This window comes from Streptomyces sp. NPDC018833 (genome assembly GCF_044390825.1).
In the GTDB taxonomy this organism is placed as follows: Bacteria; Actinomycetota; Actinomycetes; order Streptomycetales; family Streptomycetaceae; genus Streptomyces.
The window spans coordinates 369,217-426,887 of sequence record NZ_JBIRZM010000003.1; the positions used below are offsets into that span (position 1 = coordinate 369,217).

The window sequence follows — 57,671 nt, forward strand, 5'->3', positions numbered from 1 at the left end:
ACAACCCCCGCCGGCGCGGGCCGCCCAGCACCCCCCCGCCAGCCGGCGCGCCGGCCGGGGGGGGGCCCCCCCCCGCGCCCCCCCCGGCGGCCGGTACGGGGGGCGGGCCGGCCGGGGCCGCGGGTAACGCCGCAGCCCCGCCCGGCCCGGCACAGGCCCCCGGAGCGGGACAGGCCACGCCCTCCGACGGCGCAGCGGGCGACGGCGGCCCGGGAGGCACTCCCGGCACCCCGGGAGGAGGGGAGGGCGGCGGCACGCAGGGGGAGCCGCCGCGCTCCGGGCCCGGAGCCGAGTCCTTCGAGGCCACCGGCCAGGTGGGACAGGGCTCCCTGCGCCACGACCGGGTCCGCAACGCCTTCGCCAACGTCGAGGGCGACGTCGTCGGCGGCGACAAGTACGTCCTGCTCCTGGGCGGGGCCCAGCGGCGCCTGCGGATCATCTCCCCGCTCATGGACGAGCGCGTGCGCTTCGCCTACCAGGAGCCGCCCGGCCTGTCCGGCGCCAGGGAGGCCCTCGCCGGCCGGCATCTGCTGATCCTGCGCGGCGCCCCCGGGTACGGGAAGACCGCCATGGCCGTCCGCCTGCTCCAGGGCATGGGAGCCACCACCAAGTACCACCTGGACAGCGATGTCGACTTCGCCTCCCTCGCCGACCTACTGGAGCGCGACGGCGGCTCCGTCGAGCGCGGCGCGGCCTTCCTGCTGGACCAGCCGTCCTCGATCGCCGGGCTGCGCGGCGAGGTGTACGGGAAGGTGCAGGGCGCACTCGCCCTCGCGGGCGCATGGCTGGTGATCACCGTCTCCAGCACCGAGGTCGCGGACAGCGAACTGCTCACCGCGGTCGTCGACGTCACCGAGGCACCCGATCAGCGCGGCATCGTCTCCTCACATCTGCGCTGGCGTCACGGCGACGCGGTCGGCGACCGGCTCCTCGGCCACGAGGACATCGACAAGCTGCTGGACGAGCTGCTCGACGGCGACCCCGCCTGCAAGCAGGCGGCCGACCTGGCGGAGGCGATCAGCCAGGAGTGGGAGTCCGGCCGGCTGGATCCCGAGCGCATCAAGGAGCGCCGTGCCCGCCAGGCGGACGAGGACTTCGACATCTGGGTCGAGAGCCTGCAGGAACCCGCCGTACGCAGTCTCGCGATCGCTCTCGCCGTGCTCAACGGCCTCCCGCAGGAGTACACGGCCACTGCCGCCCGAGCGCTGCGCGAGCGTCTGGAGGACGACCGCCCGCATGTGCTGATGGCCGGGCCGGACGGCCGGCTGCCCCGGATCAGGGACCCCTTCGCGGCCCCTCGCCGTACACAGCTGACACGGCTGCGCGCCCGGGACACCCACAAGGAGGACGGCGAGCCGGGCCGGGCGCTCGAGTACAAGGACCCTTCCTATCCGCGGCGGGTCATCCGGCACGCGTGGACCCAGTACGAGATCCAGAGCGAGTTGCTCGACTGGCTGTCCGCTCTGGTCGTGCACCCGGCCGAAGAGGTCCGGGTGTACGCGGCGGCCGCGCTCGGGGTGATCGCGGCGGAATCCTTCACCTACCTGTGCGACCGGGTCTTCCACCCGTGGGCGCAGAGCGAGGACCCGCGGCGGCGCGACGCCGTCGCCTACGCCCTGCACGTCGCCTCGCGCGACCCCTGGATCCGGGAGCGGGCGGACGCGCTGGTCGAAGGATGGTTCGCCGACCGCAGTCGGCCCTTCGCACAGGCCACGGCAGCGCGCACGCACGGCATGGGCGAGGATCCCGAGCGGGCCGTGGCGGCGCTGGCCCGTCTCGCCGTCGTCGACCGGGCGACGGTGGCTGTGGCGGTCGGCCGCAGTCTGGCCGATCTCCTCGCCCAGAACGCCGGCTCGGCGGGACTGGTGCTCCGCACCCTCCACGAGAGGTCCGCGGACCACCGCATGCGGCCGACGGCGTTGCTCTCCTTCCTGATCGTCGCGGCCCAGGTGGTGGTGGGTCAGGACGAGCACGGGGCCGGCGGCGGGGACGAGCAGTGGCCCGCCCTGCTTCATTTCGCGCACCACCGTGAGGAGTTGCGCGCACCGTTCATCGCGCTGTGGCGCGAGTCGCTCAACCAGGCCCACTTCGGCGACGAGGCCCAGCAGGTGCTGCGGAACTGGGCGGCACTCGCCGAGCGCGATCCCGCACTGCGGGAGATGTTCCGGCTGATGGTGGGGGCGGTCGCGTACGGGGACCCGAGGACCGGCCGGATCCTGCGGCGGTGCGCGGCCGACTGGGTCGACCCGGAGGAACTGGCGCCGATTCCCCTGACCGCGGCGGTCGTCCACGCACAGCTCGATCTGGAAGGGGTGTGACATGACAGTCTCGCTGATCCTCAACAACCGTCCGGTGCAGCGTGCCCAGCTCGGCACGCTGCCGAACCTGCCGCCGAACTTCGCGGTCGTCTACCCCCTGGACGGCGGCGGCTGGGAGGTCGAGACGCCGAAGCACCGCACGATGACCCAGCGGTGGCTGGGCAAGCACAAGCTCTGCTACGTCGTCGACCTGGGCGATCACCGGCGTACCGCCAAACTCACCAAGACCCCGCTGACCTGCAAGGACCAGGCGCACCGGTTCGAGGCGACGATCGACGTCGGATTCCGGGTGCACGATCCGGTCGCGGTGGTGCGCGGCAACCTTCCCGATGTGCTCCGCGTGGTCTACCCGTATCTGATCAGCAAGATCCGTCCGCATGCCGCGCAGTTCGCGATCGAGGAGGCGTTCGAGGCGCAGGCCCGGGTCAACGGGGTACTGGCGCTGCCGATCCCGCTGCCAGAAGGCATCACGCTCTACTACTGCGATGTGCAGCTCGAACCGGACGAGGCGGCCAGGGAATTCATCCGCAGCCGGACCAAGGCCGGTCGTGACTCGGAGATCGGGCGTCTGCAGCACAAGGCCGCTGTCGGTGACACCCGCCACCAGGAAGTGATCGAGGACATCAGGCAGGAGGCCCGCATCGAGCGGGACAAGCGGGAGCGCGCCGCTCTCGCTGCGGTACGGCTCGACTTCCGCAGTCTCGTCCTCGAGCACCTGGCGAAGCACCCGGACGACACGGAGCGGGCGATGGATCTCCTGATGCGCTGGGAGGAGGGGCGGCGGGCGCAGGCCCTGGACCAGGAGCAGCGGCAGGTCGAGATGGTCCGCTACATGATCGACAAAGGCATCGTGCGGGAGGTGGATCTGCCGGGACTGCGCGAGGGGGTGCTGGGGCCTTCGGCCGGTCTCATGGGCGGGATGCTGCCGTCGGGCGCCGGGGCGCCCGCCGCCGCGCAGGCGCTGCCTCCGGTCGCGCGGTCGGCACCGCCCGCGTCCACGCCGACGTCCTCGGCCCCGACGCCCCCGCCGACGCCGCCGTGGGGCGGTACCCGGCCCGACGCGACGGCACCTGCACAGCGGCCCGACGCCGCGCAGCCCGCCTCGCCGCAGGACGCCTCCCCGCAGGACGCCCGCCCGGTGGCGGTCGGCCTCGCGCCGGTCTACGTCGTCCTGGACACGTCGGCTGCCGCGGCACGCTGCGTCAGCCAACTCCACGACGCGCTCAGGTCGTTGCAGACCCTGCTGGCCAACAGTCCCGACGTCACCTCGGCTGTACGGCTGTCCGTGCTGACCTTCTCGGACACGGCCGACGTGCGGATGCCGCTCACCCAGGTGACCTGGCAGACCGGCATCCCCGATCTGCCGACCGGAAACGGCTGCCGGTACGAACCGGTCTTCCAGCGCCTGCTGGAGCTCGTACCGCTGGAGACGGAACGGCTCAAGCAGCAGGCGGCGCGCGTGAACCGCCCCACCGTCTTCTTCCTGGCGGCGGGTGACCCGACGGACGGGGGCCAGTGGCAGGCCGCGCACCTGCGGCTGATGCAACACCAGTACCGGCCGAACATCGTGGCGTGCGGCATCGGCGCCGTCGACCGGCGGACGGTGGCGCGGATCGCGAGCCCGGCGGAGTTCGCCGTCGCGGCGCAGCCGCACGCGGATCTGGCACAGGCCACCGCTCAGTTCTCGATGCTGCTCCAGAACACCGTGCTCCACCTGGGGCGGAGCGCAGTCGCCGGCTCGTCGGAGCTGCGGCTGGAACGCCCGCAGGGACTGATCACACTCGAAGACGTCGATTAGAGAGAGTTGAAGGACATGGCCGAAACCCAAGGGCAGCTGCTGCCGGTGTACGTCCTGGCAGACGAGTCCGGTTCCATGCACCCGTTCGTCGGTGATCTCAACGCGGGACTGGCTTCGCTGCACCGGGCCCTGCTCGGCGAACCGATGGCCGCCGCGAAGGTCCGTTTCTCGGTGCTCGGGTTCTCCAACAGTGTGACCGAGCGGCTGATACTCGCCGATCTTCGGGCCGAGAGCGAGCTGCCGCGCCTCACGGCGAGCGGCGGAACGAGTTACGAAGCGGCGTTCACCGCGCTGCTGCGGCGCATTCCGCAGGACGTGGACACGCTCAAGAGCCAGGGCTACCGCGTGCACCGGCCCGCGGTGTTCTTCCTCAGCGACGGACAGCCCAACTCCGGTGAGGCGTGGCAGGCCAGGCACCGGGAGCTCACCGACCGCTCGGCGACCAAGGCGGCACCCAACATCATCGCCTGCGGCATCGGCGCGGCGGAGGCCGAGACGATGCTGAGCGTCGCCACGCAGGCGGAGTTCGCCTTCGTGTCGGTGCCCGGTGCCCAACTGGGCGAGTCCATCGCCCGGTTCTTCACCGCGCTGACCAAGAGCGTCGTGGAGTCGGGCAACGCGATGGCCTCGGGCCAGGCGGAGCTGGTGGTCGAGCGGCCGGAAGGCTTCCGTCTCGCGATCGACGAGGTGTGACCGTGTCACGTTTCTTCGGGCGCCGCCGGGAGGACGAGGGGCAGTCCTCCGACTCCGCCGGCGGTGCCGACTCGGCTCCACCACCGCCGCAGCCACCTCCACCACTGGCGGGCGGCCCGCCCGCGCCGGAGCGTCATCGGCCCGGCCCGCCCGCGGAGTACGGGCCGGGGCAGGAGTTGTCCCCGAGTGCGGATGTGCCGCATCCGTCTCCTCAGGGGCAGGCGTCCTATCAGTACCACCAGCAGCCTGCGGGGCCCCAGCAGCACCAGCAGCCTGCGGGGCCCCAGCAGCACCAGCAGCCTGCGGGGCCCCAGCAGCACCATCAGTCCTCGGGGCCGCAGCAGCACCAGCAGCACGAGCAATCCGTGGGGCCTCAGCAGCACAACCAGTCCTCGGGGCCCCAGCAGTACCAACAGTCCGCGGGGCCCCGACAGCGGCCGGACCGGGGTGACCTTGTGCCTGTGCAGGCACCGCGGGAAGCCCGGTCCGCACAGGGGTACCTGCCGCCGTGGGCGCGTTGGGTGGTGGGCCGGCCGAGCACCCGGTTCGAGCCCAAACCGCCGCCCGCCGATCCGTACCGCCCCGACTCGCTGTTCGACGGCTGGTCCACGCCCTGGATGACGGTCCGGCTCGCCTCCGTACGGGGCGACTCCCATCGCTCCGGCGGGCAGCCGCGCCAGGACGACATCGTCGTGACGGTGCACGAGCCGACCGGTTGCGTCGTGTTCGCCGTCGCGGACGGCGTCTCGGCGGCCCCGCAGTCGCATGTGGGCGCCGCGCTGGCGTGCCGTACCGCCGTCTCCGACATCATGCGGCAACTGGACGGGGACCAGGCGATCGACTGGAGACGGACCGTGTCGGCCGCCGCCTACCAGCTGGTCATGCGGGTGACGCGCGGTGCCGAGCCGACCAGGGAACAGCGGCAGGAGGCCCAGGCCCTGCTGGCCACGACCCTGGTGGCGGGCATCGTGTACGCCGCGGACGACGGCCGGTTGAAGGCCCGTCTCGTACACGCCGGCGACAGCGGCGCCTGGATCCTGCACGGGGGGTTCTTCCATCCGCTGCTGGGAGGCAAGGAGGAGGGTGCGGACGGGATCTTCTCCTCCAAGGTCCAGGCGCTGCCGTCGCTGCCGCCGGTGATCGAGCCGGTCGGATGCACGGTCCCCGCGGACGGTGTGCTCCTGATCGGTACGGACGGCTTCGGCGATCCGCTGGGCGACGGGACGGGCAAGGTCGGCGAGCACATCGCCTGGGGACTGGGCCGCCCGCCGCACGAGCCACTGGCGATCGCGCATCTGCTCGACTTCTCCCGGGAGACGTTCGACGACGACCGGACGCTGCTGGCGGTGTGGCCGCGCCATCGACTGGGCGGGGCGAGCGGTCCGGGCGGCGGTACGGGCGGTGGCCCGGGCAGTGGTCCGCACAGCGGTTCCGCCGGCCCGGGGACGGGAGAGGCCGTGCGATGAGCGGCGTGTATCCGACAGCCATGGACATCGGCCACGTGGTGAAGGAACGCAAGTTCGACTCCGGCGGGCAGGGGACCGTCTGGGCGGTCAAGGACCGGAAGATCAACAAGTCGTGGCCGGTGGCGTACAAGGAGTACAAGCCGGAGATCCGCCCTCAGGTGCAGGTCGATGTCCTCGCTGAGATGGTCGACTTCATTCCGGCGCTCGAGCACGGCACCGGTGAGTGGCTGGCGAACTGCACGGCCTGGCCGGCCATGCTGGTGAAGGACTCGGCGGGTGTGTGCGGGTTTCTGATGCGCCAGATCCCCGGACCGTTCCTGCGGGAGTTCGCCTTCGCCCCGGGCGAGAAGAAGGCGGCGGGGTTCGAGTATCTGCTGAACCCCGCCGACTACCTGAAGACGGCGGGCATCAGTATCACCCCCCGGCAGAGGTTCGAGCTGCTCCTGGACTTCGCGCGGACGCTCGGGCGGCTGCACTCCCTCGGGATCGCGGTCGGGGACCTGTCGCCGAAGAACATGTTCTTCTCCCTGGAGGGCGCGCCCAGATGCTTCCTCATCGACTGCGACGCGATGGTCCTGCGAGGCAAGTCGATGCTTCCGCAGGCCGAGACCCCCAACTGGGGCGTGCCCGACGGAGAGCCCAAGGGCACCGAGTCGGGTGACGCCTACAAGTTCGGCCTGCTCGCCACGCGGCTCTTCGCCGGTCAGCAGGACGGGAAGGACCTCAGGGTGCTGAGCGCGGCCGACGCGGCTGCGGGGCGGCTCGCAGAGCGGAGCCTGTCGGCCGATCCCGCCCGGCGCCCCAAGCCGGAGGACTGGCTGACCGTGCTGACCAGCGCGGTCAGCACGGCACCCGCGACCCTTCCGAAGGCCCCGCCGCCTGCCTCCGCGCCGCGGACCACATCGGCCCGTGCGCAGTCCGCGGCCGCGTCGCCGGCCGGCAACCGGCAGCAGACCAGGCCGAAGGCCGCGCCCCGGCCCGCTGCACGGCCCACACCACCGCGGACGCCCCAGAGGCCGCGCCGACCGGCTCCGGCACCGAAGGGCAAGTCCCACGCGGGCCGCTGGGTCATCGCGGTGATCCTGTTGCTCCTGGCCCTGCGCTACGGCCCCGCTGTGTACGAGGAGTTCAAGGAGAACTCCGCCTCCAGCGGCTCCGGGCAGTCGGGCCTGGGCTCGGGCGGGTCCGGTACGTCGGCCGAGAACTCCGCGGAAGGCCAGGCGCGAGCCCTGAGCGGCCTCCTGGAGCGGAACGAGGGCAACCGCGGCAGCGTCGGTGAGGCGGTTCGCCGGATGATGGCCTGTCCGGGAAGCTCCGGGCTCCTGGAGGTTCAAGGGGTGTTCGAGGACGCGGCGAGTGCACGCGACAGTCTCGTACAGGACCTGGCAGCGCTCGACGTGGATCTGCTGCCCTCCGCCATGACGGAGAACCTGGAATCCGGCTGGGAGGCGTCCGCCGATGCCGACCGTGCCTACGCACAGCTGGCGGAGGAGGTGATGAGCGGGTGCACGTCCGGCGCGGTGGTGGCCTCGGCGTACTGGGACGAGGCGTCCCGCGCCAACACACGGGCGACGGCCGCGAAGAAGGACTTCGTGTCCGACTGGAACCCGCTGGCCGACGAGCACGGACTGCCCACGATGGCCTGGGACGAGGTCTGACCCGGGGGCCAAGAGGCTGTGCTTCGCCGCCCGGCGCTTCCTGGCCGGCCTGGCCCGGCCGGGCGCTTACCGGCCCGGTCCGGCGCTTCCAGGTCCGGCGCTTCCCGACGCTTCACGGGCGCGGCCGGCCGCTCGGTTCACGCCGGCCCCATCCGGACGCCGGCGGAACTCAGCGCCCGCTGCTGCTCAGCCGCTTCAGCTCGTCCGGGCGGTCGATGGTCAGCCTGTTGCGTCCCGTCGTCACCCAACCGCGCCCGCGCCACTGCTCGAAGACACGGCTGACCGTCCGCCGCGAGCTGAGGACGAGCCCGGCGAAGTCGTCCTGGGACAGCGGCAGGGCGATGAGGACGGAGCCGTTGCCCTCGGGGCGCCCGTACTCCGCCCCGAGCTCCAGCAGCAGTGCGGCGAGCCGTGCCTGGACGGCCTCCGAACCGGCGGCGGCGCGGTGGCCGTCGGCCTCGCGCAGGCGCGCGGAGAGCACCTGCTGGAGGGCGAGCCCGATCGCGGGCGCGGTCCGGGCGGCGGCACGGAACGGGTCGGCGGGGATCACGAGGGCTTCGATCCGGGTCAGCGAGACGAGCGTGGCCGAGCGGGGCCCGCCGTCCAGTGCCGCCTGCTCGCCCAGCAGGTCTCCGGCGTTGCGGATGGCGAGCACGGCCTGGTAGCCCGCGGCGGATGCCGCGGACACCTTGACGCAGCCGCGCCGGATGACCAGGAGATGGTCGGTGAGGTCGTACTGCCGCATCAGGACGTGCCTCGTCGGGAAGTGCGTCAGGCTGCCCATGCCGAGCAGTTCTGTCCGGGCAGTGTCGTCGAGCAGGGACCAGAAGGTCGTCCTGCCGGGTCGGTGGCGGTGCGGGGAGCTGTCCACGGGCGGTTTCAGGCGAGCACCACGACGGCGGCGACCATCGCGCTGCCGACGACGGCCAGAAGCAGCGACTGCTGGACGCGCCGGTGCTTCGTCCAGGTGATGGCGCTCATGACGATGAGCTGGCGGCTGAGCGTGGGCAGCGGATCGATGCGTACCAGTTGCTGGGCCAGGTCGTCGGGGGACCAGTGGCGCAGATGGCCGTAGAAGAGGAATTCGTCCTCGCCGGGAGCGGGGGAGCGGCCTTCGCCCCCGTGGCGGGGTATGACGGCGAGAACGGCGAGAACCGCGGAGAGCCCGATGAGCGCCACTCCCGCCCACAGAGCGGCCGCGGCGGGGCCGGTGACGCGGTCGAGGGCGCGGCCGCTGCCGGAGAGAGCGGCGATTCCGGCGAGGGCGGCGGACTCCATGGCAAGGGCGAAGGACGCTTTGGCGTCCACCGTGCGGGTCGACTCGTGGAGCGAACTGTGGATCTGCCAGGCGGTCTTCACCGCCTCTGCCCGGGACTCGTCCTGCGACACCGCGCATCCCCCCGATCCTCGGATCCCCTGCCACTATAGCCACGGCACTGCGCCCACCACCCTTGCTGTGTAGGGGAGTCGGGCCGGCGGACGGGTCAGTCCGAGGGGTCGGCTCCCTCCGGTGCGGCGGAGTACGGGGCGTCGGTGCCCCGCTGCCCCCGCAGGCGCCGGTCCATCGCCATCGACAGCTCCGCGTCGACCACGCTCTTGGCCAGCGGGCGCAGGCGCTCCAGCTCGGACTCCGCGCTGTGGGCCGTGAGCATGTCGATGAACAGATCCGCCAGCGCGTCCGCGTGCGTACGGACCCGGCGTCCCGCCTCCAGGACCGCTGAGAGCGGCACGCCCTCGCGCACGAGTTCGGCCGAGACGTCCAGGAGCCTGCGGCTGATGTGGACGATCTCGTCGCCATCGGTCGCCAGGTAGCCCAGCTCCAGCGCCTTCGCGAAGTTCTCGGGCGTGACCTCGCCCTCGAAGTAGTCGGCGAGCGCCTCGGGGGTGAGCCGGACCGGGGTCTCCTCGGTGGGTTCGCCGAGGCCCAGGACCTCGCCGACGTCCCGTCCGCTCTCGAACGCGGTCGCGAGGTCCGCGATGCCGTTGAGGGTGTGGCCGCGCTCCAGGAGGGCGGCGATCGTCCGCAGTCTGGCGAGGTGGTGTTCGTCGTACCAGGCGATGCGGCCCTCGCGGCGGGGCGGCGGGATCAGTCCGCGCTCGCGGTAGAAGCGCAGGGTGCGCACCGTGATGCCGGCCTCCTTGGCCAATTCCTCCATGCGGTACTCGCGCGCCTCAGTCACAACAGAAGCCTATGTTGTACCGGCGGTAACTTGTCGCGCACGCCCTCTACCGCTCGGTAGGGCACTGCTCTACCCTCCCAACCATGCCAGCGATTGCTGGCACGGTCTTTGACGGCACGGCGATCCGGGACGTTCAGCGGTTTCAGTGGGAGGCAGCGGCATGACCGAGCAGCACGAGCACGTACGAGTGGCGGTGATCGGATCGGGATTCGGCGGCCTCGGTGCCGCGGTCCGGCTGCGCCGCGAGGGCATCACCGACTTCGTCGTCCTGGAGCGCGCGGACTCGGTCGGCGGGACCTGGCGGGACAACGACTACCCGGGCTGTGCCTGCGACGTCCCCTCCCACCTCTACTCGTTCTCCTTCGCGCCCAACCCCGACTGGCCGCGCACCTTCTCCGGGCAGGAGCACATCCGCGCCTACCTGGAGCACGTCACGGACACCTTCCGGCTCCGCCCCCATCTGCGCCTGAAGCACGAGGTGCTGACTCTGCGCTGGGACAACGACGCCCTGCGCTGGGACATCGAGACGTCCCGTGGCCGGTTCACCGCCGACGTCGTCGTCTCCGCGACCGGGCCGCTGTCCGAACCGAAGACGCCCGACATCCCGGGCCTCGCCGACTTCCCCGGGAAGGTCTTCCACTCCGCCCGCTGGGACCACGACTACGACCTCACGGGCAAGCGCGTGGCCGTGATCGGGACCGGCGCGTCCGCGATCCAGATCGTGCCCTCCATCCAGCCGAAGGTCGGCCGGCTGACCCTGTTCCAGCGCACGCCCCCGTGGGTCATGCCGCGCATCGACCGCAGGATCTCCGGCGCCGAACGCTGGCTGCACCGGCAGCTGCCGCTCACCGGGACCGCCCGGCGCGGTCTGCTCTGGGGGATCAGGGAGCTTCAGGTCCAGGCGTTCACCAAGCGACCGGGTGAGCTCGGGCTCGTCGAGTCGCTGGCCAAGGCCAACATGGCCAAAGCGATCAAGGACCCGGCCCTGCGGGCCAAGCTGACGCCCTCGTACCGCATCGGCTGCAAGCGCATCCTGCTGTCGAGCACGTACTACCCGGCGCTCACCCGGCCCAATGTGGACGTCGTCGCCTCCGCGCTGACCGAGGTGCGCGGCTCGACCGTGGTCGCCGCTGGGGGTCCTCCCCCTGGCTTCGCCGGGGGGACCCCCACCCAGGCCGGAGGCTCTGGGGGAGGGACGGAGACCGAGGTCGACGCGATCGTCTTCGGTACCGGATTCCATGTCACCGACATGCCGATAGCCGAACGCGTCGTCGGGGCCGAAGGCATCACGCTGGCGGAGGCGTGGAAGGACGGCATGGAGTCGCTGCGCGGCGCGTCCGCGGCCGGCTTCCCCAACTTCATGACGATCATCGGGCCGAACACCGGGCTCGGGAACTCCTCCATGATCCTCATGATCGAGTCGCAGCTGAACTACATGGCCGACTACATGCGGCAGCTCGACCTGCTCGGCGAGGGCAGCGTCCTCGCAGCCCGCCCCTCCGCCGTGCACGCCTGGAGCCGGCGCGTGCAGGAGCGTATGCGGCGCACGGTGTGGAACACCGGCGGCTGCACCAGCTGGTACCTCGACGCCAGTGGCCGCAACACCACGATCTGGCCGGGCACGACGACCGAGTTCCGCAACGCGACGCGGCGCGTGGACCTGGCCGAGTACGAGGTGATCCGCGCCCGGAAGGTCCCCGCTCCCGCCGTCGCCGCGGACGCCGGGGCCGCGAAGGGTGCGAAGGACGCGGAGGTCGTCGCATGAGCCGCCTCCTCCGCCGCACCGACGCGCCGCCCGTCGCCGACCGCGAACTGACCGCTCTGTCCGCCGACGGCTCCCGTCTCCACGTCGAGGTCCACGGCCCCAATGGGGGTACCACCCAGGCCGGAGGCTCTGGGGGAGGACCCGTCGTGGTCCTGGCCCATGGCTGGACCTGCTCCACCCACTTCTGGGCGGCCCAGATACGTGACCTCGCCGCCGACCACCGCGTCGTCGTCTACGACCAGCGGGGCCACGGCCGCACCCCCGCCGGGGCGGTCGGCACCGAGAAGCTCGCCGACGACCTGGAGGCGGTGCTCGCGGCCACGCTCGCCCCGGGGGAGAAGGCCGTTCTCGTCGGACATTCCATGGGCGGCATGACGATGATGGCCGCGTCCCGGCGGCCCCGCTTCCGCGAGCACGCCGCCGCGGCGCTGTTGTGCAGCACCGGCAGTGCCGGGCTCGTCGCCGAGTCGCTGGTCCTGCCGATGCGGCCGGGACCGCTGCGCACCCGGCTCACCCGCATGGTTCTCGGCGCGCGGGCCCCGCTCGGGCCGGTCAACGGGCTGTCCCGGAGCATCCTCAAGTACGCGACCATGGGCCCCGGTTCGTCGCCGGAGCGGGTCGACGCGTGCGCCCGCATCGTGCACGCCTGCCCGCGGACGGCCCGGGTGGCGTGGTCGCACGTGCTGGGCGAGCTCGACCTCGACGAGGGCGTACGGGCGCTCACCGTGCCGACCGTGGTGGTGGCGGGCACGGTGGACCGGCTCACCCCGCTGGTGCACGCCAAGCGGCTCGCCCTCGACCTGCCGCACTGCGTCGAGCTGGTCGAACTCGCGGGCATGGGCCATATGACACCGGTCGAGGCGCCCGAGGCGGTGACCGGAAAGATCCGTGAGCTGGCCGGTACGCATCTGACCCCGAAGGAGGAGGTCGCATGAGCAGGAAGAGCCTGGAAGGTCAGGTCGCGGTCGTCACCGGCGCGGCGCGCGGCGTCGGAGAGCTGCTGGCCCGCAAGCTGTCGGCCCGCGGGGCCAAGGTCGCGCTCGTCGGCCTCGAACCGGACGAGTTGAAGAACGTCGCGGCGCGGCTGCACACCGAGTGCGACCACTGGTACGCGGACGTCACCGACCACGAGGCGATGGCGCGGGTCGCGCAGGAGGTCAAGGAGCGCTTCGGCAAGGTCGACATCGTCGTGGCCAACGCGGGCGTGGCCGCGGGCGGCCCGTTCGTCGACTCCGACCCGGTCTCCTGGCGGCGCGTGATCGAGGTCAACCTGATCGGCAGCGCGGTGACGGGGCGGGTGTTCCTGCCCGGGCTGGTGGAGAGCCACGGCTACTTCCTGCAGATCGCGTCGCTGGCGGCGATGAACCCGGCGCCGATGATGTCCGCGTACTGCGCGTCCAAGTCCGGTGTGGAGGCGTTCGCGCACTGTCTGCGCGCCGAGGTCGGCCACCGCGGGGTGAAGGTGGGCGTCGGCTACCTGTCCTGGACGGACACGGACATGGTGCGCGGCGCGGACCAGGACGACGTGATGCGCGACCTGCGCAAGCGGCTGCCGTGGCCGGCGAACCGCACGTACCCGCTGGGCCCGGCGGTGGACCGCATCGTGGCCGGGATCGAGCGCCGGTCTGCCCATGTCTACGCACAGTGGTGGCTGCGGGGCATGCAGTCGGTGCGCCCCTACCTCCCCGCGGTCATCGGGACGGTCGGCCGGCGCGAGATGCGGCGGTTCGCGCCGCGGCTCGCGGACGTCTCCAAGGGCCTGGTGGGAGCGGGCGGAGCGGCGGACGAGTCGGTCCGCGCGACGGACGCCCCGCGGCGGTAGCGGCGCCGCCGCTGCTCGACATGCGTGCGCAGTGGCTGCGTGCAAGGCTGGTCGAGGCTCAGGGGGCGGCGGCCCTCTCGGGGGCGTGCCCGCCACCGACCTCCTCATCCTTCCGGGAGTGACGTCTCATGGGTATGTCGGACCAGTCCAAGGACAAGGCGCGTAGGAGCGCCGATCGGGAGCAGCAGAAGGCGCGGGGCCGCGCCCCGGGGGAGCAGCCGTCGAAGCGTACGGGCCAGGACCGTGACAAGGCGCCCCAGCGGGGGACGGGTCCCGATGACGCGCGGGATGCGCAGGAGGCGATGCAGGAGGCGCTGGACCGGTTCAACCAGGACTACGACGCCTGATCGAACCACCGCCGGGACCGAGGGCGCACCCACGCAGTGCGTGGGTGCGCCCTCGGTCTGCGCGGTGCTCGCCTCACTTCCGCGGGGGCAGCTTCGGGCGGCGCAGGTCGGGGGCCGTGGAGTGGTCCGGCGGGATCGCCGCGGGAGAGGACTTCAGCATGTCCAGGGCCAGCCGGACCGCCTCGTCCATGTCGGTGTGCCGGCCCTCCGCCCAGTCCAGCGGGGTGCGCAGCGAGTTCAGGTCCGGTTCGACACCGTGGTTCTCGACCGACCAGCCGTACGCGTCGAACCACGCGGCGTTCATCGGGACCGTGATCACGGTGCCGTCTCCCAGCCGGTGCCGGCCGGTCATGCCCACCACACCGCCCCAGGTGCGACTGCCCACGACCGGCCCCAGGTTCAGGAGCTTGAAGGCGGCGGTGATCATGTCGCCGTCCGAGGACGTCGCCTCGTCGGTGAGCGCGACGACCGGGCCGCGCGGCGCGTTCGAGGCGTACGAGACGGGCTGCGCGTTCCGGGTCAGGTCCCAGCCCAGGATCTTGCGGGTGAGCTTCTCGATCACCAGCTCGCTGATGTGGCCGCCGGCGTTGCCGCGTACGTCCACGATCAGCGCCGGGCGGGACACCTCCATGCGCAGGTCCCGGTTGAACTGCGCCCAGCCGGAGCCGCCCATGTCGGGGATGTGCAGATAGCCGCATTTGCCGCCGCTCAGCTCTCGTACGACCTCACGCCGCTTGGCCACCCAGTCCTGGTAGCGCAGCGGGCGCTCGTCGATCAGCGGAACGATCGCCACCCGGCGTGCGTGGCCCTCGCCCTCGGGGGGCAGGAAGGCGAGTTCGACCGTCGTGCCGCCCGCCGCGGACAGCATCGGGTAAGGCCCGGCGACCGGGTCCACGGGCCGCCCGTCGACGTGGGTGAGGATCGCGCCCTCGCGGATGCCCGTACCGGCGAGCGGTGAACGGGCCTTGGAGTCGGACGAGTCACCGGGCAGGATGCGTCTGACCACCCACCTGCCGTCCCGGCACACCAGGTTGGCGCCCAGCAGTCCCATCGCACGCTGGTAGTGCGGCGGGCCCTCGTTGCGCCGCGCGGGCGTGACGTAGGCGTGGGAGGTGCCCAGCTCGCCCAGCACCTCGCGCAGCAGGTCGGCGAACTCGTCGGGGGAGGCGACCCGTTCGACCAGCGGCCGGTACTGCTCCAGCACCGCGTCCCAGTCGATGCCGCACATGTCCGGCTCCCAGAAGTACGCCCGGATCAGCCGGCCGGCCTCCCCGTACGCCTGGCGCCACTCGGACGCCGGGTCCACCTCGTGCAGGATGCGGCGCATGTCCAGATAGACCGTCGAGTCGCTGTCGCCGGTCTCCGTCGCGGGCACCGCCCGGAGCTCACCCTCGTCGACGACCACCAGCCGGGAGCCGTCGCCGCTGACCGCGAACCAGTCGAGGTGGTCCACCAGTTCGGTCCTGCGCGCCTTGGACAGGTCGAAGTGCTCAAGTGTCGGACGGCCCGAGATGTCGGCCGGATTGGCGAACGTCTCGCCCAGCGCGCCCGAGATGGGCCAGCGCAGCCACACCAGCCCGCCGCCGCTCACGGGATGCAGCGCCGAGTACTTGGAGGCCGTGACGGGGAACGGCACCACCCGGTTCTCCAGGCCCTCGATCTCGACCATCGGCGAGTGGTCGCCGGAGTCCTCCAGCGGGTCCAGACCGCCCGCGGCAGGGCGGCCCTCCGGAGTGAGCGCGAAGGGCGAGGGCGTCGCCGAGGACAGCGGGACCAGGTAGGGGCGGCAGCCCAGCGGGAACGAAAGGTCGCCGGTGTGGACGTCGTAGACCGGGTCGAAGCCGCGCCAGGACAGGAAGGCGAGATAGCGGCCGTCGCGGGTGAAGACCGGATTCTCGTCCTCGAAACGGCCGTTGGTGACGTCCACGATCGTCCGATCCGCGATCCGGGCCATCCTGATCTGCCGCAGCGAGCGGCCGATGCCCGGCTGCGACCAGGTGAGCCAGCCGCCGTCCGGAGAGAACGCCAGGTCACGTACCGGCCCGTTGAGGGAGCGGACCAGTTCGGTGACCTCGCCGGTGCCCTCTTCCGCGGCGTCGACCAGCAGCAGCCGGCCGTCGTGCGAGGCGACCGCGATCCGCTCCCCGTCCGGGTCCGGTGCCAGCTCCAGCACGCGCCCCAGTGCGCCCTGGGCCAGCCGCCGCGGCTCCCGGTCGCCGCTGGCCCGTGGCAGGTAGGCGATCTCGATCGCGTCGTCGCCGCCCGCGTCGGTGACGTAGGCGACCTGCCCACTGTCGAGCATCTCCGGCAGCCGCACCCGTACGCCCGGCGTGTCCGCGATCGAGCGGGCGGGCCCGTCGCGGTGCGTGAGCCAGTACAGGCTGCCGCGGACACCCACCGCGCTCGCCCGGCCGGTCTCGTCGACGGACAGCGCGTCCACATGGCCGGCGGCCGGGATCTGGTACGTGCGCCGGCCGGCGCGCTGTCCGCCGAGCCGCACCTGAAGCCTGCGGGCCACGGAATCGGGTGTGAGCGCGTCGACGATCCACAGGTCGCCCGCGCACTGGTAGACGATCCGGCTGCCGTCGCTGGAGGCGTGCCGGGCGTAGAACTCGTCGTGGTCGGTGTGGCGCCGCAGATCGGTGCCGTCGGGCAGGCACGAGTACAGGTTGCCGACGCCCTCGTGGTCGGAGAGGAAGGCGACCCGGCCGCCGTCCTCGGGTGACCACCGCTCGGCTCCCGGCCCGCGGATGAACATCGGGCAGTCCAGATGGCCGTCCAGGTCGGGCAGCAGCCGCTTGCCGTGCAGCCACAGCCGTCCCATGGCGCCGCCCCGGTACCGCTTCCAGGCGGCGGGCTCGTGCGGCGGTTTGCCGGTGAGCAGCAGCGTGCGCCGCTCGCAGCCGGCGCCGCCGGGGTGCGAGGGCCCGGCGGCCATGTCCGTGACGGCGATGTCGGACACCGGGCCCCAGGGCAGCCGCGCGCCGGGCGCGCCGTCGGTCGGGACGTTGTAGGCCCAGGAGAAGTACGAGAAGGGCTGGCCGTGCGAGGACACGGCGAGGATCTGGCCGTCGGGTGTCCAGCCGCAGACCCGGGTGTCGGTCGAGCCCCAGTAGCTGAGCCGCCGCGCGGGGCCGCCGTCGACCGGCGCGAGGTGGATCTCCGGATCGAGGCTGCGCCAGTTCGTGTAGGCGATCTGACTGCCGTCGGGGGAGAAGCGCGGGTGGCCGACTCTCGTCCGGTCGACGGTCAGCCGCCAGGCGCGGCCCGGCTGCTGCCCCTCCGGCACGAGGGGCGCGACCCACAGGTCGTCCTCAGCGGTGAAGCACAGCAAGTCGTCGTGCAGATGCGGGAAGCGGAGATACGCGCCGTCGTCACTCACCCCACAATGCTTTCCGCGCCGGGGGGACGCGGCAACTTGTGGGACCGGGCGAATGCGGCCGGAGGGCCTGAGCCCGGTGGTCGCGGCGGGAGCCGGCGGTGGCGACGGTGGTCACGGCGGTGGCCGCGGCCAGGGGTATCGGGCCGTCGTGACGGAGCCCACACAGCGAAACGATTTCGTTTCGCTGAAGAGGTCGGGTACTTTCGAAGTGTACGAAACAGTTTCGTTCGGCAGCGACTTTCGGGAGGACGGTCATGACGCGCAGCCGGCTCACCCCCGAACGCGAGGCAGAGCTGTACGAAGCAGTGCTCGACCTGTTGCGCGAGGTCGGTTACGACGCCCTCACCATGGACGCCGTGGCCGGGCGCACGCGGTCCAGCAAGGCCACGCTCTACCGCCAGTGGCGGAGCAAGCCCGAGCTGGTCGCCAAGGCGCTGAGGCACAACAAGCCGGTGGGCATCGGTGACATCGACACCGGCACGCTGCACGGAGACTTCCACGCGATGCTCGCCCGCACCGACGACTGCCAGATGGAGAAGGACTCCGCGCTGATGCGGGGTCTGGCCCAGGCGATCCACGCCAACCCCGATCTCCACGAGGCTCTGCGCCAACTGCTCGTCGAGCCCGAGATCACCGGACTCGGCGTGGTGCTGCGCAGGGCCGTTGACCGGGGAGAGATCAAGGCGGACAACCCGGCCCTCGGGTACGTCCCGCACATGCTGGTCGGCGCCTTCGTCGCCCGGCAGCTGATCGAGGACCGGGCACCCGACCGGGCCTTCCTCACCGACTACCTCGACGCCGTGGTCATCCCCGCCCTCGGCGCCTGAGCACCGACCACCTCGACGCCGTGGGCCTCCCCGCCCTCGGCGCCTGACCCCCACTCCCGGGACTCCTCCCGGGCCGCGGAGCCCCACTCCGCGGACCGTCCCCGACTTCCCCGGATCACCAGCACGATCCGCTCATCCAGCACCACCTGACGCGCGCCGCTCTCGTCGTCGGGCCGGCTCCCCTGCCCTGTTCACCTCACACACGGGAGTAGCCCTCGTGGCCACGTTCCTCTATCAACTCGGACGGACCGCCTTCCGGCGCCGCCGTCTCGTCGCCCTGCTGTGGGTGGCACTGCTCGTGCTCGCCGGGGCCGGTGCGGCCTCGGCGCCCACAGCCACGTCCTCGTCCTTCTCGATACCGGGCACGGAGGCCCAGAAGGCCTTCGACCTGCTGGAGGAGCGCTTCCCCGGCGGCAGCGCCGACGGCGCGACCGCCCGGGTGGTCTTCAAGGCGCCCGACGGCGAGAAGATGACCGACGCCGGCCCCAAGGAGGAGGTCGCGAAGGCGGTCACCGAGCTGAAGGCCGGCTCCGATCAGGTCGCGTCCGTCACCGACCCGTACACCGCGCAGGCCGTCTCGAAGGACGGCTCCACCGCGTACGTCTCCGTCACCTACAAGGTCAACTCCATGGAGCTGACCGATGCCACGCGCGAGGCACTGGAGGAGACCGGCACCGAGGCGCGTGACGCCGGGCTGACGGTGGAGATCGGCGGCGACGCGCTCCAGACCATGCCCGAGCAGGGTGCCGGTGAGATCGTCGGCGTGATCATCGCCGGTATCGTGCTGGTCATCACCTTCGGCTCGCTGGTCGCCGCCGGGCTGCCGCTGCTCACCGCGATCATCGGCGTCGGCATCGGCATCTCCACGATCACCGCGCTGGCGAGCGTTCTCGACCTCGGCAGCACCACCTCGACGCTGGCGATGATGATCGGCCTCGCGGTCGGCATCGACTACGCCCTCTTCATCGTCTCCCGCTACCGGGCCGAACTGGCCGAGGGCCGCGAGCACGAGGAGGCGGCCGGACGGGCCGTCGGCACCGCGGGCTCCGCGGTCGTCTTCGCGGGCCTGACCGTCGTCATCGCCCTCGTCGGCCTCGCCGTCGTCAACATCCCGATGCTCAGCAAGATGGGCTTCGCCGCGGCGGGCACCGTCGTCATCGCCGTCCTCATCGCCCTCACGCTGATCCCCGCACTGCTCGGCTTCGCGGGCAAGCGGGTGCTCGGCCGCAAGGTCCGCAAGGGCAAGGCGGTCTCCGACAAGCCCAATGCGGGCACCCGCTGGGCGCGTTTCGTGATCCGCCGCCCGGTCACCGTCCTGCTCGCCGGTGTCGTCGGCCTCGGCGCCGTCGCCGTGCCGGCCGCCTCGCTGGAGGTCGGCCTTCCCGACGACGGCTCGCAGCCGGTCAGCACCACCCAGCGCAAGGCGTACGACCTGCTGTCCGACGGCTTCGGCCCCGGGTTCAACGGGCCGCTGATGGTCGTCGTCGACGGCGACAAGAGCGCCGCGGACCGCACGGTCGAGGTCGTCAAGGGAATCGAAGGCGCCGTCGCGGTGACGCCGCCGTCCTTCAACAGGGCCGGGGACACCGCGGTCATCACCGTCGTCCCGAAGGACCGGCCGTCCTCGGTCGCCACCGAGGAGCTGGTCCAGGAGATCCGGGACAAGAGCGGTGACGAGGTCCTGGTCACCGGTGCGACCGCGATGAACATCGACTTCTCGCAGAAGATGAACGACGCGTTGCTGCCGTACCTCGCGCTCGTCGTCGGCCTCGCCTTCCTGCTGCTGATGGTGGTCTTCCGATCGGTGCTCGTGCCGCTCAAGGCCGCCCTCGGCTTCCTGCTCTCGGTCGTCGCGGCACTCGGCGCGGTCGTGGCGGTCTTCCAGTGGGGCTGGCTCGGTTCGCTGTTCGGCGTGGAGCAGACCGGCCCGATCATGTCGATGATGCCGATCTTCATGATCGGTGTGGTCTTCGGTCTCGCGATGGACTACGAGGTCTTCCTGGTGACCCGGATGCGGGAGGCGTACGTCCACGGCGAGCGGCCGGGCGAGGCCATCGTCACGGGCTTCCGGCACGGAGCCCGTGTGGTGATCGCGGCGGCCGTGATCATGATCGCGGTCTTCTCCGGCTTCATCGGCTCCAGCGAGCAGATGGTCAAGATGATCGGCTTCGGCCTCGCGATCGCGGTGTTCTTCGACGCCTTCGTGGTCCGTATGGCGATCGTGCCGGCGGTGTTGGCGCTGCTCGGGCACAAGGCCTGGTGGCTGCCGCGCTGGCTCGACCGGGTGCTGCCCGACGTGGACGTGGAGGGCGAGAAGCTGCACAAGGAGCTCGCCGGGAAGCGGGGCGACCCGGACGAGGACCGCGACCTGGTCGGCGTCTGACGCCCAAAGGCTCCGGGGCATCCGTGCGGTGGGGGGGGGCCCCCCCCCCCCGGGGGGGGGGGGGGGGGCCCCCCCCCCCGCGGCGCGTGGCACCCCCCCGGGGGGGGCACCCCGGGGGGGGGGGGCCGCGGGAGAGATTTGGGGCGGGGAGGGGGTGGGGTGTGTGGGGGCGCTCCGCCGGGGGCGGGGGGGCCCCCCCCCACCTCTGTGTTTGCGGGGCGCGACCGTGTCTGCGGGGCGGCGCGCCCCGGAAACCTGGCGTGCGCACGGAGTGTCAGGCGTGCGTCGGGGGCACCTCGGGCGCTACGGCCGGGGCGGGCTCCGGGCGCGTCGCAGGGGCTGCGGCCGGGGCAGGCGCTGTGACTGCCGAGGCTTCTTCGGGTGGTGCCGCTGCCGCGGAAGGAGCCGTCGTGGGCGCCCGGGCTGCATGAGGGGCTGTGGCGGCTGCGTACGTATGGCGCAGGAAGCGGTTCAGCGTCTTCGCGTCGAACTGCACCACCGCGACCCCGTCCCGCGTGTGGAACTCGACCACGGCCTGCACCCGGCCGCACGGCCAGATCTCGATGTCACCCCGCCTGACCGGTGCGTTCAGGCCGCTCTCCAGCACTTCGCGCGGGAAGGTCCACTCCTTGCCGCTGGGGAACGAGAAGCACACGGCCTGGGGGTCCTCGACGGGGTCGTAACTGAGCGAGACGCTTACGGCGCGGTACTGGGGAGCGTCACTGACGATTCGGCCTCGTGCATGTTCCATGACGGCGGGGGTCATCGGCCTGCTCCTCACAGTCGTCCGCTTTGTTCTCTAATGTCCCATATTTTGCTAGGGTGCTCGCTTCGTTTGCCGGACGCACTGGTATCTGTGACCCGTGCGCTCTTGCAAGTGCTTCGCAAGAGGGCCCTATCATTGGACGCTTATTCATCTGTCCGAAGCGGAGCTCTCCATGCATGTCCCCGACGGTTTCATCAACGCACCCGTATCGGTGGCCGCCGGAGTCGTCGCCGCCGGCGCGGTCGCGGTCAGCCTCCGCGGCGCCCGCCGCGAGCTGGGCGGCTCCCCCGTCGCGCTCGTCGGCGCCGAGCGCACCGCACCGCTCGCCGGCCTCGTCGCCGCGTTCGTCTTCGCCGTGCAGATGCTGAACTTCCCCGTCGCGGCCGGCACCAGCGGCCATCTGCTGGGCGGCGCGCTCGCGGCGATCCTCGTCGGGCCGTTCACGGGCGTGCTGTGCATAGCCGTGGTGCTGCTGATGCAGGGCATCCTCTTCGCCGACGGCGGCCTCACGGCCCTCGGCGTCAACATCACGGTCATGGGCGTCGTCACCGTCCTCGTCGCCTACGGGCTCTTCCGCGGACTGGTCATGGTCCTGCCACGCACCCGGCGCTCGGTGACCGTCGCCTCCTTCGTCGCGTCGCTGGTCTCCGTGCCGGCGGCTGCCGCCGCGTTCACCCTGCTCTACGCGGTCGGCGGGCTGACCGATGTGCCCATCGGCTCGGTCCTCACCGCGATGGTGGGCGTCCATGTCCTGATCGGCATCGGCGAGGCCGTGATCACCATGCTGACCGTGGGCGCCGTCCTCGCCGTGCGGCCCGACCTCGTGTACGGCGCACGCGGGCTCGCCGCGCCGCTGAAACTCCGCGTGGGCGGCGAACTCGTCGACGCCGCCCCGGCCGAGCCCGCCCCGGTGGCCGCCGCCTCGCCGCGCAAGGTGTGGCTGACCGGTCTGGTGACGGCGTTCGTGCTGGCCGGGTTCGTCTCGTTCTACGCCTCCGCGAGCCCCGACGGCCTGGAGAAGGTCGCCGCCGACCAGGGCATCGACAAGACCGTCGAGGAGCACGCCGCGGCCGGCTCGCCGCTCGCCGATTACGGCATCGAGGAGATCGCCGACGCCCGTCTGTCGGGCGGCCTCGCCGGCGTCGTCGGTGTCGGCGCGACGGTCGTCGTCGGCACCGGAGTGTTCTACGCGGTACGCCGTCGGCGCACGGACGCCGACCGGGACACCGCCGTGCGGAGCTCCGTCTGACATGGGCGCGGGTCACTCGCACAAGCTCTACCGGCACGGGCACTCACCGGTCCACGCGCTGCCCGCCCACTGCAAGCTGCTCGCCGTCCTGTGCTTCGTGCTCGTGGTCGTCTCGACTCCGCGCGAGGCCGTCTGGGCCTTCGGCGTGTACGCGGTGCTGCTCGCCGCGGTCGCCGCGGTGGCCCGGATTCCGGCAGGCTTCGCGCTCAAGCGGCTGCTGATCGAGATCCCGTTCGTGGCCTTCGCCCTGCTGATGCCCTTCGTCGTCCCGGGCGAGCGGACCGAGGTGCTCGGCGTGGCGCTGAGCGTCCCGGGCCTGTGGGGCGCGTGGAACATCCTCGCCAAGGGCACGCTCGGTGTCGCCGCCTCCGTGCTCCTCGCCTCGACCACCGAGCTGCGGTCGGTCCTGCTCGGCCTGCAGCGGCTGCGGCTGCCGTCGCTGCTGGTCCAGATCGCGTCGTTCATGGTCCGCTACGGCGACGTCATCGCCGACGAGATGCGGCGGATGTCGATCGCCCGCCGCTCGCGCGGCTTCGAGGCGAGCGGCGTGCGCCACTGGGGCGTACTGGCCAAATCGGCGGGCGCCTTGTTCATCCGCTCCTACGAGCGTGGTGAGCGGGTGCACCTGGCCATGGTGAGCCGTGGATACACCGGGACCATGCCGGTCCTGAACGACGCGCGCGCCACCGCCGCCCAGTGGTCGTACGCCGCCGCACTGCCCGTGACCGCGCTCGCGGTCTGTCTGCTGGGATGGACGACGTCATGACGACCCCTTCACTTCAGGTGCGCGGGCTCGCGTACGCCTACCCCGACGGGCACCAGGCGCTCTTCGGCGTCGACCTGACGGTCGGGCGCGGCGAGCGGGTCGCCCTCCTCGGCCCCAACGGCGCCGGCAAGACGACTCTGGTGCTGCACCTCAACGGCATCCTGGGCGGCGGGGTCGGCACGGTCGCCGTGGCCGGCCTGCCCGTGGCCAAGGCCCATCTCGCGGAGATCCGCCGCCGGGTCGGCATCGTCTTCCAGGACCCGGACGACCAGCTGTTCATGCCGACGGTCCGTGAGGACGTCGCCTTCGGGCCCGCCGCCTCCGGCCTGCGCGGCGCGGAGCTGGAGCATCGGGTCACGACCGCGCTGGAGCGGGTCGGCATGGCGTCCTTCGCGGACCGGCCGCCGCACCATCTGTCGTTCGGGCAGCGTCGCCGCGTCGCTGTCGCGACCGTGCTCGCGATGGAGTCGGAGATCCTGGTCCTGGACGAGCCCTCGTCCAACCTCGACCCGGCGTCCCGCCGCGAACTGGCCGACATCCTGCGGTCGTTGGATGTGACGGTGCTGATGGTCACGCACGACCTGCCGTACGCGCTGGAGCTGTGCCCCCGCTCGGTGGTGCTCAGCGACGGGGTCATCGCCGCGGACGGCGCGACGCAGGATCTGTTGAGCGACGAGGACCTGATGCGGACCCACCGGCTGGAGCTGCCCTTCGGCTTCGACCCGAAGTCCGTGACAATGGGCGCGTGAACCGCATCGACGAGACCCCCACAGGGACGGCCGCCGCATCGCTGCTGCTCGACGACCAGCTGTGCTTCGCGCTGTACGCGGCCCAGCGCGCGGTGACGGCCGCCTACCGGCCGCTGCTGAGCGAGCTGGGGCTGACGTATCCGCAGTACCTGGCGATGCTGGTCCTCTGGGAACGCGGCGAGGTCCCGGTCAAGGAGCTGGCCGCCGCGCTGCGGCTGGACTACGGCACCGTCTCGCCGCTGCTCAAGCGGCTGGAGGCGGCGGGGCTCGTACGGCGGGAGCGCTCGGCGGCCGACGAGCGCTCGGTGCTGCTGGTGCCCACCGACGAGGGCAGGGCGCTGCGGGAGCGGGCCGAGCGGGTGCCGGAGCAGCTGATCCGCAGCACCGGTCTGGGGGCTGCGGAGATCGCACAACTGCGGGGAGAACTGCACCGGTTGGCCGATGCGGCGGACTCCGGGTGATGGGGCTACCCCGGAGTAACAACTAGCCCTGGGTTCCGATACATTGTGCGCGATGTAAATGCAACGGCTCACTGACCCCGGGGAAGCGCACCATGAGCGAGCAGGCCGACACCTCCGTCATGTCCGACACCTCCGTCCACTTCGACATCGCCGACACCCGGCCCACCAAGATCATGTACGTGGCGGAGGCCACGGCCCACGGCGGCCGGGACGGCTACGTGACGAGCCACGACGGCCGGATCGACCTGCGCGTCGCCATGCCGCCCGCGCTCGGCGGCGACGGCGACGGCACCAACCCGGAACAGCTCTTCGCGGCCGGCTACAGCTCCTGCTTCCACAACGCGCTGGTGCTCGTCGGCCGCCGCGCCGGACTCGACCTCACCGGCTCCGCGGTCGCCGCCAAAGTGGGCATCGGCCCCAACAGGGCCAGGGGATACGGGCTCGCGGTCGCCCTCAACGTCTCCCTCCCGCTCGTCGACCAGGATCTCGCCGCACGGCTCGTGACCGCGGCCCACCAGGTCTGCCCGTACTCCAACGCCACCCGCGGCAACATCGACGTCTCCATCGTCCTGAGCTGACGCCCCGGCTGGGGGCACCCCAGACCGAAGTCCCCAGCTACCGCTGGGAGGTGCCCCAGGGGGGAGCGCGCCCCCGGGATCGGGGGGGTCCGGACCACGTTGCACCATGGGGGGATGGACGGCAGCGAAGGAGCAGACGTGGTGGACGTCCGGGGCACGGTGGCGGACGGCTTCGAAGCGGTCGCGGACGCCTTCGTACGCAACTTCGAGCAGCGCGGGGAGCGCGGCGCGGCGGTCGCCGTCTACCGCGACGGCCGCAAGGTCGTCGACCTGTGGGCGGGCACCCGTGATGTGGACGGCCGCGAACCGTGGGCCGTCGACACCGCCCAGGTCGTCCGCTCGGCGACCAAGGGAGTCGCCGCGGCCGTCGTCCTCCTGCTCCACCAGCGCGGCCAGATCGACCTGGACGCGCCGGTCGGAACGTACTGGCCGGAGTTCAAGGCGGCGGGCAAGGAGCGGGTCCTCGTACGCCACCTGCTCGCGCACCGCGCCGGACTGCCCGTGCTGGACCGGCCCCTCACCGCGGCCGAGGCCGAGGACGGCACGAGCGGCCCCGCCGCCCTCGCCGCCCAGGCCCCGGCCTGGGAGCCCGGCACCGCGCACGGCTACCACGCGCAGACCTACAGCTGGCTGCTCGGCGAATTGGTGCGCAGGGTCACCGGCCGCACCATGGGCCGCTGGGTCGCCGAGGAGATCGCCCGCCCGCTCGCCCTCGACTTCTGGATAGGTCTGCCGGCGGACGAGACCCACCGCGTCGGCCGCCTCGGCCCCGTCGCCGAGCCGGAGACCGCCCAGGGCGGCGGCCTGCGGCTCCGCCCCAAGCGCTCCGTCTCCGAGGCCTACCGGGACCCCTCGTCCCTGACCCGCCGCGCCTTCGGCGCCATCCACCCGGCGCCCGACGAGAACAGCCCCGCCTTCCGCGCCGCCGAACTCCCCGCCTCCAACGGCATCTCCACCGCCCGCGCCCTCGCCCGTTTCTACGCCGCCACCATCGGCGAGGTCGACGGCGGACCGCGGCTGTTCGCCCCGGCCACCCTCACCCTCGCCCGTACCGAGGAGTCCTCGGGGCCCGACCGCGTGCTCGTGGTGCCCACCCGCTTCGGCCTCGGCTACATGCTGCATGGCCCCGCCTCGCCGCTGCTGGGCCCAGGCTCCTTCGGCCACCCCGGCCGCGGCGGCTCCCTCGGCTTCGCCGACCCCGAGTCGGGCATCGCGCTGGGCTACGCGACGAACGGCATGCGCAAGGGAGTCACCGCCGATCCCCGTGCGCAGGCGCTGATCAGGGCGGTACGTTCGGCCCTGTGAATCGTTTCGAGGGGAACGGCGTACTGATCACCGGAGCGGGCCGCGGGATCGGTGTGGCCACCGCCCGGCGCCTCGCCTCGGAGGGCGCCCACGTCCTCGTCACCGACATCGACGCGGACGCCGCCGAGGAGACCGCCGCGTCCATCGACGGCGCGGAGCCCTTCCCCTGTGAGGTGGGCGACCGCTTGTTCGGTCGAGGCAGCCGTCACATACGCCGCCGAACGCTTCGGCCCCCTCGACGTGCTGGTCAACAACGCGCTCTTCGCCACGCGGGACATCGAGCCGTTCGAGGACATGCCGACGAGCTTGGGACCGCGACCTGGACATCTGCCGGAGCGGCGCCTTCCCCCGGTGCAAGCACCGGTTCCACTGGAGCGGCTGACGCCACGCCCCTTGTCTGAGCCGCGCTGCCGCATTTTGCCGCGGGCGGCCGCAGGGCGATCGTCAACATCGGCTCGGTCAACGGCGAGCATCCTCCGGCGGCCACCCCTACAGCGCCGCCTGGGGGCACCTCCCATGCCCCCTTGGGGCCTATGGGGGGAAGGGCCGCGCCTCCCTCACCCGCACCCTCGCCGCCGACGCGGCTCCGCGCGGTGTCCGCGTCAACCAGATCAACCCCGGCACCGTGCGCACCCGCGCCTGGCACCGCCGCGAGGCCGAACTCCAGGCGCTGCCCGAGCTCTACCGCTCGGCCGGGTCGCGAGCCGGAGGACATCGCGGCCGCCGTGGCCTTCCTCGCCTCCCGGGACGCGGCCTGGATCACGGGTACGACGCCCCGGGTCGACGGCGGACTGCTCGCGGTCGACTCCGGCTTCCAGCAGCTGCGCGCCCGGTACGCAGCGAACGACGAGCCGCCGCGGCCGCCGGCACGAACGTGACCGTGATCAGCAGCGCCCATGCCCCGAACTTGGCCAGGGACACCGGTTGCCAGCCGCCGAGCTGGTCCGGATAGCTCCAGGCCCCGGCGTACGTCGCCACGTTCTCGGCGAGCCAGAGGAAGAAACCGATCAGCACGAAGGAGAGGGCGAGCGGCATCCGGTGGTCCTGCTCGCCCACCCGGAACCGCACCCACGTCCCCGCGGTCGCGCACAGCAGCAGCGCGGCGAGCACCCAGCGGGCGTCGGGCAGCCAGTGGTGGCTGAAGAAGTTCACGTACACGGCGACGGCGAGCACCGCCATGAGCCGGGGCCGGTAGCCGGTCAGGCGCAGGTCGAACAGACGCCAGGCCCGGCAGAGGTAGCTGCCCACGGCCGCGTACATGAATCCGCTGTACAGCGGCACGCCACCGATCTTCGTGAGCGCGTCCTCCGGGTAACTCCACGACCCCAACTGCACCTTGACCAGCTCGAAGAGCAGCCCGACGAGATGGCAGCAAGTGATCACGGCGGTGTCGCGGGCGCTGTCCCAGCCGACCTTCCTGGCGAGCAGGGCCAGTGCGATCCCGTAGAGGAGCAGCAGGTCGTACCGGGCGACGGGCAGTTCGGGCAGCTGCCCCGAGACGGCGATTCCGCCGACGAGCGCGACGGCGAAGGCGCAGCAGCGCGCCTCCAGCAGACCGAAGCGGAGCAGCTGGCGTATCCCGTTGGTGATCGTCCCCATGTTCGAGATGGACGCGTCAGGCACGCATCCGGTTCGCGAACGGGTGGCAGGTCCGGGTCACCGCTGTCGGCGCCGGTTCGCCTCTCGGGAGTCAGCCGGCCTTGAGCATCAGGCCGATGCCGAGCACCATCAGGCACGCCGCCGCGACCCCGCGGCGCCGAACCGCTCCTTGAACAGCAGCCCGATCCTCGTCCTTTATATCCCGATATGATGGCTTCATGATCATGCTTGGTCGGCTGCGGCGCCGCCGCTTTCCCCACGGCGGCAGATGGGAAGCTGCACTGCTGTCGCCCGCGATCCTTACGGTCCTCATCGCCGGCCTGGCGTTCTCCACACCGAGGGAGATCGCTTTCAGTCGTCTCCTGCCCGCCGCGCCTGCCCTCGCCGCCGCGATGTGGCCTGTTCTCCCCACGATCCTGCTGGGGGCATTCTGCCTTCTGGTCATGATCAGCCTCAGCTTCTTCTACACCGATCTGGGGACGCCGTACACGGGGGCCGCGATCATCGCGGTCACCTTGGCCGCCGCCTACACAAGCCATCTCCGTCTCCAGCGGGAGGAGACCCTTTTCCATATCCGGCTCGTCGCCGACGCGGCCCAGAAGGTGCTGCTGCGCCCCCTGCCGTGTCGCATCGATGACGTCGAGATCGAGTCGCTGTACCTGGCGGCCCAGGAGCAGGCCCGGATCGGCGGCGACTTCTATGAGGCGGTCGACACCCCGTACGGGGTCCGGCTGCTCATCGGTGACGTGCGCGGCAAGGGCCTGTCCGCCGTAGGAGCGGCCTCGGCGGTGATCAGCTCCTTCAGGGAGGCCGCGTACGACGAGCCTGACCTGAGCGGCATCACCCGGCGCTTGGAAACCAGCATCACCCGCCACATCGCCGCGTACCCCGGCCCTGATCTGCCGGAGCGCTTCGCCACTGCTCTCGTCGCGGAGGTCCCGCGCGGCGGTGGCCACGTCAAACTTCTCAACTGCGGGCACCCTCCGCCGCTGCTCGTGCACCACGGGCAGACCCGCGTCCTGGAGCCTTCCGCTCCCTCGCCGCCCCTTAACCTCGCGACGCTCATCGGAGACACCTACCGCGTCGACACCGTCGCCTTCGCCCCGGGCGACCAGCTGCTGCTCTACACCGATGGTGTGACGGAGGCCCGGGACCACGCGGGCGAGTTCTTCCCGCTCCCGGACTGGATGGGGCAGCAGGGCCTGATGTCGCCCCGCGAGCTGCTCGACCGGCTTCACCGCGACCTGCTTCACTACAGCGGCGGAAGGCTCGACGACGACGTCGCGGCGCTCGCATTCGCGGTGCTCGAACACCCATCTCCGATCCGACCTGAAACAGGTTCGGACAACAACGAAGTCCCGGGCCTTTGACCTGAGGCTTTCGCGTGGGGCGGTGGACGGAACCTGAGGCATCTGCCCAGCTCACCCCATCTGGAAGCCGCGACGGCCGTTGGGAGCGTGTGGGTCCAGTCGTCACCCTCGATTGACCGCGTCTCCCAGCCGCTCGGCTTCGCAGACCAGGGCCCATTGATCAGGTTCGCCAAGGTCGTCACCACCGAGATGGAAGCGAGCGATCACGGCGTGCTCGGGGGGTGGCCCCGGCAAGTGGCAGAGTGCGTCCTGCGTGGCAGCACCGTCCCACTGGCCTCTGACACCCTGCATCGGGGCTCATTCACAGCGCACCACCAGCCTGGCTACCACGACAATCCCGGGTCCTGCTCGTGCTCGGGAGAGTGCGTGGGCAGCGCCTCTGCGTCCGGTCCGTCAGTCCGCCACAGGGATCCGGGCCGCGGGCTGTCGTCCCCCCACGACGGCGGCGGGACGTGGACCCGCTGTGTGCGCGGGATGGGCACCTCGACCAGCGCGCCGTCCTGGAACATCCACAGCCCGAAGCAATCATCGTCTTCGTCGTGGAGCATGACCTGGACGCACTCCGGCCGGTTCCACGGCAGCGCCTCCAGGTCTGCGAGCACCCCGCGGCGCTGGCTCTCCCGGTAGAACTCGAGGTACCACCCGCCGACGAACCAGTTGGGTATCCGCTCGAAACTGCCGCGCCAGGTGCGCCCCTCGTCGGACCGCGTCAGCGGCTCCATCACCTCGTCCTCGTACTGTGCCAGGACGAGGACCTGCGCCATTCTGCTCATGAGCGCATGTCATCCCGTGGAGCCGCCTCTGGCAAATCCGTCTCGACGCAGGGCTGTTGTCCGACACCGTCGCCCGGTCTTGCGGGACAACACTCAGCATTCGGCGCTTGGCCCGTCATCGCACGCCGCGGCACTGAGCACGGCAGCGGTCTCGGCGTCTTCCGGTGGGTGGTCGAGCGGACCCTTGCCCGGCTGCACGGCTTCCGTCGGTTGCGTGTGCACTGGGAACGACGAGCGGACATGCACGAAGGGTTCCTGAAACTCGCCTGCTGCCTGATCACCCACCGACAACTCAAGTCACTGAGTTGGCGGTTGTGAGAAACACGCACTCAGGCTCAGGCAACTGAGCGTACGGTTGTCGGCTGGGATGACTGCTTGGGGGGAAGATGCGTGACGAGGAGATTGTGGCTGCGGTCCGTGCCATGCGCGGGGAGGCCACTGATCTATGGGTGTCTGATGGCGGGACGCTCGCCCGGGACGTCGACACCGTGCTTGCGCGCGCGGAAGCCGGAGAACAGGTGGGCGAGGAGATGCTCACCTTGCTCACAACGGATCCCGCCCTCCGCGACGAGCTCAGGCACCGTCTGCTGGGGGACGAGGACACCTACCGCGAGGCAGCGGGAAGTCCCAGCTACACACCGCTCGCCGGCCTCGCTGATCCGTCGGCCGAAATGGTCTACCGATGCCGAGTCTGCGACTACACGTACCCGATCTTCGAGGTCGGCGAGCCGGTACCCGAAGGATGCCCGGACCAGCACGGCCCGCTCGTGCTCGGCGTGTGATCCGCGGTGCTCACGGCGCTGTGGTCGGGCCTGGGCAGCAAAGTGGCGGACCGGTGGGCCTTGCTGCTGACCTCACCGGCTCTGGGCTTCTGGATGGGCGGACTGCTCGCCTGGATACATGCGCACGGCGGTATCACCGGGCGCCAGTCCGGCTGGAAGTCGCTCGGACGTGCCTGGGACCTCAGCATCGGGAGCCTCCCGGCTGCCGCCCAGGCGCTGACAGCGGTGCTCGCCGTGCTGCTGGTGGCGGGATCGGCGCGGCTTGCGGAGGAGCTGACCTTCGGGGTGCTGCGGCTACTGGAGGGATACTGGCCCCGGCCGACAGCGCCGCTTCGGATCATGATGCTCAATGCGCGAGGAAGAGCCGGTGAGCGAAGGGCCGAACGATGGCGCGACCTCGCTCGACGCCGAACGGAACTGACGGCCGCGGAATTCGCCGAGTACACGGCACTGAACGCGGCGCGGGCGCTCGTCCCTCCGGCGCCGCGGGACCGGATGCCCACGAGGCTGGGTGACATCCTCAAGGCGGCGGAGTCGCGGCCCCGTCACCGGTACGGCCTCGACGCCGCCGTGTGCTGGCCGCACCTGTGGCTGTCCCTTCCCGAGCAGGCGCGCGCGGAGATCGCCACGTCCCGTGCGCGACTGGATGAGGCTGCGCGTCTGTGGCTGTGGGGCCTGCTCTTTCTGCTGTGGACGACCTTCACCTGGTGGGCCGTGGCTGTGGCGGTGCTCGGAATGTTCGGCGGGTACCGGCTGGCATTGTCAGGGGCCGTGGACTACGGACGGCTCGTGCAGGCGGGTTTCGACCTGTATCGCAGAAACCTGTACGACGGCCTCGGATGGACCTTTCCCGAAGACCCCTCGCAGGAATATGTGACAGGGCAGAGGATGACGACCTATCTCGAGCGAGGACCGTTGCCTGGGGGGCCGGTATGAGTGCCGAGCGTGTGCGGCAGGCCGAGGACTGGCTCGGATGGCCACCGCTTCCGCCGGCGCCGCTACGCTTCAGGGCCGTCCTCGCCGCAGCGGGCCGTGCGCTCGCCGACTATGTGGAGGGTGACAGTCCGGCTCGGCGGCGGCTTGCCGATGCGCTGGACAAGGTGGTGACCCACCCGAGGTTCGGCACTTCCTCGCCTGCCTCCCGGGTCGCGATGCTGACACGCGCGGGAATCGCCCACAACTGGTGCGGGGTAGGCGATTCCAATGACGAAGATCTGTTGGTGGCCCGCAGGCTGCTCACGGACGGGCTCGGCATCACCCCCGTGGAGGGAACGGAGCAGGCATGGCTGGAATACGGCCTCGCCAACACACTGGTCAACCTGTATCAGCGCAACGGCGAGGCAGGCCTACTGGACGGTGCTCTCCGTCACGCTCGGCACAGCGTGGTCTGCGCCGGAGGTGACCGGAGGCTGGCGGCACTTTGCAGGGCTGGTCTCGCGTCCATACTGGTCACTCGCTTCCGTGCCCACGGTGATGTGGCTGTGCTGGCCGAAGCCGTGGCGCATGCGGAACGGTCGGTGGCCATGGCCGGAGACACCCAGCTGGGCCACCGGTTCACGTACATCCTGGCTGACGCGCTGTCCAAGAGATACGACACGACCGGCAGCCTCGACGATCTCAACCGCGCCATCGAGCTGCTGCGCAAAGCCAGTGACAGCCGCGATTACATCATGGCGCCGAGGACCGGCAACGCGTTCCGGGGAACCCTTGGCAGCCTGCTGCGCCGCCTGTACCTGCGCACAGGCGACGTCGCGGTTCTGGACGAGGCCATCGGGTTGCTGACGGAGGAGGTGGCGGACGATGATTCCCGGGCCGACCCGGTGTCACTGAGCCTCCTGGGCAACGCCCTGCTCACGCGATACGAGAGCTTCGGCGACCGGGACGACCTGCTCAGGGCCGTCGATCTGCAGCTGAAGACCCTCAGCGCCCGCGGGGCGGGCGACTGGCAGCTGGCCTCCGGGCACAACAACGTGGGCAACGCTCTGGCCGCGGCGTGGCGCGCGACTGGTGATGAGCGGCTGGGAGAGCAGGCGGTCGTTCATTACCGTACGGCTCTGAGCCTTACCTCGCGCCATGCCCCGGAGAGGGCTTCGCGCGCGTACAACCTCGGCACGACGCTGCAGGCACGAAGCGGGGGCGGCGGGGGCAGCGATCTGGTCATCGAAGCGGTGACCGCGTATGAGGACGCCGTGCGTCATGGCCTGGACACCTCGCTGGAATGGGCCCTTGCCGCAGCCAGGCGGTGGGGAGCTTGGGCAACGGCTCGGGGGTGCTGGGACGAAGCCTGTGCGGCATACACCCAGGCTCTGGAGGCCACTCAGCGGTTGGTCCGTGTCCAGCTCCTTCGCCAGGACAAGGAGACGTGGCTCGCCGACTCTCAGGGCGTTCCCTCGGAAGCCGCGTATGCACTGTTCCGGGCCGGGCGACTGGAGGAAGCGGTCGTGGCGCTGGAGACCGGTCGCAGCCAGCTGCTGTCGGAAAGCCTGGAGGCGGACAGGATAGGTATTGGCCGCCTCGCCGACGCCGGCCGCGCCGACCTCGTCGATCGATACCGCGCCGCGGCGAGGGCACTCGAAGAAGCGATGCGGGGCGGCGCGGACCCTGTAGCACTGCGGCGCCTGCGCCAGGCCGTCGAGGAGGTGATCGCGGAACTCCGGTCTGTTGACGGATATGAACGTTTCCTGACGCAACCGCGCTTCGCGGATGTGCGCCGGGCCGTACCGCGCGATGGCGTCATCGTCTATGTGGCCGCCGCGGGCCCTGCCGGAGTGGCACTCGCAGTGGGTGACGACGGCCGGATCAAGGCTGCCGAGTTGCCCTTGCTGACCACAGACGCGGTCGACCGTCGTGTTCGAGTGCTGCTGGGCGCCGAGCGGGGATCCGCGGGCCGGTCGAGAGGCTCCTGGAAGGGGGCGCTGGACGCGGCGACCCGCTGGGCCTGGTCAGCGATCGTCTCCCACGTTCTGCAGATCATCGACGAAACGGACGATCTGATCATCGTGCCCTCCGGGAAGCTCGCGATGCTGCCCCTCCACGCGGCCTGGCGACCCGTGCCGGGCTCTGCCACCGGACGGCACTATCTGCTGGACGAGCGAACGGTGCGCTATGTCCCGAACGCGCGTGCCCTTGAAGTCACTCGCCGCGTCGCAGACCGCACACCCTGCGGGCGCATCGCCGTCGTGGCCGACCCCCAGCCGACTTCATGGCCACGCGTCGGGTACGCGAGCGCTGAGGCGGCGTGGGCCCGGCGCTGGTTTCCCGAGAACGAGGTGCTACGGGGGACTGACGCGGACCGGGCGGCCGTCACCGAGGCCCTCTTGCGGGCACAGGTGCACCACTTCATCTGCCATGGCCGCTACGAGATGACCAACCCCCTGAACAGCGCGCTGCTCCTTGCAGGTGACGAGGCACTCACCTTGCGCGAGATCCTGGGCTTACGGCTGGGAGACAACTCCAAGGCCGCCGGGGCCCGGCTGACCGTCCTCTCGGCATGCGACACGGACCGCCCCGGCGCCGCGCTGCCGGACGAGGTGATTTCCCTGCCGAGCGGCTTGATCCAGGCCGGCGTCGCCGGTGTTGTGGCAAGCCAGTGGGCGGTTCGCAGCGAGGCCACCAGTCTGCTCATGGCGCGGTTCTACCAGCTGTGGCGAACGGAGGAGCTGGAACCCGTCACAGCGTTGCGTACGGCCCAACGCTGGCTCAGAGATACCACCAACCAGGAGAAGATACGGGACCTCACTCCGGCCATGACGCCCTCCGCGCCCAGGGATGAGGATCTTGAAGGGCTGGTGCGGAGCCTGCGGCTTCGCGACGCGGACGCGCGGCCGTACACGCATCCCGCAGACTGGGCCGGCATGAGCTACCACGGTGCTTGACGTCTGCCGCCGCCGGCGTTCGCCTGCGCGGCCCTCGACCGGCACCCCGTCCGCTTCGAAGATCAGCGACTTGACGATCTCGCTCACGTCACAGCCGATGGCCTCGGCCGCCTCGGCCGCGGTGCGGGTGGCGTCCGGGAAGCGGCGTACGGGGACAACGAGGCCGAGTTCGCGCAGGGCCTCGGCGAATCGGGGGGCGTCTGTGGTGTCCTGAGAGCTCATGGCCCGCACGCCAGCGGTAGCTGTACGGGCCACGCGACCGCGTTTCAGCTCATCTTCAACGCGCGTTCAGGACCTGGGCGACCACTCGTCCCGCCGCGTCGCCGCCGTGCCCGCCGGAGTCGACGACGGCCGCGGCGGCGCGGTTGCCGGCGTACCCGGTGAACCAGGCGTTGGAGTCGCCCTGCCCGTCGACCTCGGCCGATCCGGTCTTCGCGCCCTTGCTGCCGGAGACCGAGGCCATGGCGGGCGCAGCCGTGCCCTCACCCGTGGCGGCGGCACTCATCAACTGCCGCAGGGTCTGCGCCATGCCCGCCGGAAGCGGCTGCGCGGTGGCCGGCTCACGGCCGTCCAGCGCCAGCGGGACGATCACCGGCTGCCGGAAGGCCCCGCCCTTCACGGTGGCGGCGATGGAGGCGACGTTGAGGGCGTTCATCTGGATCTTCCCCTGGCCGATGTACGAGGCCGCGGTCTCCGCGCCCGCCGACTCGGGTACGGCACCGTCCCAGGTCCGCACGCCGGTCTGCCATTCCGCGCCGATGCCGAAGTACTTCAGCGCCGTCTCGCCCAGTGCCGAACCCGCGCCCTGCCCCAGCGGCTTGACGGGCTTGATGAAGGTGGTGTTGCAGGAGCGGGCGAAGGCGCGCTGGAGCGTGGTGGTCCCGAGCGAGAAGTCGTTGAGGTTGTGGAACTCGCGCTCCCAGGTGACCGTCGCCGGACACTCGACCGACGAGTCCGGACCGTTCACCAGCCCCTTGTCCAGCATCATCGCGGCCGTCACGATCTTCATCGTCGAGCCCGGCGCCTGGGCGCCCCCGAGCGCGGTGTCGAAGCCGTCCGCCGGGCTGTTGGCGACCGCCCGGATCCGGCCGGTGCTCGGCTCGACCGCGACGACGGACGCCCTGCCGTACGCCTTGACCGCCTTCTCGGCGGCCGCCTGCACTCCCGCGTCCAGATACGTCCGCAGCGTGCCCTCCTTCCCCTTGGTGAGGGTGAGCAGCGTGCTGTCGGGCACGTTCGGGTCCTCGGAGGTGATCACCAGCTCGACGCCCGCCGTGCCGCCCGCCTTCGCGCCGTACTTCTTGCGCAGCTGGTCGAGGACCGTGCCGAGCGAGGGGTACTTCTCCTTCGTCAGCTCCACGCCGTCCTTGTCGACCGCCTTGATGGGTGGCGCGGACGCCCCCTCCGTCACCAGCGAGGTGCCCTTGGTGAGCTCGGGGTGCACCACGGAGGGTTGCCAGTCCACCAGCGGGCGGCCGGTGGTCAGCCCGCGGACGACGGTCAGCTCGGAGGAGTACGACCAGGACCTGGACACCCCCTGGAAGTTCACGGTCGCGTTCACGGTGAACGGGACCTTCGTCCCCACCGCCGCGCCGGGCTCGATCACCGCCCCGGTGACATGGGCGTCCTCGCTGTAGCCGGTGAGTAACGGCTCCGCCTCGGCAGCGTTGTTGGTCAGCTGGGCGGCGGTCGGCCCGTCGCCCGCGGCCCACGCGGCGAGGAAGTCCTTCGCGGTCTTCTCCACCTCGTCGGCGCCGGGCGGCCCGGTCTCCTTGGGCGCGGACCGGGTGGTGACGCCGTCGTCGGTGCCGCTCCCGGTCAGCCCGTTGTACAGATTCCATCCCCCGTAGCCGACACCCGTCGCCACGACGGCGAACACGCCGCCGACGACGGCGACCTTCGCTCCACTGCGCATGACCGCAGCCCCCTCCCCAGAGTGCACGTCCTGAACATGTTCAAGATCGTGAGTCAGGGGCCACTTTACGGGAAGGGGGTGACGGGGGAGGGGTGACGGGGGAGGGGGTGACGGGGGAGGGGGTTGTCATGGGACCGCGACGCCGCGGGCGGGGCCGTCAGCCCCGCCCACCCGGCCTTGCCGGGCCCGACGCTCACGGAGGTCCGCCCGTGCGCGGCCCACCTCGTGGGGATGGCGGCTCCGCCGGAGATCCAGGATCGGCTCGCTGCTGCGGGAGCGGGATGGCCGGTTTGCAGCGCGCACGGGCGTCGACCCGCGTACGCTCGCCACCCCGTCCCGCTGGTTCCGCATCTCCCCGCGCCGGATGCAGGCCCGGCGCGAGGCTGCCCGACCGCGAACTGATGTGTGGGGGCCGCTGGTTGGCCGACGCCTCGCCGTCCACGCCGCGTGGCCGGAGCCCGAAGGCTCCACGGGCCGAAGCGAAGGAGAACCGGACGTACGCTCGAAGCCGGTCAGATCGAGCCAGGCGACGCCGACGGGGACCGCGAAGGCGGCCCCGCCTGACAGATGGAGACACGATGAACATGGCACCGAGGACGGACACGCAGTCGCCTGCGCCGCACGCCGCCGACAGCCACGATCTGATCCGCGTGCACGGCGCGCGCGTGAACAACCTCAAGGACGTCAGCGTCGAACTCCCGAAACGCCGGCTGACGGTGTTCACCGGCGTCTCCGGCTCGGGCAAGAGCTCGCTGGTGTTCGACACGATCGCCGCGGAGTCGCAGCGGCTGATCAACGAGACCTACAGCGCCTTCGTGCAGGGCTTCATGCCGACGCTGGCGCGGCCCGAGGTCGACGTACTCGACGGTCTGACGACCGCGATCATCGTCGACCAGCAGCGGATCGGTGCCGATCCCCGCTCCACGGTCGGCACCGTCACCGACGCCAACGCGATGCTGCGCATCCTCTTCAGCCGGCTCGGGCAGCCGCACATCGGCTCGCCCGGCGCGTACGCCTTCAATGTCCCCTCCGTCCGGGCGAGCGGTGCGATCACCGTCGAACGCGGTGCCAAGACGGCCGTGAAAGCGACTTACACCCGCACCGGCGGCATGTGCAGCCGCTGCGAAGGCCGGGGCACGGTCTCCGACATCGATCACACCCAGCTCTACGACGACTCCAAGTCGATCGCCGAGGGCGCGTTCACGATCCCAGGCTGGAAGTCGGACAGCTTCTGGACCGTGCGGGTCTACGCCGAGTCGGGCTTCCTCGACCCGAACAAGCCGATCCGCGAGTTCACCGAGAAGGAGATGCAGGACTTCCTCCACCGGGAGCCGACCAAGGTCAAGGTCGAGGGGGTGACCCTCACCTACGAGGGGCTGATACCCAAGATCCAGAAGTCCTTCCTCTCCAAGGACCGGGAGGCGATGCAGCCGCACATCCGCGCGTTCGTGGACCGGGCGGTCACCTTCACCACCTGCCCCGAGTGCGACGGCACCCGGCTCAGCGAGGCGGCTCGGTCGTCGAAGATCAAGGGCATCAGCATCGCCGACGCCTGCGCGATGCAGATCAGCGACCTGGCCGACTGGGTGCGCGGCCTCGACGAGCCCTCGGTGGCGCCGCTGCTCACCGCGCTGCAGCAGACCCTCGACTCGTTCTCGGAGATCGGCCTCGGCTACCTCTCGCTCGACCGGCCGTCAGGCACGTTGTCGGGCGGCGAGGCGCAGCGCGTCAAGATGATCCGCCACCTCGGCTCCTCACTCACCGACACCACTTACGTTTTCGACGAGCCCACCATCGGGCTGCACCCGCACGACATCCAGCGGATGAACGACCTGCTGCTGCGGCTGCGGGACAAGGGCAACACGGTGCTCGTCGTGGAGCACAAGCCCGAGACGATCGCGATCGCCGACCACGTCGTCGACCTCGGCCCCGGCGCGGGTACGGCGGGCGGCACCGTCTGCTTCGAGGGCACTGTCGAGGGGCTGCGGGCGGGCGGCACCATCACGGGCCGCCATTTCGACGACCGGGCTGTTCTCAAGGAGACGGTGCGTAAGCCCACCGGCACGTTGGAGATCCGCGGCGCGACGGCGAACAACCTGCGGGGCGTCGACGTCGACGTCCCGCTGGGGGTGCTCGTCGTCGTCACCGGCGTCGCCGGTTCCGGCAAGAGCTCGCTCGTGCACGGGTCGCTGTGCCGACAGCCGGGTGCCGCCGACGCCGGTGTGGTGTCGATCGACCAGGGCGCGATCCGCGGCTCCAGGCGGAGCAACCCGGCGACGTACACCGGACTGCTCGACCCGATCCGCAAGGCGTTCGCGAAGGCCAACGGCGTGAAGCCGGCGCTGTTCAGCGCCAATTCCGAGGGCGCCTGCCCCACCTGCAACGGCGCCGGCGTCATCTACACCGACCTGGCGATGATGGCGGGCGTCTCCACCACCTGCGAGGAGTGCGAGGGGAAGCGGTTCCAGGCATCGGTGCTGGAGTACCACCTCGGCGGCCGCGACATCAGTGAGGTGCTCGCGATGTCGGTGGCCGAGGCCGAGGAGTTCTTCGGCGCCGGCGAGGCGGGCACTTCCCCAAGCTCTTCGAGCAGGGGATACCACAAGGCCGCGCACCGCATCCTCGACCGGCTCGCCGACGTCGGGCTCGGCTACCTCAGCCTCGGCCAACCGCTCACCACGCTGTCCGGCGGCGAGCGGCAGCGGCTCAAGCTGGCGACCCACATGGGCGAGAAGGGCGGCGTCTACATCCTCGACGAGCCGACCACCGGTCTCCACCTCGCCGACGTCGCGCAGCTGCTCGGCCTCCTCGACCGGCTCGTCGACTCCGGCAAGTCGGTCATCGTCGTCGAACACCACCAGGCGGTCATGGCGCACGCCGACTGGATCATCGACCTCGGCCCCGGCGCCGGCCACGACGGCGGTCGGATCGTCTTCGAGGGCACCCCCACCGACCTCGTCGCCGCCCGCTCCACCCTCACCGGCGAGCACCTCGCGGCCTACGTCGGCACCTGACCGAGGCCCGCACGGACACCGTTTGCCGCTTCGCCCACTGGCTTCCACGGACCCATCGCCCACTTGCCCTGCGGGCCCCGGCTGGGCCTCTGTGGGCCTTGGGACGGTGGCCCGGGATTGGCTTCCGCTACCACCGGCAACGACCGAGACGGGCCCGACACCGAGAGGTGTCGGGCCCGCCTTGTTCCCAGCTAGACCCACGTGCCCAGCCACATCCGCCCGCGCCAGTCCTCCATCGGGATCGGAGTGCCCGTGTAGATCGGCCAGAAGTAGATGAAGTTCCACACGATCAGCAGCACCAGCACGCCCGCCCCGATCGCGCCCACCGCGCGGCGGCGTTCGTCCGTGCCCGGTGGGCCCAGCATCGCGCCGATCATCATCGCCACCGCCAGGCACAGGAAGGGCACGAACACGACCGCGTAGAACAGGAAGATCGTCCGCTCCTGGTACAGCAGCCACGGGGCCCAGCCCGCCAGGAACGCGCACAGGATCGCGCCCGCGCGCCAGTCGCGGCGGAAGAGCCAGCGCCACAGGACGTAGCAGAGCGCGAAGCACGCCGCCCACCACAGCAGCGGCGTGCCCAGCGCCAGGACCTCGCTCGCGCACTTGTCGACCGTGCCCTTGGGGCAGCCGCGCGTGCCGGCGGGCGGGTCCTCGTAGTAGTACGAGACCGGGCGGCCCAGCACCAGCCAGCTCCACGGGTTCGACTGGTAGGTGTGGCCGGAGGTCAGGTCGATGTGGAAGTCGAACACCTGGTTCTCGTAGTGCCAGAAGCTGCGCCACCAGTCCGGGAACAGCCAGCCCCAGTTGCTCTCCCGGCCGTCCCCGGTGCTGGCCCAGTTCCGGTGGTAACCCTTGTCGGTGACCAACCACCCCGTCCACGACGCCATGTACGTGACCAGCGCGACCGGCACCGTCGAGACGAACGCCGGGACCAGGTCCTTCTTCAGCACCGCCACGTACGGCTGCACCGCGCCCGCCGTGCGCCGTGCGCCCACGTCCCACAGCACGCTCATCACACAGAACGCGGCCATGATGTACAGGCCGTTCCACTTGGTGCCCGCCGCCAGGCCCAGCAGGACGCCCGCCGTCAGCCGCCACGGGCGCAGGCCCAGGCGCAGCGTCTCGGCGACGTGGGCGTCAGGGCGCAGCACTCCGTCCGCGTCCTGCGGGAGCGCGTCGGCCAGTCTGCGCCGTGACCGGTCGCGGTCGAGGAGCAGCGCGCCGAACGCAGCGAGCACGAAGAACATCAGCACCAGGTCCAGCAGCGCCGTGCGGCTCATCACGAAGTGCAGCCCGTCCACGGCGAGGAGCAGGCCCGCCAGGCAGCCGAGGAACGTCGACCGGAACAGCCGCCGGCCGATCCGGCACAGCATCAGCACCGACAAGGTGCCGAGCACGGCGACCATGAAGCGCCAGCCGAAGGGCGTGAAGTCGAACATCTTCTCGCCGAGTCCGATGACCCACTTGCCGACCGGCGGATGCACCACATAACCGGGGTCGTCGGGGATCGGGACGGCCGAGCCGTGCTCGAGGATCGTCTTGTCGATGTCCTTGGGCCAGCTCGCCTCGTAGCCCTGGTTGACGAGCGCCCAGGCGTCCTTGGCGTAGTACGTCTCGTCGAATATCACCGCGTGCGGCGTGCCGAGGTTCCAGAACCGCAGCAGGCCCGCCAGCAGCGCCACCAGGATCGGGCCGCCCCAGGCGGCGATACTCAGCAGCGGTTCCACGTCGCCCGGCCGGATGCCGAGCACCGCCCACAGCCGTCCCGAGGGGCGGGTGTACGGCGGCACCAGGCGTTCGCGCAGGCCGATCACGGGCCGGGGCGTGTAGCCGAAACGGCGCAGCCGCTGCTGCCAGCCGGGCGGCGGCTGGGCGGCGTCCTTGCCCTCGAGGGTCTGTGGCGCGGTACTGGTCACCGCGCCATCGTAGGGAACAGGGCTGTGCGAGTGGTGCCTGCCGTCCTGGGAGGATGGCTTTGTGACTGGAACGCTGGTACTCGCAGGGACCCCCATCGGTGACGTGGCGGACGCGCCGCCGCGGCTCGCCGCCGAACTGGCGGGCGCCGACATCGTCGCCGCGGAGGACACGCGGCGGTTGCGCCGCCTCACCCAGGCCCTCGGCGTGCACACGCAGGGGCGCGTCGTCTCCTACTTCGAGGGCAACGAGTCCGCGCGCACCCCCGAACTGGTCGAGGCTCTGGTGGGCGGCGCGCGGGTGCTGCTGGTCACCGACGCGGGCATGCCGTCCGTGTCCGACCCCGGCTACCGGCTGGTCGCCGCCGCCGTCGAGCAGGACATCAAGGTCACCGCCGTGCCGGGGCCGTCGGCGGTCCTCACCGCGCTCGCGCTGTCGGGGCTACCGGTCGACCGGTTCTGTTTCGAGGGCTTCCTGCCGCGCAAGGCGGGTGAGCGCCTCGGCCGGCTGCGCGAGGTCGCGGCCGAGCGGCGCACCCTCGTCTATTTCGAGGCCCCCCACCGCCTCGACGACACGCTCGCCGCGATGGCCGAGGTCTTCGGCGCCGACCGGCGTGCGGCGGTCTGCCGCGAGCTGACCAAGACGTACGAGGAGGTCAAGCGCGGCGGCCTCGGCGAGCTGGCCGCCTGGGCGGCCGAAGGCGTGCGCGGCGAGATCACGGTCGTCGTCGAGGGCGCTCCGGAGACTGGGCCCGCCGAGCTCGACGCCGAGGAGCTGGTGCGCAGGGTGCAGGTGCGCGAGGAGGCAGGAGAGCGGCGCAAGGAGGCGATCGCTGCGGTGGCGGCCGAGGCGGGCCTGCCCAAGCGCGAGGTGTTCGACGCCGTCGTCGCGGCAAAGAATGCGGCTCGACCGGCTTCTTGAGACGGTAAAGGGATATCGTAAAAGGCAAAGCGCAGACCGTGTCCTGCTTCGTTGTGCATGGAAAGACCAAAGCTCGCACCATTTGTCGACAGGCGCTGATGCGCTCCCGCCGGAAGAGGCGTCCACTGGACCAGTGGAAAGGAGCTGGCATGAGTGAGATCACGGGCACCGCCAAGGTCCACGAGGCGTACGCCTTTGCCTGCATGCGTTGCGGGTACGGCTGGGAGCAGTCGTACGAGATCGAGCACCACGTCGACAACACCGGCCAGGGATTCGTGGTCTACAAGGCGGACGGGCAGCGGGTTCCCTCGCCGCTGTCCAGCCCGACCTGTGTCAACTGCGGAGGACACGTCGTACGGATCATGCGGGCCGGCCAGGTCTCGTCCGCCCACGGACCGGAGTACGAGCCGGAAGGCGGGGCCCACGTCGTCAGGACGCCCGTGTCGATCACCGGACCGTTCCCCGGCTGGGACGTCCCCCGAGCGCACGCGGAAGCGCCCGCGAAGGAGACCTCCGAGGCCGGGTCGACGAAGGCGGGCGCACAGGCCGACGTACCGGCAGCCGAACCTCACCAGCGCTGGCACCCCTCCCGTCTCCTGCACCCGTTCCACCACCGCAAGTGAGCCGCCACCGCATGTGAGCCCGAGGCGGGCGCCTCGTAGGATCGCGCCCATGAGCTCGAAGTCCGCACCACCGCCGCTGCCCGAACCGCTTGGGGTGGCGGTCGCCGATTCGCACACCCACCTGGACATGCAGGACGGCACCGTCGAGGAGGCCCTGGCCCGGGCCGCGGCGGTGGGTGTGACGACCGTGGTGCAGGTGGGCTGCGACATCAAGGGGTCGCGCTGGGCCGCGGAGACCGCCGCCGCGCACCGGGAGGTCCACGCCGCGGTCGCGCTGCACCCCAACGAGGCGCCGCGGATCGTCCTCGGCGACCCTGACGGCTGGTCCCGGCAGGCGGCCCGCGAGGCAGGCGGCGACTCGGCGCTCGACGACGCGCTCGCCGAGATCGACCGGCTCGCCGCCCTCGACGAGGTGAAGGCCGTCGGCGAGACCGGCCTCGATCACTTCCGTACGGGCCCCGAGGGCATGGCCGCCCAGGAACGCTCCTTCCGCGCCCATATCGAGATCGCGAAACGGCACGACAAGGCCCTTGTCATTCACGACCGCGAGGCCCACGCGGATGTGCTGCGCATTCTCGCCGAGGAGGGTGCGCCCGAACGCACGGTGTTCCACTGTTATTCGGGCGACGCGGAAATGGCGGAAGTCTGCGCCGCCGCGGGCTACTTCATGTCCTTCGCCGGCAATGTGACCTTCAAGAACGCCCAACCGCTGCGCGACGCGCTCGCCGTGGCACCCGCCGAACTCGTCCTGGTCGAGACGGACGCGCCGTTCCTCACCCCGGCGCCGTACCGCGGACGGCCCAACGCGCCCTATCTCATTCCCGTCACCCTGCGGGCGATGGCGGCGGTCAAGGGACTCGACGAAGACACGCTGGCCTCGGCGATCGCCGCGAATACCGCGCGCGCATTCGGCTACTGACCGGATCGGGCGCACCTGATCTGTCGCGACCGTGTGTGTTCGCGTTGCTTTGGAGAGTGACGAACGCTCCGATACTGTCCGTTGCCACATGTCGGGCCGGACCCCATGGAGCGTCGTGAGCAATGCGCAGGGCAGTCACCGTGCCGCACGCGGCGGCCGGAGAGCGTTCCGTCGGCAGGAGCCGCCCCCCGCGTGGGACGCCCCGCGGGCCGGGCCGCCGCTGACGGGCCAGGGGGGGAAGGTGAGCCAGGCGGCCGCCTGGCCGCAGGGCGCGTACGACAGCGCCTATGCGCCGACGGCCGTCGATGTCCCGCTCGATGTCCGGCTTGCGGATGCCTATGCGCCGACGGCGGTCGATGTCCGGCTTGCGGATGCCTATGCGCCGACGGCGGTCGATGTCCGGCTTGCGGATGCCTATGCGCCGACGGCGGTCGATGTCCGGCTCGCGGATGCCTACGCGCCGACCCTGCCGCACCTGGACCTCGGCGGCGCCGGCGCGGAGCCGCCCGTGCTGCCGCGCCGGTCCCCGGCGGCGGAGCCGCCGGGCGATGCTCCCGCCGCCGGCGGACGCGTACCCGGGGTCGGCGGACGCGGGCGGCGCCGCCGCCCCGCCGAGCGGCCCGACACCCTGCGTCGGCTCATTCCGCAGGCTCTCGTCGTCGCCTTCCTCGCCGGCGGGACGTCCGCCTTCGTCGCCGCGGACAAGTCCGTACGGCTGACCGTCGACGGCGTACCCCGCCACCTGCACACCTTCGCCGACGACGTCCATGAACTCCTGCACGACGAAGGTCTCGCCGTGGGACCGCACGACATCGTCGCCCCCAGCCCCCGCGCGGAACTCGACCACGGCGACGAGGTCGTCGTCCGCTACGGCCGTCCCCTCGTCGTCAGCCTCGACGGCCACCGCCGCACCATGTGGACCACCGCCCGCACGGTGGGGGCGGCGCTGCGCGGGCTCGGCGTCCGGGCGGCGGGCGCGTTCGTGTCCGTATCGCGCTCCTCTGCGGTCCCGCGCTCCGGACTCGCACTCGACGTGCGCACCGAGCGGTCCGTGACCTTCATGGCCGACGGGCGCGAGCACCGCATCCACACCAACGCGGCGACCGTGCGCGAGGCCCTCGCCCAGGCCGGCATCGAACTGCACGCCCAGGACACCACGTCCGCACCCCCCGAGAGCTTTCCGCGCGAAGGCCAGACCGTCACCGTCATGCGCGTCACCGGAACCCGCAAGGTGGGTGAGGAGCCCATTCCGTACGCGGTCGAGAGGGCCCGCGACCCGTCCCTGTTCACCGGGACCGAGGTGGTCGTCCGGCAGGGCACGCCGGGCGTGCGCCGGGTCACCTACGCGCTGCGCAGCGTCAACGGCGTACGCCAGAAGCCGCGCAAGCTCTCCGATGAGGTCGTGCGCGAGCCGGTCACCGAGCGGGTCCGGGTCGGCACCCGGCAGTTCCCCTCGTCCGTGGGCGGCGCCGACGGCCTGGACTGGGACGCCCTGGCCGACTGCGAGTCGGGCGGCCGGCCCGGCGCGGTCGACCCGTCGGGGAACTACGGCGGGCTGTACCAGTTCGACACCGGGACCTGGCGCTCACTGGGTGGCAGCGGACGCCCGCAGGACGCCTCGCCCGAAGAGCAGACGTACCGGGCGAAGAAGCTGTACGTGCAGCGGGGGGCGAGTCCGTGGCCGCACTGCGGCCGTAGGCTGTATCGGTGAGCACCACTGATCCCGACGCACTCCTCGGCCCCGCCGACATCCGTGAACTGGCCGCCGCGCTGGGCGTACGCCCCACCAAGCAGCGCGGCCAGAACTTCGTCATCGACGCCAACACGGTCCGCCGGATCGTGCGCACGGCCGAGGTCGAGCCCGACGACGTCGTCGTCGAGGTGGGCCCCGGACTCGGGTCGCTGACCCTGGCGCTGCTGGAGGCCGCGGACCGGGTCGTCGCCGTCGAGATCGACGACGTGCTCGCCGGGGCCCTGCCGACGACGGTCGCCGCCCGGCTGCCCGAGAAGGCGTCGCGCTTCTCGCTCGTCCACTCCGACGCCATGCACGTCCAGGAGCTGCCCGGGCCGCCGCCCACCGCGCTCGTCGCGAACCTGCCGTACAACGTGGCCGTCCCGGTCCTGCTGCACATGCTGGAGCGCTTCCCGACGATCGAACGCACCCTGGTCATGGTCCAGGCGGAGGTCGCCGACCGGCTCGCCGCCCGCCCGGGGAACAAGGTGTACGGCGTCCCGTCCGTCAAGGCCAACTGGTACGCCGAGGTCAAGCGGGCCGGTGCGATCGGCCGCAACGTCTTCTGGCCCGCCCCCAACGTGGACTCCGGCCTCGTGTCGCTGGTGCGCCGCAAGGAGCCGCTCGCCACGACGGCCTCCCGGCAGGAGGTCTTCGCGGTCGTCGACGCGGCCTTCGCGCAGCGCCGCAAGACCCTGCGGGCCGCGCTCGCGGGCTGGGCAGGATCACCCGCCGCCGCGGAGGCGGCGCTGGTGGCGGCCGGAGTCTCGCCGCAGGCGCGCGGTGAGGCACTGACGGTGGAGGAGTTCGCGCGGATCGCGGAGGCGAAGCAGTGAGTGTGACCGTACGGGTGCCGGCGAAGGTCAACGTCCAGCTGGCGGTCGGCGGGGCGCGCCCCGACGGCTTCCACGACCTCGCCAACGTGTTCCTCGCGGTGGGCCTGTACGACGAGGTGACCGTCCGCCCGGCCCCCTCGCTGACGATCACGTGCACCGGCCCCGGCTGCGACCAGGTCCCCCTGGACCGTACGAACCTGGCGGCCCGTGCGGCCGAGCTCCTGGCCGCCCGCCACGGGATCTCGCCCGATGTGCACATCCACATCGCCAAGGACATCCCGGTCGCCGGCGGCATGGCGGGCGGCAGCGCCGACGGCGCCGGCGCGCTGCTGGCGTGCGACGTGCTGTGGGGACTCGGCTCGTCGAGGGAGGAACTGCTCTCCATCTGCGCCGAGTTGGGCTCCGACGTGCCGTTCAGCCTGGTGGGTGGGGCGGCGCTCGGCACCGGCCGCGGCGAGCAGCTCACGGAGCTGGAGGTCCGCGGGACGTTCCACTGGGTGTTCGCGATGGCGGACGGTGGGCTGTCGACGCCGGTGGTGTTCGGGGAGTTCGACCGCCTGAACGCAGGTGTCGCCGTGCCCGATCCCGTTGCCTCGCCCGCGCTGGCGGCCGCGCTGCGCACGGGCGACGCGGCGGCGCTCGCGGACGCGCTCGTCAACGACCTCCAGCCCGCGGCGCTCTCACTGCGCCCGTCGCTCGCGGCGACGCTGTCGACAGGTATGTCGGCGGGCGCGCTGGCGTCACTGGTGTCGGGTTCGGGCCCGACGACGGCGTTCCTGACGAAGGACGCGGACGGGGCGGAGGCGGTGGCGTCGGCGCTGATGTCGTCGGGCACGTGCCGCGCGGCCCGGGTGACGACGGGTCCGGCGCGGGGCGCGACGGTCGTGTAACCGGGCTCGACCTCCGGCCGCTCCGGGCTGCGCCCGGGCCCCTGGCCCCGCTCCGGGCCGCGCCCGCGCCCTGTTCCAGGCTGGGCCCCGGCCTCGTTCCGGGCTGCGCCCCGGCCCCGTCCCGGGCTCGGCCCCGGCCCTGTTCCCGGCTGCGCCCGGAGCCGTTCCCGGCTGCGCCCGGAGCCGTTCCGTGCTGCGTGGCGGGCCGCTGGGGGGGCCGTTTCCCACCCCGCCCTCCCCTACGGCCTGGCGGCCGTGGGCGGCACCCCCATCCCGAACTTGGGGCTCCGCCCCCGGACCCTCCAAGGAGCCCCAGCGCCTCAAGCGCCGGCGGGGCTGGGGCTCGCACGGCCGCCAGGCCGCAGGGGGAGATTGAGGACACCGCGCCAAGCGCGGTACGGGGTCCGGGGCTTGCCCGGTCAGGGAAAGGGCGGGTAGGGGAACAGCCCGCGCAGCGGTCAACCGCCCCCCACGTACTCAGGCCCACATGAGTACCTGCGCCCTCCCGCGCGCCACGCCGCCGGCGCGAGCGTAAGCGCATGGCCACAGACCTCCGCGTGCTCGCAGAACACACCCCCGTCACCCGGGACCGCTACGTCGATCTCCTGCGCGTCGCCTCGCTCGGTGTCGTCGTCGGGGGGCACTGGCTCATGGCCGCCGTCACCGACGACGGCGTCGGGAATCTGCTCGCCGTCGTGCCCCGGCTGCAGGTGCTGACCTGGGTCCTCCAGGTCATGCCCGTGTTCTTCTTCGTCGGCGGGTTCTCGCACGCGCTGTCGTACCGGTCGCTGCGGCGCCGGCACCCGGATCGGCCCGTGTACTCCGTCTTCCTGCGCGCGCGCCTGCGGCGGCTGCTGCGGCCCACCATGGCCTTCGTCCTCGTCTGGGGCGCCGCCGCGCTCGTCGTGCAGCTGTTCGGCGGAGGCGGCGGCATGACGGGCGTCGCGCTGCGGCTCGTCGCACAGCCGCTGTGGTTCATCGGGATCTATCTCGCCATGGTCGCGTTCACCCCGCCGCTGCTGAAGCTGCACGAGCGATGGGGATGGGGCGCCTTCGGGGCGCTCGCCGGGGCCGCGGCAGCCGTCGACGTGCTGCGGTTCGCCGCGGACGTGCCCTTCGTCGAGTTCCTGAACTTCGCCTTCGTCTGGCTCGCCGTCCATCAGCTCGGCTTCCTGCGGGCCGACGGCCGCCTCCGGGCGCCCGCCGCGCTCGCGACCGCCGGTCTCGCCGGGGCCGCGGCGCTCGTCGCTCTCGGGCCGTATCCGCTCTCCATGGTCGGCATGCCCGGCGAGAAGGTCTCGAACATGGCTCCGCCCACCCTCGCCCTGCTGTGCCACGGGCTCTGGCTGGTCGGGGCCGTCGAGCTGCTGAAGGGCCCGGGTGCCCGCCTGCTGCGGCGTCCTCGCGTCTGGCGGGGCGTGGTCGCCGCGAACGGGATCGCCATGACCGCGTTCCTGTGGCATCTGACCGCCATGCTCGGCGTGTACGGAGCGACGACGGCCGCGGGTCTGGAGCCGACGGAGCCCGCGACCGCCGCCTGGTGGGCGGAGGTCCCGTTCCGGATCGCGGCGGCCGTCGTCATGACCGCCCTGCTCGTGGCCGTCTTCCGGGGCTTCGAGAGGCCGGGGCCGGCCGCCGCGGCACCGGTGCCGGGCACCGGACCGGTGGCCGCCACGGGGATCGCGCTGTGCCTGTTCGGCATCCTCGCCCTGTCCATGGTCGGTTTCGGCGGACTGCTGGAGGGACGGACCGCGGTGCTGGTCGCGGTGCCGGTCAGCGCACCCGCGGCCGTCGCCATGGCGCTCGGCGGCTGGCTGCTGGTGGAAAGGGCCGGGCGGGGCAGCCGCCGGTGACAAGTAGGCTGGGGGGTCGATCGTTCCCCCTGGCAGGAGAGAAATGGCCGTCAACCTCGTCAATGTCGAGGCAGTCAGCAAGGTGTACGGCACTCGTGCCCTGCTCGACTCCGTCTCCCTCGGCGTGTCCGAGGGGGACCGCATCGGCGTCGTCGGCCGCAACGGCGACGGCAAGACCACCCTCATCCGCCTGCTCGCCAAGCTGGAGGAGCCCGACACCGGACGGGTCACCCAGAGCGGCGGGCTGCGGATCGGCGTGCTCACCCAGCACGACTCGCTCGACCCCGAGGCCACCATCCGGCACGAGGTCATCGGCGACCTGGCCGACCACGAGTGGGCCGGGAACGCCAAGATCCGCGACGTGCTGACGGGGCTGTTCGACGGGCTCGACCTGTCCGGGTTCCCGCAGGGACTCGACACCGTGATCGGGCCGCTGTCCGGCGGCGAGCGCCGCCGCATCGCGCTCGCCAAGCTGCTCATCGCCGATCAGGACCTGATCGTCCTCGACGAGCCCACCAACCACCTCGACGTGGAGGGCATCGCCTGGCTCGCGAAGCATCTGCAGGCCCGCCGCTCGGCGCTCGTCTGCGTCACGCACGACCGCTGGTTCCTCGACCAGGTCTGCACCCGCATGTGGGATGTGCAGCGCGGCGCGGTGTACGAGTACGAGGGCGGCTACAGCGACTACGTCTTCGCACGGGCCGAGCGCGAGCGCATCGCCGCGACCGAGGAGGCCAAGCGGCAGAACCTGATGCGCAAGGAGCTGGCGTGGCTGCGGCGCGGCGCCCCCGCCCGTACGTCCAAGCCGCGCTACCGCATCGAGGCCGCCAACGAGCTGATCGCCGACGTGCCGCCGCCGCGCGACACCTCCGAGCTGATGAAGTTCGCCGGCGCCCGGCTCGGCAAGACGGTCTTCGACCTGGAGGACGTGACCGTGCAGGCCGGGCCCAAGGTGCTGGTGAAGCATCTGACCTGGCATCTCGGCCCCGGCGACCGCATCGGCCTGGTCGGTGTCAACGGCGCGGGCAAGACCTCGCTGCTGCGCACGCTCTCCGAAGCCGCCCGTACGCAGGGCGAGAAGCAGCCCGCGGCCGGCCGCGTCGTCGTCGGCAAGACCGTCAGGCTCGCCTACCTCTCGCAGGACGTCACCGAACTGCCCCCGGCGCTGCGGGTGCTGGAGTCGGTGCAGCAGATCCGCGACCGCGTCGACCTCGGCAAGGGCCGGGAGATGACCGCCGGTCAGCTGTGCGAGCAGTTCGGGTTCGGCAAGGAGAAGCAGTGGACGCCGGTCGGTGATCTGTCCGGTGGCGAGCGGCGCCGCCTTCAGCTGCTGCGTCTGCTGATGGACGAGCCGAACGTCCTCTTCCTCGACGAGCCCACGAACGACCTCGACATCGAGACGCTGACCCAGCTGGAGGACGTGCTCGACGGCTGGCCGGGTTCGATGGTGGTCATCTCCCACGACCGGTTCTTCCTGGAGCGGACGACGGACCGCACGTACGCCCTGCTCGGCGACGGCGCGCTGCGGATGCTGCCGCGTGGGATCGACGAGTACCTGGAGCGCCGGGCGCGCATGGTCGAGGCGTCCGCGCCGGTGCCGCCGGCCGCCCCGGCGGCGGCCGTGGGCAAGGAGAAGTCCGCCGCGGACGCGCGTGTGGCGAAGAAGGAGCTGCAGCGGATCGAGCGGCAGCTCGACAAGATCTCCGACAAGGAGACCAAGCTGCACGCCCAAATCGCCGACAATGCGACAGACTTCGAGAAGGTGGCGAAGCTGGACGCCGAGCTGCGTGAACTGGCGGGGGAGCGGGACGAGTTGGAAATGCGCTGGCTCGAGTTGGCGGAAGACGCCTAGGGGCGCACCCGTAGAGAAGCCGTGCAAACCGCGTAACAACAGCATCACGGGCCGGTCCTCCCTTGGGAACAGGGGTGGACCGAGCCCGTTCCGCGTTCGTCGTGGGTGATACAAAGAAGCGCGCTCGACTGAGCTCGACCGAATGCAGTACGACGGAAAACGTCCGATCAACTCCTTTCCGGGTCGGGGCGCTTGAACGCGCCCGCCGGGATCACGGGGGTGGGGTACGACCGCGCCGAAAGACGTGGGGGGAGCCCGGCAGCGGACCGCAGGAGACAGGGGGAAGGCGCTGATGACTCAGCCGCCCGATCGGCAGTGGCCGCAGGGTGCCTTCGGCGCTGCGCAGAATCAGGGGCAGCAGGGGGGCTTCGGCGCTGCGCAGAACCAGCAGAACCAAGGGCAGCAGGGTGCGTATCCCCCTCCGCCCGCCCAGGCACCGCAGACCCCGCCGGCGCCCCTTACGCCCGGGTACGGGGACGGGTACGGCGGGGCGGGGCCGTACGGCACACCGCCCCCCTACGGGGCCCACCCGACGCAGCCTCAGCCCCACCCCTCGACGGGTCGACCGCGCCGGGTGGGCCGCGTCGCCGTCGCCGTCGCCGCGGTGGCCGCACTGCTCGTCGCGGGCGGGGTCACCTACGCGGTGTCGAGCGGTGACGGCCAGAAGCCCTCGCCCGTCGCCGGTGCGTCGGACGACGCCCCGAAGCCGGCCGGCTCACCCACGGCGTCCGCCGGCCAGGACGCGGCCGAGGACCTGAACGCCCAGCGCAGGGCCGGTGAGGCCAGGGTCCTGTTCGTGACGAAGAACGACGCCGACGTGCCTGGCGACGGCGCGTGGGCACAGGGGCCGTGGGTGGTCGGCGACACCGTCGTCAAGGCCATGTACCGCGAGGTGACCGGCTATTCGGTGACGGACGGTGCCAAGAAGTGGACCGTCAAGCTCGACTCCGACATCTGTATGGCCGCCCCCCAGCACTCGCCCGACGGCAAGATCGTCATCGGTGTGCTCGACGGCCACTCGTCGAAGTCCGACTGCAGCGTCCTGCGGATGATCGACGCCAAGACGGGCACCGCGGGCTGGCGCACGACCGTGCCCAAGCCCAAGGGCATGACCGCGTTCTCCGACCTGGTGCTCGCGCTCAGCGGGAACACGGTCACCGCGGTCGGCACCGACACCTCCTTCGGCTACTCCGTCACCGACGGCAGGCAGCTCTTCGGCAAGCCGTCCGCCGGCTGCCTCCCGTTCGCGTTCGCCGGCGGTTCCCGGCTGATCGCCGCGGCCGACTGTCCGACGGCCGCCGACGAGGTCGTCAGGCAGGAGCTCCAGGGGATCGACCCGGCCACCGGCCGACCGGCGTGGCGGTACGCCTTGGAGGCCGACTGGAAGGTCGACAAGGTCTTCTCGGTCGCCCCGCTCGCCTTCTTCGCCCACAAAGAGGACATGGCGGGCGAGGTCGTCGACCGCAAGGTGCTGGTCCTCACCGACACCGGCCGGCTGCGCTCGCGGATCGTGTTCGGCACGGACGAGTTCGAGCCCCGCTGCGGAAGCGGAACGATCCTGCTGCGCGGCGAGATCCAGGGCTGGTGCGCGGGCGCCGCCGCCGACGGGTCGGCGGTGTACCTCGCGACCAAGGGCAGCGCCAACGAGGTCGTGACGTTCGACCTCGACACCGGCCGGGCCACGGGGCGTTCGTCGCCGGGCGACGAACGCAGCATCACGCCCTTGACCGCCGAGGACGGCACCGTGGTGCACCACATCGGACCCTCGATCTACGCGGGCGGCGCGGTCTCGACCGTCGCCCCGGCCGGCGGAGAGCGCAAGGTCCTGCTCAAGCTCCCGAAAACGGACGCCGAAGGCTTCTCCGAGGCACGCGCGGTCTTCGCGGACGGCAGACTCTTCCTCCTCGTCCCCCTGGTCCAGGCGCTGGACGACACGGCGGAGCAGAAGACGAACACCATGATGGCTTTCGGCAAGTGAACGCGGTCTGGGTCATCCGGACGTCCCCCACCCCTACTCGCACTGAACACTCCAGAGGTAGTACGCCATGACGCAGCCGCCGAACCAGCCGCCACAGCCGGGCTTCGGAGCTCCCCAGGATCCCCAGGGTGCGCCGCAGGGGGTACCTCCCGGGCCGCAGGGCCCAGGGGGACAGCCCGCCCAGCCGCCCCAGATGCCACCGGCCCCGCCGGCGCCGCCCGCGGGCGCGCCCCAGGCTCCCGGCTACGGCTCTCCGCTGGGGGCACCTCCCGGGCCGCAGGGCCCAGGGGCACAGCCCCCCGCGCCGCAGCCCGGCTACGGTTACCCGCAGGCGAGTCAGCCCGGCCCGTACGCGCCGCAGCAGCCGGGGCCGTACCAGCAGCCCGGGCCGTACGCCCAGCAGCCGGGCCCGTACAACCAGCCCAGCCCGTACGGCGGTTATCCGGCGCAGCCGCAGTACCCCGGCGCGCCGACCGGGCCGTCCGGCGGCCCGGGGAACTTCTTCAAGGGGAAGACCGGCATCATCGTGGCCGCGTCGGCCGCCGCGCTGCTCGTCGTCGGCGGTGGCACGTACTTCGCCCTCGCCGGCGCCGACAAGGAGGACAAGCCCAGCGTCGCCAAGTCCAGCGACGCCCCGGAGCCGACCGGTTCGGCGAGCGTCGACCAGGGCGACGGCAAAGGTGACGGCGGTGCCCGAGACGGCGAGGACGACCTCAACGCCGGGCGCCAGGACGGCGAGGCCAAGGTCCTCTTCCTGACCAAGAACGACGTCGACCTGCCGCGCAACGGTGCCGATGCGTTCGGCCCGTGGGTCGTCGGCGACACCGTCGTCAAGGCGATGTACCGCGAGATCGCCGGCTATTCGGTGACCGACGGCAAGAAGAAGTGGAGCGTGCCGGTGAGCACCAAGGTGTGCTCCGCGCCCGCGAACGCCTCCGCCGACGGGAAGATCGTCTTTGGTGTCGAGGACGGCCTGACCGACAAGGCCAAGTGCAAGGACCTCCAGATGGTCGACCTCACGACGGGCAAGGCGGGCTGGAAGAAGTCGATCCCCAAGGCGTCCGGCGCCTTCGGCTCGCTGTCCGACTTCACGCTCGCCATCAGCGGCAACACGCTCGCGGTCGGCGGCACCGGCAACTCCTACGGCTTCTCCCTCGCCGACGGCAAGCAGCTGTTCGGCAAGCCGGCGGGCGACTGCAAGCCGTTCGCCTTCGCGGGTGGGCCGCGGCTGCTGGCCGGCGCCAGCTGCCCCACCTCGAACTACGACAAGCCCAAGCAGCAGCTCCAGGAGATCGACCCGGCCACCGGCAAGGTCAAGTGGTCCTACAACGCGCCCGAGGGCTGGGAGATCGACAAGGTCTACTCGGCGAGCCCGCTGGTCGTCTCCCTCACTCAGCGTGAGCCGAAGAAGTGGTCGATCATCGCGCTGACGGACAACGGCAAGCCGCGCTCGCAGATCGAGGGCGGCAAGGACAAGTTCCAGCCGCGCTGCGGCGGCTCGTTCGTCGTCTTCGGCCAGAACCTCGAGGGCTGCACCGGCGTGGCCGCCGACGCGAACACCTTCTACATGGCCACCGAGACCGGCTACGGCACCGCCAACGAGATCGTCGCCTTCAACCTCGACACCGGAAAGGCCACGTGGCGCTCCAAGGCCCCCGCCGAGCGCCAGATGACGCCGCTGCGGATGGAGGGCGGCAACGTCCTCGTCTACATGGGCGCCTCCTACGACAAGGGCGGCACGGTCGCCACGATCGCCCCCACCGGTGGTGCGCCGAAGACGCTGCTCCAGCACCCGGCATCGACCGCGCAGATCGAGAACACCTTCTACTCGCCGAGGACGGCCTACGCCGACGGCCGCTTCTTCATCGCCAGCGGGCGGGTGAGCGCGAGCAACGACAAGGAGGAGAAGGAGACGAAGACCATGATGGCCTTCGGCCAGTGACTGCGACCGTCCCCCGATCCCCTCTCCGCCCGTCAGCCGTACCGCTCCCAGAGGTAAGCACCCCATGACGCAGCCGCCGCCCCCGCCGAACCAGCCGCCCGGCCCGCCGCCGGGCCAGCCACCGAACCAGCCCTCGCAGGGCGGGTTCGGCGCACCGCAGCAGCCGCAGGACGGCTCGTACGGTTACCCGCAGAGCCCGCCGCACCCGCAGGACGGCTCCTACGGTTACCCGCAGAGCCCACCGCCCGCCCAGCCGCCGTACGGGCAGCCGCCCCAGACCCCGCCGCCGGGGCCGGGCCAGGCGCCGTACGGCTATCCGCAGCAGGGAGCCGTCCCGGGCCAGCCACAGCAGGGCTACGGCTACCCGACGCAGCCCATGCAGCCGCACTACCCGCAGCCGCCGAGCGGCGGCAGCGGTGGTGGCCGGAAGCTCAGCGCGCAGATGCAGATCATCATCGCCGCCTGCGTCGCCATCGTCCTGATCGTCGTCGGCGGCATCGTCTACGCGACCACCGGTGACGACGGCAAGAAGGACGAGGCCGCGAACAGCTCGGGCGGCGCCTCCGGCGGGGACGGCGGCGGCGACGCCAAGCCCGCTCCGGACGGGGCCGGCAAGGAGAAGGCGGGGGCGAACACCAAGGCCAAGGTCGCCTTCCAGCTCCCCGAGCCCGCCCGTGAGGACCTGACGGCCGTCCCCGGCTCCTGGGTCACCGACAAGGCGTATGTGAAGCCGGGCGTCAACTCGGTCGTGGGTTACGACGTCGCCAAGGGCAGCGTCCTGTGGACCACCCCGCTCGCGGGCCAGGTCTGCGGCGCCTCGCGTCACGTGACCAAGGACAACAAGACGGCGATCCTCTTCGAGGCCAAGAAGCGGACCGCGCCCAAGTTCTTCGAGCAGTGCACCGAGGTGGGTGTCCTCGACCTCAACACCGGTCAGCTGGTGTGGAGCAAGTCGGTCGCCGGCGACGGGGACGACAAGAGCCGGTTCGACCAGGTCACCCTGAGCGGCAGCACCGTGGCGGCGGGCGGCCTCTACGGCGGTGCCGCGTTCGACCTCACCACCGGAGCGGTCCGCTGGAAGCCCGAGGTCGACACCCAGCAGTGCCGCGACATCGGCTACGGCGGCGGCAAGGCACTCGTCGCGGTCCGCGTGTGCGGCGACTACGGCAACCAGACGACCACCGTCCAGACGCTCAACCCCGACAACGGCACCCCGCTGTCGTCGTTCAAGTTGCCGGCCGGTGTCGAGGACGCCCGCATCGTGTCCAGCGATCCGCTGGTCGTCGCCGCCGACGTCGGTGACACGGGCACGTTCGGCATCTCGGACTTCTTCTCCGTCGACGGCAAGACCGGCAAGCTGCGCGCCAAGATCGCGGCTCCCGGCGACAAGTACCTGGCCCGCTGCTCCGCGAGCGACGGTGTCGAGGGCTGCCAGTTCGTGCTCGTCGGCAACGAAAGGCTCTATCTGCCGACCGCAGAGCACGACGGTGGCGGTCAGGCGGGCCGCACCAACGAGATCGTCGCCTTCGACCTCGCGACCGGCAAGGGAACGCCCGAGCGCGCGGACGCCGGCGACGGCTACCACTCGCTGCCGCTGCGCATGGACGGCGGCAACCTCATCGTCTACAAGTGGCCCCCCTACGACAAGGGCGGCCAGGTCGTGAGCATCGACGGCGCCACCTTCAAGCAGACCGTCCTGCTGGAGAACCCCGCCGACCGGGCCGTGCGCGACGCCGAGACGAGCTTCACCGAGAACGGCTCCGAGTACCGCTACGCGGCGGGCCGCTTCTTCATCTCGCAGGACCTGATGAGCAAGCCCCGCGAGAACGACTCGCAGTTCGGCAAGAAGTACCTGGCGATCTCGTTCAGCGTGGCCGACTGACCGCCTACGAGAACGCCTGCCGGCCCGGCCCGTCCACCCGACGGGCCGGGCCGCGGTCGTTCGCCCCCGGCCCCCGGCTCCCGGGTGCCTGGTGTCCGGTGCCGGCGCGCCTGACGCCTGGTACCCGGTGCCCAGTGGCGGCGGCTCGTACAAGTGGGCCTGTTTGGCGCGGAATTCGGCATTCTGGCCCGCTTCTGCCGGGTTGGGGGCGCGCTCGTCGGCACGAGCGTGTAGCTTGCCGGGGCAGTGGGCCGGGGGGTCCGCTCCGACGGGGAGGGTAGCTCGATGGGCGTGCGGCTCATCGTGGTCGACGACCACAGACTGCTCGCGGAGGCGCTGGCCTCGGCGCTGAAGCTGCGCGGGCACCGGGTGCTCGCGGCCGCCGCCCCCGCCGCCGGCGCGGCCGAGCTGGTCGTCGCCAGGGCGCCCGATGTGTGCCTGCTGGGGACCCAGGCGCCCGCCGCGCCGGGCGCCTTCGACCCGGT

The 57,671-nt window shown here is 71.6% G+C and carries 46 protein-coding genes and 2 pseudogenes (1 of these 48 running past the window's edge); 37 read left to right on the top strand and 11 right to left on the bottom strand.

Annotated elements, in window-relative coordinates; translation table 11 throughout:
• The first annotated feature begins 314 nt into the window (after window positions 1-314).
• The 3 genes from ACH5AF_RS08930 to ACH5AF_RS08940 are packed head-to-tail and all read left to right on the top strand — an operon-like array spanning window position 315 to window position 4,809.
• A complete protein-coding gene (locus ACH5AF_RS08930) occupies window positions 315-2,318 on the top strand; it encodes a hypothetical protein (RefSeq protein ID WP_398900814.1) in 2,004 nt (667 codons plus the stop codon).
• A gap of 1 nt (window position 2,319) precedes the next feature.
• Window positions 2,320-4,116 (top strand): hypothetical protein, encoded by a 1,797-nt coding sequence (locus ACH5AF_RS08935; RefSeq protein WP_398900815.1) that lies wholly within the window; start codon window positions 2,320-2,322, stop codon window positions 4,114-4,116.
• Window positions 4,117-4,131: 15 nt separating this feature from the next.
• Entirely contained in the window at window positions 4,132-4,809 is a 678-nt protein-coding gene (locus tag ACH5AF_RS08940) for a hypothetical protein (RefSeq protein WP_398900816.1), read from the top strand.
• A 5-nt stretch (window positions 4,810-4,814) separates the two neighbouring features.
• On the opposite strand, the gene ACH5AF_RS08945 is transcribed toward ACH5AF_RS08940, so the two are convergent.
• Window positions 4,815-5,192, bottom strand: a complete 378-nt coding sequence (locus ACH5AF_RS08945) for a hypothetical protein (protein ID WP_398900817.1) — start codon at window positions 5,190-5,192, stop codon at window positions 4,815-4,817.
• 78 nt (window positions 5,193-5,270) lie between these two features.
• Between ACH5AF_RS08945 and ACH5AF_RS08950 the strand changes: the two genes are divergently transcribed.
• Window positions 5,271-6,275, top strand: a complete 1,005-nt coding sequence (locus tag ACH5AF_RS08950; RefSeq protein ID WP_398900818.1) for a protein phosphatase 2C domain-containing protein — start codon at window positions 5,271-5,273, stop codon at window positions 6,273-6,275.
• The gene (locus ACH5AF_RS08955; protein WP_398900819.1) at window positions 6,272-7,933 is read left to right on the top strand and encodes a hypothetical protein; all 1,662 of its coding nucleotides are present in this window, start codon (window positions 6,272-6,274) and stop codon (window positions 7,931-7,933) included. The genes ACH5AF_RS08950 and ACH5AF_RS08955 overlap by 4 nt, the downstream gene beginning before the upstream one ends.
• Window positions 7,934-8,102: 169 nt before the next feature.
• Here the strand turns inward: ACH5AF_RS08955 and ACH5AF_RS08960 are convergent, their stop codons facing one another.
• The 3 genes from ACH5AF_RS08960 to ACH5AF_RS08970 form a co-directional block, all read right to left on the bottom strand.
• Window positions 8,103-8,804 carry a Crp/Fnr family transcriptional regulator gene (locus ACH5AF_RS08960; protein WP_398900820.1) on the bottom strand — a complete coding sequence of 234 codons (702 nt, stop codon included), beginning with the start codon at window positions 8,802-8,804 and terminating at the stop codon, window positions 8,103-8,105.
• An 8-nt stretch (window positions 8,805-8,812) separates the two neighbouring features.
• On the bottom strand, window positions 8,813-9,322 hold the full coding sequence (locus ACH5AF_RS08965) for a Pycsar system effector family protein (protein ID WP_398900821.1): 510 nt from the start codon (window positions 9,320-9,322) through the stop codon (window positions 8,813-8,815).
• 95 nt (window positions 9,323-9,417) lie between these two features.
• The gene (locus tag ACH5AF_RS08970) at window positions 9,418-10,089 is read right to left on the bottom strand and encodes a MerR family transcriptional regulator (RefSeq protein ID WP_398901019.1); all 672 of its coding nucleotides are present in this window, start codon (window positions 10,087-10,089) and stop codon (window positions 9,418-9,420) included.
• Between the two features lie 184 nt (window positions 10,090-10,273).
• On the opposite strand from ACH5AF_RS08970, the gene ACH5AF_RS08975 reads away from it, so the two are divergent.
• The 4 genes from ACH5AF_RS08975 (at window position 10,274) to ACH5AF_RS08990 (ending at window position 14,047) form a co-directional block, all read left to right on the top strand.
• Entirely contained in the window at window positions 10,274-11,878 is a 1,605-nt protein-coding gene (locus ACH5AF_RS08975; protein ID WP_398900822.1) for a flavin-containing monooxygenase, read from the top strand.
• Window positions 11,875-12,813 carry an alpha/beta fold hydrolase gene (locus ACH5AF_RS08980; protein ID WP_398900823.1) on the top strand — a complete coding sequence of 313 codons (939 nt, stop codon included), beginning with the start codon at window positions 11,875-11,877 and terminating at the stop codon, window positions 12,811-12,813. Before ACH5AF_RS08975 ends, ACH5AF_RS08980 begins: the two co-directional genes overlap by 4 nt.
• Window positions 12,810-13,700, top strand: coding sequence for an SDR family oxidoreductase (locus ACH5AF_RS08985; protein ID WP_398900824.1), 891 nt, complete (start codon window positions 12,810-12,812; stop codon window positions 13,698-13,700). Before ACH5AF_RS08980 ends, ACH5AF_RS08985 begins: the two co-directional genes overlap by 4 nt.
• Before the next feature lie 128 nt (window positions 13,701-13,828).
• Window positions 13,829-14,047, top strand: coding sequence for a hypothetical protein (locus ACH5AF_RS08990; protein WP_398900826.1), 219 nt, complete (start codon window positions 13,829-13,831; stop codon window positions 14,045-14,047).
• A gap of 73 nt (window positions 14,048-14,120) precedes the next feature.
• Here the strand turns inward: ACH5AF_RS08990 and ACH5AF_RS08995 are convergent, their stop codons facing one another.
• The gene (locus tag ACH5AF_RS08995) at window positions 14,121-17,429 is read right to left on the bottom strand and encodes a S41 family peptidase (protein ID WP_398900827.1); all 3,309 of its coding nucleotides are present in this window, start codon (window positions 17,427-17,429) and stop codon (window positions 14,121-14,123) included.
• A gap of 254 nt (window positions 17,430-17,683) precedes the next feature.
• Here ACH5AF_RS08995 and ACH5AF_RS09000 point away from each other — a divergent pair, with 254 nt between their 5' ends.
• On the top strand, window positions 17,684-18,256 hold the full coding sequence (locus tag ACH5AF_RS09000) for a TetR/AcrR family transcriptional regulator (protein ID WP_398900828.1): 573 nt from the start codon (window positions 17,684-17,686) through the stop codon (window positions 18,254-18,256).
• 217 nt (window positions 18,257-18,473) lie between these two features.
• Window positions 18,474-20,639, top strand: coding sequence for an MMPL family transporter (locus tag ACH5AF_RS09005; protein WP_398900829.1), 2,166 nt, complete (start codon window positions 18,474-18,476; stop codon window positions 20,637-20,639).
• 274 nt (window positions 20,640-20,913) lie between these two features.
• Here ACH5AF_RS09005 and ACH5AF_RS09010 read toward each other — a convergent pair whose 3' ends face one another.
• Entirely contained in the window at window positions 20,914-21,390 is a 477-nt protein-coding gene (locus tag ACH5AF_RS09010) for an SsgA family sporulation/cell division regulator (protein ID WP_398900830.1), read from the bottom strand.
• A 187-nt stretch (window positions 21,391-21,577) separates the two neighbouring features.
• Between ACH5AF_RS09010 and ACH5AF_RS09015 the strand changes: the two genes are divergently transcribed.
• The 8 genes from ACH5AF_RS09015 (at window position 21,578) to ACH5AF_RS09050 (ending at window position 27,391) form a co-directional block, all read left to right on the top strand.
• Window positions 21,578-22,654: an energy-coupling factor ABC transporter permease gene (locus ACH5AF_RS09015; protein ID WP_398900831.1), complete on the top strand. Its 1,077-nt coding sequence runs from the start codon at window positions 21,578-21,580 to the stop codon at window positions 22,652-22,654.
• Between the two features lies 1 nt (window position 22,655).
• Entirely contained in the window at window positions 22,656-23,420 is a 765-nt protein-coding gene (gene cbiQ, locus ACH5AF_RS09020; protein WP_398900832.1) for a cobalt ECF transporter T component CbiQ, read from the top strand.
• Window positions 23,417-24,169, top strand: coding sequence for an energy-coupling factor ABC transporter ATP-binding protein (locus tag ACH5AF_RS09025; protein WP_398900833.1), 753 nt, complete (start codon window positions 23,417-23,419; stop codon window positions 24,167-24,169). The genes cbiQ and ACH5AF_RS09025 overlap by 4 nt, the downstream gene beginning before the upstream one ends.
• Complete coding sequence (locus ACH5AF_RS09030; RefSeq protein WP_398900834.1) at window positions 24,166-24,630, top strand: MarR family winged helix-turn-helix transcriptional regulator; 465 nt, start codon at window positions 24,166-24,168, stop codon at window positions 24,628-24,630. The genes ACH5AF_RS09025 and ACH5AF_RS09030 overlap by 4 nt, the downstream gene beginning before the upstream one ends.
• 92 nt (window positions 24,631-24,722) lie before the next feature.
• Window positions 24,723-25,208, top strand: coding sequence for an organic hydroperoxide resistance protein (locus ACH5AF_RS09035; protein ID WP_398900835.1), 486 nt, complete (start codon window positions 24,723-24,725; stop codon window positions 25,206-25,208).
• Between the two features lie 114 nt (window positions 25,209-25,322).
• A complete protein-coding gene (locus ACH5AF_RS09040; protein ID WP_398900836.1) occupies window positions 25,323-26,513 on the top strand; it encodes a serine hydrolase domain-containing protein in 1,191 nt (396 codons plus the stop codon).
• Complete coding sequence (locus ACH5AF_RS09045) at window positions 26,510-26,914, top strand: SDR family NAD(P)-dependent oxidoreductase (RefSeq protein WP_398900837.1); 405 nt, start codon at window positions 26,510-26,512, stop codon at window positions 26,912-26,914. The genes ACH5AF_RS09040 and ACH5AF_RS09045 overlap by 4 nt, the downstream gene beginning before the upstream one ends.
• Window positions 26,915-27,046: 132 nt before the next feature.
• A complete protein-coding gene (locus tag ACH5AF_RS09050; protein ID WP_398900838.1) occupies window positions 27,047-27,391 on the top strand; it encodes an SDR family oxidoreductase in 345 nt (114 codons plus the stop codon).
• Here ACH5AF_RS09050 and ACH5AF_RS09055 read toward each other — a convergent pair.
• On the bottom strand, window positions 27,273-28,112 hold the full coding sequence (locus ACH5AF_RS09055; protein ID WP_398900841.1) for a DUF817 domain-containing protein: 840 nt from the start codon (window positions 28,110-28,112) through the stop codon (window positions 27,273-27,275). The genes ACH5AF_RS09050 and ACH5AF_RS09055 overlap by 119 nt on opposite strands.
• Window positions 28,113-28,330: 218 nt before the next feature.
• Between ACH5AF_RS09055 and ACH5AF_RS09060 the strand changes: the two genes are divergently transcribed.
• Window positions 28,331-29,482, top strand: coding sequence for a PP2C family protein-serine/threonine phosphatase (locus ACH5AF_RS09060; RefSeq protein WP_398900842.1), 1,152 nt, complete (start codon window positions 28,331-28,333; stop codon window positions 29,480-29,482).
• Window positions 29,483-29,805: 323 nt separating this feature from the next.
• Here the strand turns inward: ACH5AF_RS09060 and ACH5AF_RS09065 are convergent, their stop codons facing one another.
• Window positions 29,806-30,255 carry a hypothetical protein gene (locus tag ACH5AF_RS09065; RefSeq protein ID WP_398900843.1) on the bottom strand — a complete coding sequence of 150 codons (450 nt, stop codon included), beginning with the start codon at window positions 30,253-30,255 and terminating at the stop codon, window positions 29,806-29,808.
• Window positions 30,256-30,357: 102 nt separating this feature from the next.
• Here ACH5AF_RS09065 and ACH5AF_RS09070 point away from each other — a divergent pair.
• The 4 genes and pseudogenes from ACH5AF_RS09070 to ACH5AF_RS09085 form a co-directional block, all read left to right on the top strand.
• Window positions 30,358-30,573, top strand: a pseudogene (locus tag ACH5AF_RS09070) (transposase); the annotation flags it as partial.
• Window positions 30,574-30,659: 86 nt separating this feature from the next.
• Window positions 30,660-31,037 (top strand): hypothetical protein, encoded by a 378-nt coding sequence (locus tag ACH5AF_RS09075; protein WP_398900844.1) that lies wholly within the window; start codon window positions 30,660-30,662, stop codon window positions 31,035-31,037.
• Window positions 31,038-31,043: 6 nt separating this feature from the next.
• Entirely contained in the window at window positions 31,044-31,973 is a 930-nt protein-coding gene (locus ACH5AF_RS09080) for a hypothetical protein (protein ID WP_398900845.1), read from the top strand.
• Window positions 31,970-34,912 (top strand): CHAT domain-containing protein, encoded by a 2,943-nt coding sequence (locus tag ACH5AF_RS09085; protein WP_398900846.1) that lies wholly within the window; start codon window positions 31,970-31,972, stop codon window positions 34,910-34,912. The genes ACH5AF_RS09080 and ACH5AF_RS09085 overlap by 4 nt, the downstream gene beginning before the upstream one ends.
• 36 nt (window positions 34,913-34,948) lie before the next feature.
• On the opposite strand, the pseudogene ACH5AF_RS09090 reads toward ACH5AF_RS09085, so the two are convergent.
• Window positions 34,949-35,134, bottom strand: a pseudogene (locus ACH5AF_RS09090) (YbaK/EbsC family protein); the annotation flags it as partial.
• A gap of 55 nt (window positions 35,135-35,189) precedes the next feature.
• Window positions 35,190-36,827: a penicillin-binding transpeptidase domain-containing protein gene (locus ACH5AF_RS09095; protein ID WP_398900847.1), complete on the bottom strand. Its 1,638-nt coding sequence runs from the start codon at window positions 36,825-36,827 to the stop codon at window positions 35,190-35,192.
• A gap of 578 nt (window positions 36,828-37,405) precedes the next feature.
• On the opposite strand from ACH5AF_RS09095, the gene ACH5AF_RS09100 reads away from it, so the two are divergent.
• Window positions 37,406-39,841, top strand: coding sequence for an ATP-binding cassette domain-containing protein (locus ACH5AF_RS09100; RefSeq protein ID WP_398900849.1), 2,436 nt, complete (start codon window positions 37,406-37,408; stop codon window positions 39,839-39,841).
• 191 nt (window positions 39,842-40,032) lie between these two features.
• On the opposite strand, the gene ACH5AF_RS09105 is transcribed toward ACH5AF_RS09100, so the two are convergent.
• A complete protein-coding gene (locus ACH5AF_RS09105; RefSeq protein ID WP_398900850.1) occupies window positions 40,033-41,760 on the bottom strand; it encodes a dolichyl-phosphate-mannose--protein mannosyltransferase in 1,728 nt (575 codons plus the stop codon).
• Window positions 41,761-41,821: 61 nt separating this feature from the next.
• Here ACH5AF_RS09105 and rsmI point away from each other — a divergent pair, with 61 nt between their 5' ends.
• The 12 genes from rsmI to ACH5AF_RS09165 form a co-directional block, all read left to right on the top strand.
• The gene (gene rsmI / locus ACH5AF_RS09110; protein WP_398900851.1) at window positions 41,822-42,679 is read left to right on the top strand and encodes a 16S rRNA (cytidine(1402)-2'-O)-methyltransferase; all 858 of its coding nucleotides are present in this window, start codon (window positions 41,822-41,824) and stop codon (window positions 42,677-42,679) included.
• 149 nt (window positions 42,680-42,828) lie between these two features.
• Window positions 42,829-43,302 carry a hypothetical protein gene (locus ACH5AF_RS09115; RefSeq protein WP_398900852.1) on the top strand — a complete coding sequence of 158 codons (474 nt, stop codon included), beginning with the start codon at window positions 42,829-42,831 and terminating at the stop codon, window positions 43,300-43,302.
• A 49-nt stretch (window positions 43,303-43,351) separates the two neighbouring features.
• Window positions 43,352-44,221, top strand: a complete 870-nt coding sequence (locus ACH5AF_RS09120; RefSeq protein WP_398900853.1) for a TatD family hydrolase — start codon at window positions 43,352-43,354, stop codon at window positions 44,219-44,221.
• A gap of 241 nt (window positions 44,222-44,462) precedes the next feature.
• Window positions 44,463-45,932, top strand: a complete 1,470-nt coding sequence (locus ACH5AF_RS09125; RefSeq protein WP_398900855.1) for a ubiquitin-like domain-containing protein — start codon at window positions 44,463-44,465, stop codon at window positions 45,930-45,932.
• Window positions 45,929-46,789 carry a 16S rRNA (adenine(1518)-N(6)/adenine(1519)-N(6))-dimethyltransferase RsmA gene (gene rsmA / locus ACH5AF_RS09130; protein ID WP_398900856.1) on the top strand — a complete coding sequence of 287 codons (861 nt, stop codon included), beginning with the start codon at window positions 45,929-45,931 and terminating at the stop codon, window positions 46,787-46,789. Before ACH5AF_RS09125 ends, rsmA begins: the two co-directional genes overlap by 4 nt.
• Window positions 46,786-47,679 (top strand): 4-(cytidine 5'-diphospho)-2-C-methyl-D-erythritol kinase, encoded by an 894-nt coding sequence (locus tag ACH5AF_RS09135; protein ID WP_398900857.1) that lies wholly within the window; start codon window positions 46,786-46,788, stop codon window positions 47,677-47,679. Before rsmA ends, ACH5AF_RS09135 begins: the two co-directional genes overlap by 4 nt.
• Window positions 47,680-48,218: 539 nt before the next feature.
• A complete protein-coding gene (locus ACH5AF_RS09140) occupies window positions 48,219-49,532 on the top strand; it encodes an acyltransferase (RefSeq protein WP_398900858.1) in 1,314 nt (437 codons plus the stop codon).
• Window positions 49,533-49,575: 43 nt separating this feature from the next.
• Complete coding sequence (locus tag ACH5AF_RS09145) at window positions 49,576-51,384, top strand: ABC-F family ATP-binding cassette domain-containing protein (protein ID WP_398900859.1); 1,809 nt, start codon at window positions 49,576-49,578, stop codon at window positions 51,382-51,384.
• Between the two features lie 292 nt (window positions 51,385-51,676).
• Window positions 51,677-53,362, top strand: coding sequence for a PQQ-binding-like beta-propeller repeat protein (locus ACH5AF_RS09150; protein WP_398900861.1), 1,686 nt, complete (start codon window positions 51,677-51,679; stop codon window positions 53,360-53,362).
• Window positions 53,363-53,429: 67 nt separating this feature from the next.
• Window positions 53,430-55,304: a PQQ-binding-like beta-propeller repeat protein gene (locus ACH5AF_RS09155; RefSeq protein ID WP_398900862.1), complete on the top strand. Its 1,875-nt coding sequence runs from the start codon at window positions 53,430-53,432 to the stop codon at window positions 55,302-55,304.
• Between the two features lie 64 nt (window positions 55,305-55,368).
• Window positions 55,369-57,186, top strand: a complete 1,818-nt coding sequence (locus ACH5AF_RS09160) for a PQQ-binding-like beta-propeller repeat protein (protein WP_398900863.1) — start codon at window positions 55,369-55,371, stop codon at window positions 57,184-57,186.
• Between the two features lie 285 nt (window positions 57,187-57,471).
• Window positions 57,472-57,671, top strand: the start of a protein-coding gene (locus ACH5AF_RS09165; protein WP_398900864.1) for a LuxR C-terminal-related transcriptional regulator. The gene runs 496 nt beyond the window's last position; the window shows 200 of its 696 coding nt (coding positions 1-200); the start codon lies at window positions 57,472-57,474; its stop codon lies beyond the right edge, outside the window.

Bases quoted from the DNA above. Each gene is read 5' to 3' on its own strand.
- ACH5AF_RS09040 (WP_398900836.1), top strand. From the start codon at position 25,323: ATGGACGGCAGCGAAGGAGCAGACGTGGTGGACGTCCGGGGCACGGTG.
- ACH5AF_RS08990 (WP_398900826.1), top strand. From the start codon at position 13,829: ATGGGTATGTCGGACCAGTCCAAGGACAAGGCGCGTAGGAGCGCCGAT.
- ACH5AF_RS09150 (WP_398900861.1), top strand. From the start codon at position 51,677: ATGACTCAGCCGCCCGATCGGCAGTGGCCGCAGGGTGCCTTCGGCGCT.
- ACH5AF_RS09035 (WP_398900835.1), top strand. From the start codon at position 24,723: ATGAGCGAGCAGGCCGACACCTCCGTCATGTCCGACACCTCCGTCCAC.
- ACH5AF_RS09095 (WP_398900847.1), bottom strand. From the start codon at position 36,827: ATGCGCAGTGGAGCGAAGGTCGCCGTCGTCGGCGGCGTGTTCGCCGTC.
- ACH5AF_RS09145 (WP_398900859.1), top strand. From the start codon at position 49,576: ATGGCCGTCAACCTCGTCAATGTCGAGGCAGTCAGCAAGGTGTACGGC.
- ACH5AF_RS09155 (WP_398900862.1), top strand. From the start codon at position 53,430: ATGACGCAGCCGCCGAACCAGCCGCCACAGCCGGGCTTCGGAGCTCCC.
- ACH5AF_RS09065 (WP_398900843.1), bottom strand. From the start codon at position 30,255: ATGAGCAGAATGGCGCAGGTCCTCGTCCTGGCACAGTACGAGGACGAG.
- ACH5AF_RS08985 (WP_398900824.1), top strand. From the start codon at position 12,810: ATGAGCAGGAAGAGCCTGGAAGGTCAGGTCGCGGTCGTCACCGGCGCG.
- ACH5AF_RS08975 (WP_398900822.1), top strand. From the start codon at position 10,274: ATGACCGAGCAGCACGAGCACGTACGAGTGGCGGTGATCGGATCGGGA.
- ACH5AF_RS09050 (WP_398900838.1), top strand. From the start codon at position 27,047: ATGGGGGGAAGGGCCGCGCCTCCCTCACCCGCACCCTCGCCGCCGACG.
- ACH5AF_RS08980 (WP_398900823.1), top strand. From the start codon at position 11,875: ATGAGCCGCCTCCTCCGCCGCACCGACGCGCCGCCCGTCGCCGACCGC.
- ACH5AF_RS09115 (WP_398900852.1), top strand. From the start codon at position 42,829: ATGAGTGAGATCACGGGCACCGCCAAGGTCCACGAGGCGTACGCCTTT.
- ACH5AF_RS09000 (WP_398900828.1), top strand. From the start codon at position 17,684: ATGACGCGCAGCCGGCTCACCCCCGAACGCGAGGCAGAGCTGTACGAA.
- ACH5AF_RS09120 (WP_398900853.1), top strand. From the start codon at position 43,352: ATGAGCTCGAAGTCCGCACCACCGCCGCTGCCCGAACCGCTTGGGGTG.
- ACH5AF_RS09060 (WP_398900842.1), top strand. From the start codon at position 28,331: ATGATCATGCTTGGTCGGCTGCGGCGCCGCCGCTTTCCCCACGGCGGC.
- ACH5AF_RS08940 (WP_398900816.1), top strand. From the start codon at position 4,132: ATGGCCGAAACCCAAGGGCAGCTGCTGCCGGTGTACGTCCTGGCAGAC.
- ACH5AF_RS09140 (WP_398900858.1), top strand. From the start codon at position 48,219: ATGGCCACAGACCTCCGCGTGCTCGCAGAACACACCCCCGTCACCCGG.
- ACH5AF_RS09025 (WP_398900833.1), top strand. From the start codon at position 23,417: ATGACGACCCCTTCACTTCAGGTGCGCGGGCTCGCGTACGCCTACCCC.
- ACH5AF_RS09015 (WP_398900831.1), top strand. From the start codon at position 21,578: ATGCATGTCCCCGACGGTTTCATCAACGCACCCGTATCGGTGGCCGCC.
- ACH5AF_RS08955 (WP_398900819.1), top strand. From the start codon at position 6,272: ATGAGCGGCGTGTATCCGACAGCCATGGACATCGGCCACGTGGTGAAG.
- ACH5AF_RS09085 (WP_398900846.1), top strand. From the start codon at position 31,970: ATGAGTGCCGAGCGTGTGCGGCAGGCCGAGGACTGGCTCGGATGGCCA.
- cbiQ (WP_398900832.1), top strand. From the start codon at position 22,656: ATGGGCGCGGGTCACTCGCACAAGCTCTACCGGCACGGGCACTCACCG.
- ACH5AF_RS09055 (WP_398900841.1), bottom strand. From the start codon at position 28,112: ATGGGGACGATCACCAACGGGATACGCCAGCTGCTCCGCTTCGGTCTG.
- ACH5AF_RS08970 (WP_398901019.1), bottom strand. From the start codon at position 10,089: ATGGAGGAATTGGCCAAGGAGGCCGGCATCACGGTGCGCACCCTGCGC.
- ACH5AF_RS09010 (WP_398900830.1), bottom strand. From the start codon at position 21,390: ATGGAACATGCACGAGGCCGAATCGTCAGTGACGCTCCCCAGTACCGC.
- ACH5AF_RS08935 (WP_398900815.1), top strand. From the start codon at position 2,320: ATGACAGTCTCGCTGATCCTCAACAACCGTCCGGTGCAGCGTGCCCAG.
- ACH5AF_RS09100 (WP_398900849.1), top strand. From the start codon at position 37,406: ATGAACATGGCACCGAGGACGGACACGCAGTCGCCTGCGCCGCACGCC.
- ACH5AF_RS09160 (WP_398900863.1), top strand. From the start codon at position 55,369: ATGACGCAGCCGCCGCCCCCGCCGAACCAGCCGCCCGGCCCGCCGCCG.